The sequence below is a fragment of the uncultured Paraglaciecola sp. genome, from assembly GCF_963977085.1.
Lineage (GTDB): Bacteria > Pseudomonadota > Gammaproteobacteria > Enterobacterales > Alteromonadaceae > Paraglaciecola.
The window spans coordinates 57,672-115,342 of sequence record NZ_CAXBNC010000008.1 but is presented as its reverse complement, the minus strand read 5'-3'; the positions used below and the strand labels follow the sequence as shown (position 1 = coordinate 115,342).

Annotated in this window: 49 protein-coding genes (1 of these 49 only partly in view); 13 read left to right on the top strand and 36 right to left on the bottom strand. The window is 41.9% G+C overall.

Features of this window, described 5'->3' with window-relative positions; translation table 11 throughout:
• The 3 genes from AAC000_RS11610 to AAC000_RS11600 form a co-directional block, all read right to left on the bottom strand.
• On the bottom strand, window positions 1-2,288 hold the 5' portion of the coding sequence (locus AAC000_RS11610) for a hypothetical protein (protein WP_339722862.1). 103 nt of this gene lie to the left of the window's left edge; the window shows 2,288 of its 2,391 coding nt (coding positions 1-2,288); it begins with the start codon at window positions 2,286-2,288; the stop codon falls past the left edge of the window.
• Window positions 2,289-2,301: 13 nt separating this feature from the next.
• Window positions 2,302-3,651: an MFS transporter gene (locus AAC000_RS11605; protein ID WP_339722860.1), complete on the bottom strand. Its 1,350-nt coding sequence runs from the start codon at window positions 3,649-3,651 to the stop codon at window positions 2,302-2,304.
• 115 nt (window positions 3,652-3,766) lie between these two features.
• A complete protein-coding gene (locus AAC000_RS11600; protein WP_339722858.1) occupies window positions 3,767-4,645 on the bottom strand; it encodes an ABC transporter substrate-binding protein in 879 nt (292 codons plus the stop codon).
• A gap of 78 nt (window positions 4,646-4,723) precedes the next feature.
• Between AAC000_RS11600 and AAC000_RS11595 the strand changes: the two genes are divergently transcribed.
• A complete protein-coding gene (locus tag AAC000_RS11595) occupies window positions 4,724-5,890 on the top strand; it encodes an HD domain-containing phosphohydrolase (RefSeq protein ID WP_339722856.1) in 1,167 nt (388 codons plus the stop codon).
• Between the two features lie 35 nt (window positions 5,891-5,925).
• Here the strand turns inward: AAC000_RS11595 and AAC000_RS11590 are convergent, their stop codons facing one another.
• Window positions 5,926-6,993: a general secretion pathway protein GspB gene (locus AAC000_RS11590; RefSeq protein WP_339722854.1), complete on the bottom strand. Its 1,068-nt coding sequence runs from the start codon at window positions 6,991-6,993 to the stop codon at window positions 5,926-5,928.
• Window positions 6,986-7,897, bottom strand: a complete 912-nt coding sequence (locus tag AAC000_RS11585) for an AAA family ATPase (protein ID WP_339722852.1) — start codon at window positions 7,895-7,897, stop codon at window positions 6,986-6,988. The genes AAC000_RS11590 and AAC000_RS11585 overlap by 8 nt, the downstream gene beginning before the upstream one ends.
• 165 nt (window positions 7,898-8,062) lie before the next feature.
• Between AAC000_RS11585 and AAC000_RS11580 the strand changes: the two genes are divergently transcribed.
• Both AAC000_RS11580 and AAC000_RS11575 read left to right on the top strand, forming a co-directional pair.
• On the top strand, window positions 8,063-9,304 hold the full coding sequence (locus AAC000_RS11580) for a multifunctional CCA addition/repair protein (protein WP_339722850.1): 1,242 nt from the start codon (window positions 8,063-8,065) through the stop codon (window positions 9,302-9,304).
• A 15-nt stretch (window positions 9,305-9,319) separates the two neighbouring features.
• Window positions 9,320-9,976: a dUTP diphosphatase gene (locus AAC000_RS11575; protein WP_339722848.1), complete on the top strand. Its 657-nt coding sequence runs from the start codon at window positions 9,320-9,322 to the stop codon at window positions 9,974-9,976.
• Window positions 9,977-10,135: 159 nt separating this feature from the next.
• Here AAC000_RS11575 and AAC000_RS11570 read toward each other — a convergent pair whose 3' ends face one another.
• Window positions 10,136-11,035 (bottom strand): LysR family transcriptional regulator, encoded by a 900-nt coding sequence (locus AAC000_RS11570; protein WP_339722846.1) that lies wholly within the window; start codon window positions 11,033-11,035, stop codon window positions 10,136-10,138.
• Between the two features lie 206 nt (window positions 11,036-11,241).
• On the opposite strand from AAC000_RS11570, the gene AAC000_RS11565 reads away from it, so the two are divergent.
• The 3 genes from AAC000_RS11565 (at window position 11,242) to AAC000_RS11555 (ending at window position 14,875) form a co-directional block, all read left to right on the top strand.
• Window positions 11,242-11,688, top strand: coding sequence for a ricin-type beta-trefoil lectin domain protein (locus AAC000_RS11565; RefSeq protein WP_339722844.1), 447 nt, complete (start codon window positions 11,242-11,244; stop codon window positions 11,686-11,688).
• Window positions 11,689-12,406: 718 nt separating this feature from the next.
• On the top strand, window positions 12,407-13,303 hold the full coding sequence (locus AAC000_RS11560) for an EamA family transporter (RefSeq protein ID WP_339722842.1): 897 nt from the start codon (window positions 12,407-12,409) through the stop codon (window positions 13,301-13,303).
• 732 nt (window positions 13,304-14,035) lie between these two features.
• The gene (locus AAC000_RS11555; protein WP_339722840.1) at window positions 14,036-14,875 is read left to right on the top strand and encodes a phytanoyl-CoA dioxygenase family protein; all 840 of its coding nucleotides are present in this window, start codon (window positions 14,036-14,038) and stop codon (window positions 14,873-14,875) included.
• A gap of 89 nt (window positions 14,876-14,964) precedes the next feature.
• Here the strand turns inward: AAC000_RS11555 and AAC000_RS11550 are convergent, their stop codons facing one another.
• The 8 genes from AAC000_RS11550 to AAC000_RS11515 all read right to left on the bottom strand — a co-directional run bounded on the left by AAC000_RS11550 (window position 14,965) and on the right by AAC000_RS11515 (window position 23,488).
• Complete coding sequence (locus AAC000_RS11550) at window positions 14,965-15,465, bottom strand: TlpA disulfide reductase family protein (RefSeq protein WP_339722839.1); 501 nt, start codon at window positions 15,463-15,465, stop codon at window positions 14,965-14,967.
• A 153-nt stretch (window positions 15,466-15,618) separates the two neighbouring features.
• Entirely contained in the window at window positions 15,619-18,696 is a 3,078-nt protein-coding gene (locus tag AAC000_RS11545) for an efflux RND transporter permease subunit (protein WP_339722837.1), read from the bottom strand.
• Between the two features lie 14 nt (window positions 18,697-18,710).
• A complete protein-coding gene (locus AAC000_RS11540; RefSeq protein WP_339722835.1) occupies window positions 18,711-19,829 on the bottom strand; it encodes an efflux RND transporter periplasmic adaptor subunit in 1,119 nt (372 codons plus the stop codon).
• A gap of 145 nt (window positions 19,830-19,974) precedes the next feature.
• The gene (locus AAC000_RS11535; protein WP_339722833.1) at window positions 19,975-20,328 is read right to left on the bottom strand and encodes a DUF1428 domain-containing protein; all 354 of its coding nucleotides are present in this window, start codon (window positions 20,326-20,328) and stop codon (window positions 19,975-19,977) included.
• Window position 20,329: 1 nt separating this feature from the next.
• Complete coding sequence (locus AAC000_RS11530; RefSeq protein ID WP_339722831.1) at window positions 20,330-20,815, bottom strand: VOC family protein; 486 nt, start codon at window positions 20,813-20,815, stop codon at window positions 20,330-20,332.
• 10 nt (window positions 20,816-20,825) lie between these two features.
• Entirely contained in the window at window positions 20,826-21,185 is a 360-nt protein-coding gene (locus AAC000_RS11525) for a YciI family protein (RefSeq protein WP_339722830.1), read from the bottom strand.
• A 10-nt stretch (window positions 21,186-21,195) separates the two neighbouring features.
• Entirely contained in the window at window positions 21,196-22,056 is an 861-nt protein-coding gene (locus tag AAC000_RS11520; protein ID WP_339722829.1) for a YciI family protein, read from the bottom strand.
• Between the two features lie 187 nt (window positions 22,057-22,243).
• The gene (locus AAC000_RS11515; protein ID WP_339722828.1) at window positions 22,244-23,488 is read right to left on the bottom strand and encodes an RNA polymerase sigma factor; all 1,245 of its coding nucleotides are present in this window, start codon (window positions 23,486-23,488) and stop codon (window positions 22,244-22,246) included.
• A gap of 25 nt (window positions 23,489-23,513) precedes the next feature.
• On the opposite strand from AAC000_RS11515, the gene AAC000_RS11510 reads away from it, so the two are divergent.
• Together AAC000_RS11510 and AAC000_RS11505 are read left to right on the top strand one after the other, a co-directional pair.
• On the top strand, window positions 23,514-23,837 hold the full coding sequence (locus AAC000_RS11510) for a hypothetical protein (RefSeq protein WP_339722826.1): 324 nt from the start codon (window positions 23,514-23,516) through the stop codon (window positions 23,835-23,837).
• 8 nt (window positions 23,838-23,845) lie between these two features.
• On the top strand, window positions 23,846-25,552 hold the full coding sequence (locus AAC000_RS11505; RefSeq protein ID WP_339722825.1) for a GNAT family N-acyltransferase: 1,707 nt from the start codon (window positions 23,846-23,848) through the stop codon (window positions 25,550-25,552).
• Here the strand turns inward: AAC000_RS11505 and AAC000_RS11500 are convergent.
• Both AAC000_RS11500 and AAC000_RS11495 read right to left on the bottom strand, forming a co-directional pair.
• Window positions 25,545-28,418, bottom strand: coding sequence for a reprolysin-like metallopeptidase (locus AAC000_RS11500; RefSeq protein ID WP_339722824.1), 2,874 nt, complete (start codon window positions 28,416-28,418; stop codon window positions 25,545-25,547). The genes AAC000_RS11505 and AAC000_RS11500 overlap by 8 nt on opposite strands.
• 98 nt (window positions 28,419-28,516) lie before the next feature.
• Window positions 28,517-31,729, bottom strand: coding sequence for an SNF2-related protein (locus AAC000_RS11495; protein WP_339722822.1), 3,213 nt, complete (start codon window positions 31,727-31,729; stop codon window positions 28,517-28,519).
• 377 nt (window positions 31,730-32,106) lie between these two features.
• Between AAC000_RS11495 and AAC000_RS11490 the strand changes: the two genes are divergently transcribed.
• The 4 genes from AAC000_RS11490 (at window position 32,107) to hemW (ending at window position 36,417) form a co-directional block, all read left to right on the top strand.
• Entirely contained in the window at window positions 32,107-33,114 is a 1,008-nt protein-coding gene (locus AAC000_RS11490) for a hypothetical protein (RefSeq protein WP_339722820.1), read from the top strand.
• A gap of 260 nt (window positions 33,115-33,374) precedes the next feature.
• A complete protein-coding gene (gene srmB, locus AAC000_RS11485) occupies window positions 33,375-34,634 on the top strand; it encodes an ATP-dependent RNA helicase SrmB (RefSeq protein ID WP_339722818.1) in 1,260 nt (419 codons plus the stop codon).
• A complete protein-coding gene (locus tag AAC000_RS11480) occupies window positions 34,635-35,252 on the top strand; it encodes an XTP/dITP diphosphatase (RefSeq protein WP_339722816.1) in 618 nt (205 codons plus the stop codon).
• Between the two features lie 4 nt (window positions 35,253-35,256).
• Entirely contained in the window at window positions 35,257-36,417 is a 1,161-nt protein-coding gene (gene hemW / locus AAC000_RS11475) for a radical SAM family heme chaperone HemW (RefSeq protein WP_339722814.1), read from the top strand.
• Window positions 36,418-36,479: 62 nt separating this feature from the next.
• On the opposite strand, the gene AAC000_RS11470 is transcribed toward hemW, so the two are convergent.
• Window positions 36,480-37,454 carry an AraC family transcriptional regulator gene (locus AAC000_RS11470; RefSeq protein WP_339722812.1) on the bottom strand — a complete coding sequence of 325 codons (975 nt, stop codon included), beginning with the start codon at window positions 37,452-37,454 and terminating at the stop codon, window positions 36,480-36,482.
• Between the two features lie 279 nt (window positions 37,455-37,733).
• Here AAC000_RS11470 and AAC000_RS11465 point away from each other — a divergent pair, with 279 nt between their 5' ends.
• The gene (locus AAC000_RS11465; protein WP_339722810.1) at window positions 37,734-39,143 is read left to right on the top strand and encodes an FAD-binding oxidoreductase; all 1,410 of its coding nucleotides are present in this window, start codon (window positions 37,734-37,736) and stop codon (window positions 39,141-39,143) included.
• A 289-nt stretch (window positions 39,144-39,432) separates the two neighbouring features.
• On the opposite strand, the gene AAC000_RS11460 is transcribed toward AAC000_RS11465, so the two are convergent.
• The 19 genes from AAC000_RS11460 to AAC000_RS11370 all read right to left on the bottom strand — a co-directional run bounded on the left by AAC000_RS11460 (window position 39,433) and on the right by AAC000_RS11370 (window position 57,594).
• Window positions 39,433-39,939 (bottom strand): AAA family ATPase, encoded by a 507-nt coding sequence (locus AAC000_RS11460; RefSeq protein WP_339722808.1) that lies wholly within the window; start codon window positions 39,937-39,939, stop codon window positions 39,433-39,435.
• A gap of 218 nt (window positions 39,940-40,157) precedes the next feature.
• A complete protein-coding gene (locus AAC000_RS11455) occupies window positions 40,158-40,940 on the bottom strand; it encodes a YggN family protein (RefSeq protein ID WP_339722806.1) in 783 nt (260 codons plus the stop codon).
• 89 nt (window positions 40,941-41,029) lie between these two features.
• Window positions 41,030-41,530: a DUF1566 domain-containing protein gene (locus tag AAC000_RS11450; protein WP_339722804.1), complete on the bottom strand. Its 501-nt coding sequence runs from the start codon at window positions 41,528-41,530 to the stop codon at window positions 41,030-41,032.
• 15 nt (window positions 41,531-41,545) lie between these two features.
• On the bottom strand, window positions 41,546-43,258 hold the full coding sequence (locus tag AAC000_RS11445; protein ID WP_339722802.1) for a DUF1566 domain-containing protein: 1,713 nt from the start codon (window positions 43,256-43,258) through the stop codon (window positions 41,546-41,548).
• 112 nt (window positions 43,259-43,370) lie between these two features.
• Window positions 43,371-44,084: an LrgB family protein gene (locus AAC000_RS11440; protein WP_339722800.1), complete on the bottom strand. Its 714-nt coding sequence runs from the start codon at window positions 44,082-44,084 to the stop codon at window positions 43,371-43,373.
• The gene (locus AAC000_RS11435) at window positions 44,084-44,470 is read right to left on the bottom strand and encodes a CidA/LrgA family protein (protein ID WP_339722798.1); all 387 of its coding nucleotides are present in this window, start codon (window positions 44,468-44,470) and stop codon (window positions 44,084-44,086) included. The genes AAC000_RS11440 and AAC000_RS11435 overlap by 1 nt, the downstream gene beginning before the upstream one ends.
• A gap of 26 nt (window positions 44,471-44,496) precedes the next feature.
• Complete coding sequence (gene prsR / locus AAC000_RS11430; protein ID WP_339722797.1) at window positions 44,497-45,855, bottom strand: PEP-CTERM-box response regulator transcription factor; 1,359 nt, start codon at window positions 45,853-45,855, stop codon at window positions 44,497-44,499.
• 12 nt (window positions 45,856-45,867) lie between these two features.
• On the bottom strand, window positions 45,868-47,886 hold the full coding sequence (prsK, locus tag AAC000_RS11425) for an XrtA/PEP-CTERM system histidine kinase PrsK (protein WP_339722796.1): 2,019 nt from the start codon (window positions 47,884-47,886) through the stop codon (window positions 45,868-45,870).
• A 10-nt stretch (window positions 47,887-47,896) separates the two neighbouring features.
• On the bottom strand, window positions 47,897-49,021 hold the full coding sequence (locus AAC000_RS11420; RefSeq protein ID WP_339722795.1) for a beta-ketoacyl-ACP synthase III: 1,125 nt from the start codon (window positions 49,019-49,021) through the stop codon (window positions 47,897-47,899).
• A 128-nt stretch (window positions 49,022-49,149) separates the two neighbouring features.
• Window positions 49,150-50,085 (bottom strand): hypothetical protein, encoded by a 936-nt coding sequence (locus tag AAC000_RS11415; protein WP_339722793.1) that lies wholly within the window; start codon window positions 50,083-50,085, stop codon window positions 49,150-49,152.
• A 10-nt stretch (window positions 50,086-50,095) separates the two neighbouring features.
• A complete protein-coding gene (locus tag AAC000_RS11410) occupies window positions 50,096-50,803 on the bottom strand; it encodes a hypothetical protein (RefSeq protein ID WP_339722791.1) in 708 nt (235 codons plus the stop codon).
• Window positions 50,796-51,338, bottom strand: a complete 543-nt coding sequence (locus AAC000_RS11405; RefSeq protein ID WP_339722790.1) for a sigma-70 family RNA polymerase sigma factor — start codon at window positions 51,336-51,338, stop codon at window positions 50,796-50,798. The genes AAC000_RS11410 and AAC000_RS11405 overlap by 8 nt, the downstream gene beginning before the upstream one ends.
• 96 nt (window positions 51,339-51,434) lie before the next feature.
• Window positions 51,435-52,346 carry a LysR substrate-binding domain-containing protein gene (locus AAC000_RS11400; RefSeq protein WP_339722788.1) on the bottom strand — a complete coding sequence of 304 codons (912 nt, stop codon included), beginning with the start codon at window positions 52,344-52,346 and terminating at the stop codon, window positions 51,435-51,437.
• Between the two features lie 100 nt (window positions 52,347-52,446).
• The gene (locus AAC000_RS11395; protein WP_339722786.1) at window positions 52,447-53,769 is read right to left on the bottom strand and encodes a tetratricopeptide repeat protein; all 1,323 of its coding nucleotides are present in this window, start codon (window positions 53,767-53,769) and stop codon (window positions 52,447-52,449) included.
• Window position 53,770: 1 nt separating this feature from the next.
• Window positions 53,771-54,415: an energy transducer TonB gene (locus AAC000_RS11390; protein ID WP_339722784.1), complete on the bottom strand. Its 645-nt coding sequence runs from the start codon at window positions 54,413-54,415 to the stop codon at window positions 53,771-53,773.
• A 6-nt stretch (window positions 54,416-54,421) separates the two neighbouring features.
• Window positions 54,422-54,829: a biopolymer transporter ExbD gene (locus AAC000_RS11385; protein ID WP_339722783.1), complete on the bottom strand. Its 408-nt coding sequence runs from the start codon at window positions 54,827-54,829 to the stop codon at window positions 54,422-54,424.
• Between the two features lie 43 nt (window positions 54,830-54,872).
• The gene (locus AAC000_RS11380) at window positions 54,873-55,397 is read right to left on the bottom strand and encodes a MotA/TolQ/ExbB proton channel family protein (protein WP_339722781.1); all 525 of its coding nucleotides are present in this window, start codon (window positions 55,395-55,397) and stop codon (window positions 54,873-54,875) included.
• A 6-nt stretch (window positions 55,398-55,403) separates the two neighbouring features.
• Entirely contained in the window at window positions 55,404-56,813 is a 1,410-nt protein-coding gene (locus AAC000_RS11375) for a MotA/TolQ/ExbB proton channel family protein (RefSeq protein ID WP_339722779.1), read from the bottom strand.
• 13 nt (window positions 56,814-56,826) lie between these two features.
• Window positions 56,827-57,594 carry a DUF3450 domain-containing protein gene (locus tag AAC000_RS11370; protein WP_339722777.1) on the bottom strand — a complete coding sequence of 256 codons (768 nt, stop codon included), beginning with the start codon at window positions 57,592-57,594 and terminating at the stop codon, window positions 56,827-56,829.
• Window positions 57,595-57,671 lie beyond the last annotated feature (77 nt).

The following is a 57,671-nucleotide window of genomic DNA, read 5'->3' as shown; positions in this document are numbered from 1 at the left end:
TCTGATAGCTCGCGATTTCTAGTGTAAGTCACATTAAAGGTTGCGCCTCTAAACTTTCGGGTAATGCGGGCTGTTTGCCAAGCATCTGGCAAATGCGGTGCAATACGCAAACCTTGTTTACACCCTACCACACCAAATAAGTTTTCAATTAAACAACGATAAAACCACGCCACTGTACCCGTATTAAATAATTGGCTCGATTTCCCCGCTTCATTTGGATATTGATAAAACGCGCCACGATAATAATTAGGAATGAACAAAGGCAGTTGTCCACGTTGTAACATGCTGTCTTGGTCGGGCAACATCTTTTTAAGTTGCTCAAAAGCCAGATTGCCCTCTCGTAATGTATACAAACTGTAGGCATAAAATGCATTCGCGTGATTATATACAGAGCCGTTTTCGGCGGTACCTGGAAATTTCTGAGTAACACGGCCAATGTCTTCCACCATTTGTGTATAACAAGGCGCCAGCATCATACAACCGTATGGGGTGTCTAAATTTTGCTTAATAGCTTGCAGCATCAAAGGGACTTGTTGTTTGTTCGCCGCACCACTTAAAAATGCCCAACTTTGTGGATTCAGGAATATCTTACCTTCATCATCTTTATCGGTGCCAAACACTCTACCGTCATCAGTAATGCCTCGGGCAAATCTATCCCTGGCCCAACAATGTTGATTAACTTGTTGATTAATTTTTTCAGCTTGCCCTATTAAATATTGCCCGTCATTAGAGACACAACCAAAAGCATCTCGTTCAATCTGAACCCAGACATTAATGGCATATGCCGACGCTAAACTGAGCCATGCAGACACCCCTTTGCCTTTATAGCCCACCATATTCATGGGATCACACCAATCACCTTGATTGATATAACTTAAACCACGTGCATCACGGCTTTTATCCAGCCAATGCATTGCCTTAACAATATGTTCAGCTACTGTGGCTGAATCTTGTGAATCACTAAAACCCACTTGTTGATCCAACAACCCATAATCCGCGGTTTCGTCTAAATAGGCTTTTAAACAAATAGGTAACCAAACACAGTGATCTGTATGGGGCACTTGATTAATATATTTGAGTTCTGCACCTTCTTTAAGCAATACACCATCGGGCATTTCACCGCTGTAATGCTGTTGACTAAGAGCAAGAATAAAAGCATCACGGCTGACTTGGGGTTTAATGTAAGCCATGCCCATATTATCTTGCAGATAATTACGGGTTTGTGGATCAGTAGTTAAACGATTCACATCACCATGATAATAAAGCTGCCGTGACATCCAGTGATTAACATAAGCATCAAACTCGACATCTGGCGTATTGACTTGAATGACTCCCTGACCTTGCTTCAAATAAGCCTGATATTTGCATGCAGTCTGGTTAAAAGTTTGGGCAGCATGACTCAAAAATTGCTCGATGTATTCACCGATCTGTTGTTGATCCTTGCCAGGACCAAACAACAAATTAACGTTTGTAGACTGCCCTGCTTGCAAAGACACATTAAACTGCATAACGGCAGTAGGTGTACAATAGTTAGCACTACTGTTGTTTAACAAGGGCTGTTGAGTGGCAGACGGACAATGTAATCCTCCCTCACCTTCAAATACTTGCTGACTGGTCTCCCATGCATCAACAAGTCTATCCGCAGCCAAAAACGTCAGCTCATGCAGCGACTGATTTTTAAAGTAATCTTGTACTTTCTGATAAGGTTCAATACTACGACACACCAGCGCATTTATCTCAGGTTCAAACTGCCCCGATTGATTCATCCATGAGCGGTATCCAATAGGAAAATACGGGTAAATACTCAAATCTCTGTCAGTACCTGACAAGTCTTCGACTGTCACCTGCCAACATTCAATTGCGGTTTCTGTTGGCAAACGTAAACATAAAGTGAGTCGAATCTGATTAAACTCAGATAGCCAAGTGATTTGATCTGGCTCTGGGATAAACGCAAATCTATCAAGGTCGGCTCGCACAGGCTCATAAGGCCCTGAAAACAGAACACCATTGGTATTATCTTTGACATACACAAAACGCCCTGGATGGTGGGCATAATAAGGCTGTTCGGGTTGCATAAAGGTTTTTGCCTCAAGCGCAGGTCCAGATACATATTTACCCGCTTCAGGCTGCATAAATTGTGCAATAGCGTAACCGCGACAATTCGCCTGAATAAGCATGTTTTTGTTCCATAGAAAGCCACTAGCATTGGGCAGTAACTTAGGACTTTTTAAAACATAGCGAGCGCCACCATCAAGGCATTCCAAGGTATTTTGATCAATTTTCAACATCAGGAGCCCTTACTTATTGGTCGTATTTTAGCGCTGAATGCAACATCTTCATTTGCGCCTCATCTAAGCTATAAAAACGCACCACAAATACAGCTAAAGCAGCAAAAATAGCGGGGACAACTGTCATAAGTAAAAGAATGCCCTGTTCTGATCCACTGGTTTGCGCCTGATTAGCCACGTAGCCAAGTGCACCAAGGGTCCATCCAATCATTGCCCCTGCTACAGCACCACCTAACTTTTGCGAAAACGCCGCAGCTGAAAAAATCATGGCCGTTGCTCGGCGACCGGTTTTGTATTCCGAATAATCGGCCGTATCTGCATACATAGAAAAAACTAACGGAGATTTAGGGCCTAAACACAAACCAATAGCAGCATGTATGCTAAATATTAACCATATTTGCTCTTTGGGCACAAAATAGAAAAGTATCGACAGTACGGCTACCGCGCTCATCAATACCATTAGTAATTTTTTCTTATCTAAAAACTTGGTCAGTAGCGGTGTACTGGCAGCGCCGATTGCTAAAGAGATCATATAGATAGTTAGAAAGTCGCCAATTAAATCTTCACGCTCAACGTAATATTTAAAGTAGTAAGTGCCTGAACTACCGCGTAATGTAATAGTGACCATAACGATAAGAGCCAAACAAAACAGCACCACCCATGGCTTATTTTTAAACAAATCAAGAATATCTTGTTTAATCGGGGTGGACTCTTTTTGTGGCGCTTTGATTCGTTCTTTTGTGACTAAAAAAGTGAAAACAAAAAGTAGAATTGCAATGACACCATACAAAACCATAGTTAACTGCCAGCCGAGTTTTTCATCACCTTGACCGAACCATTCAACTAACTTCAAGGTGTACTGGGAAACAAAAATGCCTCCTGAAAAAGCTCCAATAAAACGAAAACTAGTCAGCATAGTACGTTGTTGGGAATTTGAGGTCATCACCCCTAACAATGCCCCGTAAGGCACATTGATAAAGGTATACGCCAACATCATTAATATATAAGTGCCATAGGCATAGAGTAACTTACCGCCTTCGTCTAAATCAGGCACAGTGAATGTCAATACACCTGCCGAGGCAATAGGCAAAGCCCCCCATAATAAGTAAGGTCTAAACTTACCAAATTGAGTTTTTGTGCGATCGGCCAGAGCCCCCATCATAGGATCGGTAAAGGCATCAATGATTCTAGTCACTAGCAGCATAGTGCCAACCGCAGCAGGAGATAATCCAAACACGTCAGTATAAAAATAAAGAAGAAAGCCGCTAAACACTCCCCAATATAAATTACTGGCGGTATCGCCTACTGCGTATCCGGCTTTTTCACCAAAAGATAACGGCTGACTTGAAGAACCTTGCTGCATAGTTTTATCTCGTTGTTCACTTTGCTATTGATAATGTGCAGACTATACACAAAAAATTAACAACAATGAAAACGTTTACAACGCTCTTTTAATAAATAATGAATGAAGGAGAGAACTAGAGATTGTCGATCAATTCAAGATACCGTTGTTCGGTCGCCGCTTTCGCGCCACTTTTTTGCAGCAGATTAAACGCATAGTTAAATTCTTCTATCCATTGTTGCGCATTAGCATAATCCTTACTGATAACTAAATACAAAGGCACTAATGCCACCTGTTCGGGAAAAATAACGATAGAAGTATCGTTAGCCGCATTTTTTGGCAGCTTCTCTGCGTGAATATAACCATTGGTTAAGCCAGCATCACTCCATCCTTTTTGTACATGTTTGATGCAGCCAATACCGTCTTTGACTCGATTAATCGACATTTGATACTTATCAACAATGCCTTGTTCAAGGGGATCTAAACTGTAACTAAAAGGGAAACACAAACGTTTGTTTTGCAATTGCTCAGGGGATGAAAATCGAGCGTTACTTGCCACGTACATATGCACAGGCACATAATTAATTGCCGTTGAATACAAAAACAATTCAGATCGTGGCTTTGAGTAAACAAAAGGAAAAGCCCCCAAAACTTTTCCTTCTTGGGTCCATTTTAATGCTCTATTCCAAGGTAAAACATCAACAATAGTCAGTAGGTTCATTTTATTAAAGGTCTGCTTCACCAAACTAGTTGACCATCCACCCTCCGGCAGTTTGCTATCAACAAAAGGAGAATACCCGGCACCTGTTGCTAGTTTAATCTTCCCTCTGCTTGCGTCAGACTGCGCCCCACTTTGCTGTGAATAAAAAATCAAAAAGACTAACAGTGGCATACCCAACAAGTGAATGAGGTGGGTTTTCAGCTTAAAATGTGGTGTGTACAAACGACTATCCTTTGGTTGATATTTGCCCCAGATTTTCCTCGGCATTTCTAACATAAAAACGTCAATGTCCACAGTTTTATTCGAATCCGACTTGACGGAAAACCTATACTCTTTAAGACTTGGACATCTGTTCATCGTGAGAATGCAATCATGCTGCAATTGATAAATATTGACGCGCTTTTACCTGGTATGTTCATTATTAGGGTAACTAAACAAGTGGGTAAAATTAAAGTCGCCTCTGCTGGCAAAGTGAATGACGAGCAGGATATTACTGAGCTGGCTGAAAAAGGAATTTTACAAGTTCAAATTGATATATCAAAAAGCACCCACCTTACCAGCCACCAAGACAATGATGACACCTATGTTAACGCCTCTGGCTTGAGCTATAACCAACAATTGGCACATTCTCTTGCACTCCATGACCAAGCCAAACTCATTCAAGGACGTTTGATAAAACGTGTGGCAAAAGGCAAAATAGCGGATCTAGAAGAGATTGATAACATTACTCAACAAATTGTCAATAAAGCCTTTGAGTGTGATGATGCCTTAGCGATTACCACTTTACTGAAACAGAATGACGAATATTTTTTAGAACACAGTATCAACTGCGCCATATTGATGGTGATGTTTGGCCGTGCACTTAAAATCGAAAACACCACTTTACAGCATCTAGGTGCAGGTGCCTTGCTGATGGATATCGGCATGGTGAAATTGCCTCTTTTGTTAACCCAAAAAGCCGGCAGTTTATCACCCCAAGACACCCTTAGAATGCAACGTCATGTAGACATAGCCTTGCAGTTACTGGAACCCATTGAGGATGTAGATGAGGTGAGTCTTGTGGTTATCAAGCAACATCAAGAAAGATTAGATGGCACTGGATACCCAGACGGACTGCGCGGTGAAAAAATTTCCCAATACGGCAGAATGGCTGCCATAGTCGATACCTACGATTCGTTAATCACCACCAGACCCTACCGTGAAGCATCTAGACCCGCCGATGCTTTGATAAAAATGCAGAATGAAAACTTAGGCCTAGACAAAGAATTATTAAGTCAATTTATTGGCTGCATAGGTGCAAACCCTATCGGCTCTTTAGTCAAACTAGCCAGTAGCAAACTCGCTATGGTAATACGACTTAATCCTTTGTCCCCCTTATCGCCTGTAGTCATGGTTTTTTATAACTTAACCACTCAGTTAGATGAAGTCGTGCAAATTGACCTAACTAAAGTAGACGATGAAATAGTGGCAAGTGTTTCACCTGATGATTTTGGGATCCGTTTGTCAGAGTTCTTACACCACTCATTTTTCAATACATAACTGCAACACTATTGTTGTCGCTCTATCTGAAGAACCTACCAATCAGTTAAGGCAGCCATAGAAAAAGTTTGTCCAGAAAAGTTTAAGATGACGTGTTGAGGTTCAATGCGCACAATTTCAACCTTGTCATCAATCTTATCTCCTTCAACCATTCTTATGCCGTTTACTCTGACCCATCTCTCTGACTCAATAGATGCATACATATGTGCTGAAAACGCCATGCTCGGTAATCTTGTCATCGCCCAGGGAGGCAGTTGATCTATGCGTGGTACGTTTTTGCCGCTAGATATAGTTTCAACAGGCGTAGCGGCAGTTGGCGAGTCATCAACATCGGACATGGCTTTTTTAAACCTGGCTAATACATCAGCTGAAATTTTCGGTTCGGCCTCAATAGGCTTAGCAATACTTTGTTCTACGTCAGTTTCTTCAATGTCAGTTTTTACTGAATCATTTTTTTCTGTGTTACTTGGCTCAGTAGCAGTTTTAGTCAACTGCTGCGAAGGGATTTGTTGCTCTGTAGCATCCGCCTCTTTACTCGCCTTTATGTCTTGGCCTGTATCAACTTGAGTTGCAGCTACAAGGGTATTATCCAGTTGTTTGCTTGCTTGACCTAATGAAGTACTAACAGGTGCAACAACACTCACGGGTGGCTGTTCAGCTTGTGAACTGAATAAGTTTAGTAACAGTTGATAATTGGCCAAAGTCCAGCCGAACCCCAAACCACCTATTACAATAAAGACTGCTAACACATAACGCTTTGTATAAAACTGCCAAGGCGATGGGATATCTTGTACCGAAGGCAAATATAAATTGCGATGAAATTGATCTGGCAAATCATCTTGAGGTCGAGCATGGGTGACTTTGTTGCTTTCAAGCATTCTACGGGTTGTTGATTTTTTAATTTTGGGCGCTTCAACTTCTACTTCAACAGTTTGGTCAAGATCCACTTCCACTTGTTGGATCCCCATTTCTATCAAGCCCTGAACCATATCTTGGCTAGTGACTAAACCTGATTTCTTAATTTTAACGGGCCCATTTTGCTCGGTGACCCTAACAATCACCATACCAGGCTGTAAGTTTCGAATATTTAGTTGTTTAAGCATTGAATTGCCCTATTGTAAAACCAAGGGCGGTGGCGGCCAAAAACAAAGCTAATAAGATATAGGTCCAGCGTTTACCCTGTCGCTGCTGCACCACATCCTCACCTAAAATTTGCTGCGCCGCAGCCACAAAAATATGTTGCGGCACCACGGCCATCTGTTTAGTAAAAGTCAGCGTTAAGGCTCTATCACACAATAAATTGATGACCCTTGGGATCCCCCCAGTAATATCAAAGGCAGCGCGAATAGTGGCTTTTGAAAACATGCTGATATCACCATTGGCCACACCCAACCTATGGGCAATATAAGATCCTACTTCGGAAGAACTCAAAGGCAAAAGGTGATAACGGGCGGTGATTCGCTGCGCTAACTGACGTAACTCATTACGCTTTAGTAATTGCTGAAGCTCAGGCTGGCCAATCAACACCACCTTTAATAACTTTTCGCGATTGGTTTCTAGATTGGTTAATAACCTCAACTGTTCCAATACTTCGGGTAATAAATGCTGCGCTTCATCAACAATCAATACTGTATTTACACCGTGGTCATGGTTATTCGCTAACTTGTTGAGAATTTGATCGGTAAAATATTTAAGGCTGGCATGTTTACGTTTGTATTCAATACCTAACTCGTCACAAATTGTACCCAGCAATTCTAACGCCGACAAAGTAGGATTTAAAATCATCGCCACTTGGGTGTTTTCCGGTAATTGCTGCATAAGCTTGCGCGACACAGTGGTTTTGCCTGTGCCAACTTCACCGGTTAACATCACAAAACCACCACTTTCACGCAAGCCAAAAGTTAAGTGAGCCAAGGCTTCTTTATGGCGAGGACTCATATACAAATAGTCGGGATTGGGGGCAATAGAAAAGGGATTATCGGATAATCCAAAATAGCTGAGATACATAAGTTAGGTAGACAAGTCCGTGAAAAAAACTGCATGAATATACCGCCTAAACTAACCAGTTCACTGTATATTGTCAAAGAGACTATTGTTAATTTTTATGTCGCACACCTTCTGCAAGGCTTGAGTCTAAGGCATAATACCTTTAATGAAACATTCTAAGATTTTATGCAAACTTATTTAGTGGGTGGCGCGGTACGTGACAAGTTGCTTGGTCGCCCCATAAAAGACCAAGATTGGGTGGTGGTAGGCGGCACGCCTGAACAAATGTTGGCTCAAGGCTATCAATCTGTTGGTGCTGACTTTCCAGTATTTTTGCACCCAAAAACCAAAGAAGAATACGCCCTTGCCCGTATCGAACGTAAAATAGGCGCTGGTTATACCGGGTTTAGCTGTGATGCGTCGAGCAACGTCAGTCTAGAAGATGATTTATTGCGCCGCGACCTCACCATCAATGCCATGGCAATGGATGACCAAGGTAATATCATCGACCCCTACAACGGCCAGGAAGATTTACACAACAAACTTTTACGTCACGTATCAAATGCCTTTGTAGAAGACCCATTACGTGTTTTAAGGGTGGCTCGATTCGCAGCCCGATACCACAACTTGGGCTTTCGCATCGCGCCGGAAACTATGCAGCTGATGCAAACCATAGTCGCTAATGACGAACTCACCTCCCTAAGCGCCGAACGTGTATGGCAAGAAACGGCACGCAGTCTGTTAGAGTCTCATCCAGAAGTGTATTTTGAAAACCTAAGAGCCTGCGGCGCCCTAGCTGTTTGGTTTCCCGAGATAAATGTGCTGTGGGGCATACCTAACCCGCCAAAGTGGCACCCTGAAATAGACACAGGTATTCATACTATGATGGTGTTACAACAAGCTGTAGCACTTTCAGATAAACTTAGCGTGCGATTCGCAGCCTTAGTCCATGATTTAGGAAAAGGGGTTACCCCACAAGAAAAATGGCCATCCCATAGGGGCCATGAAAAGTTAGGATTGGATCTGGTTAACACACTTTGCGATCGCCTAAAAGCACCAAACGAGTGCCGTGAACTGGGTTTAATGGTCAGCGAATATCACACCCACATTCATCAAGCTTTTGAACTCAAAGCCAGTACCCTTCTGAATATGCTAAATCGCTGTGACGTATGGCGCAAACCACAACGATTTGCAGATGTTTTACTGACCTGTAAAGCCGATGCCAGAGGTAGAACCACTTTTGAAAACTGCGAATACAAAAACGCCGAGTATATTTGGCAAGCTTATGAAGCAGCAGCAAAAGTCGACATCAAAGCAATTGTTGCCAAAGGTTATCAAGGCAAAGCCATTAAAGAACAAACCGAACAACAACGCATAAGTCTTATTCAAACGTTTAAAGACCTGTATAAAAATAACACCAAGAAATAAAGGACAACCACCACTATGCTCAGCTCAACCCAACTCGCCACTATGTTATCCCTGCAAGACGGCATGAACAAAAAGGTCAATCCTGATTGGCTTAACGCAGGCTACGCTTATTTACGGGCTGCCATGATTGAGTCAGTAGAAGGTATAGAGCATCACGGTTGGAAATGGTGGAAAGCCCAGCACAAAGATTTACCGCAGCTACAAATGGAACTAGTGGATATCTGGCACTTTGCTTTGTCAGACATCATCATTGGTTTTAAAGGCGACATTCAACAATCAGCCGATACCATAGCCGAACAACTGGCATCAAACCGCAGCGAAGTGGCCTTTGATGGCAAAGACTATAAGTTCACCCAACAAGACATTCTCGATAACTTAGAGTTAATGGCCGGCTTATGCGCCGCCAAACGATTTGATGTGCCATTGTTTTTGAAGATTGTGGAACAAGCGGAAATGGACTCAGACGAGTTATATCGTCAATATGTAGGCAAAAATGTCTTAAATTTCTTCCGTCAAGATCACGGCTATAAAGATGGCACTTACCAAAAAATATGGAGTGGCCGTGAGGATAACGAACATTTGGTAGACGTATTAAACAGTCTGGATATTAGCCTGACGGACTACAGTGATAAGGTATACACTGGCTTAAAACTAAGATATCCAACCGAATAATAGCGACTAGCATACAAGCACAGCTTGCTGCTGTGCTTTAATATTCTTACCCCCTTTAAGCTCATTCATCCCGCTCGGCGTTCTCATCTTATTTACCTAAAAACAAGCCATTTTTTACTGAAACATTAAAGGTGAAAAGCAGTGGCGGCGCCACTAGTGTCATTCAATGCTTTCTAACTCGTGTTTGTGCTTATTAATGGCTTCAACAATGAACTCTGAAAAAACTCTGAGCCGGGATGTGGCTCGAGTATCAGGGTGTCTTAGTAGCCAAATTTGATGACCTTCCACCAAGCGTTTATCCGATAGTCTTACGAGATCGGCTTCTTTATCTGCTACAAAACAGGGAAGCGTGGCAATACCTACATGATGTTTGGCCGCCTCAATTTGCAAGCGAAAAGTACTGAAACTTCCTCTTATCGGCAGCTTTTTAAACTGGCTATTGTTGTAATTAATGGGTCCAGATTCCATATCCACTCGGCTGATCAGTGAGGCTGACATTGGGTCGTCCATGTCATGACTTTCAACATAGGACTTACTCGCATATTCAGCAACACTAATAGCCGCCAAACTGCGAGCAATTAAATTATCCGGTGGTTTTCTTCCAATACGCAGCGCAATATCAGCTTCACGACGAGTAAGGTCTAAGGTTAAATAGGTTTCAATCATTTCAACTTTAGTATGGGGATACATTGCCATAAAGTTGGCCAATTCCGGGATCAAAAAGTGACTGGATATCAACTCAGTCGCAGTAACTCTGATGGTTCCCGCCAATTTTTTATCTTGCCCCACTAATTTTCGTTGAATCGAATGTAACTCTGATTCTACATTCTCCGCAGCACCGATAAGATCTTCACCCGCTTTGGTTAGCTCATAGCCGGTGTTTAGGCGGTTAAAAAGACTCACTCCTAAACGTTTCTCAAATGCTTCAATGCGCCGAGCGACTGTTGCATGACTAATAGATAGTTCTTTTCCGGCACCTCTAACAGAGCCAGCTCTGATCAAGGCCAGAAATATCTGCACATCATTCCAATCCATATTTTGTACCTCAATACGTGCCATTCAACCCCGTCACATTTATGAGACAACATGTCTCATATTAGCAGTAACCGGTTCAACAAAGATACAACTAGACTAGTCAGGTCGAATCAATGAGTCCAGTGCTTATTTAAAACAAAGCAGTACCTAGGCAAGGCTGAAGATCACATTTTAACCGAATTAAACAAGTAACACAGATTCACCACAATTATATTTTGAAGGAAAACATTATGAAAAATTTAATCCTAAAGTCGCTGTTTGTTCTTTCTGTCATCAGTGTGTTGTTAAGCGCTGGCGCACAGGCCGCAAACTTTAACAAACTGATGCAACTGGGCATTATCGGTTCCAATACATCTGGCAAAGAAGTGGTTATTTATAACGAAGACCAAAGCAAATGTTTATCAAGCAATGGGCAAAAATCTAATGGCTCAAAAGGCCTCGCGTACACCACATGCCGCATAGATGGCACTGACACTTGGCTAATAACCAGTGGCGGTAAGGTTAAAAATAAGCAAAGCGGAAAATGTCTTAGTACACCAGCAGGGAAAGACAGTCTGGTATTAGTGCATTGCAACTATATGCATATCAGAGACTATGCAGCTCACGACTTAGTCATTCTTGATCATTTAGTTGATAGTGAGAGCGAGGGGGTTGAAGTTGCGGATGCTCGATATTAGGTTGCTTTGTGCCGCCGTGCTCTTCGAGCACGGAGGTAATCCCACACTTCACACATGCTCAAAAATGGGAGTTACCAATCTAGCAATCTGCTTCCCTTAATATTTGTGGTAACTTAAAAGCACGCTACGCACTTTCAGCCCGCGCGGCGTCCCCATGAAGGTTTTATCTTGAATCCTTTCAAGCCAGTGACTTCTTTTATAAAGTACTTCCTGTACTTTACCTAGAGGCCAGCTGAAGATGTTCCATATTTATCCCTTAAATATGGTCAACAGCCAAAAGGAGTCACCAACAAAGGCCGATCGCTACAAAAATTTTTGTGCTGAAACTTTAAATACGAGAACGCAATGGCTGTGCCACCAAAGATAATATCGACGAAGTCGATGCCTACGATTTCATCGGCTGTAACCCAGCATGTCCTTAAAATCAATCCAGCAAACTTAACAGGGCAGTCTTCATAGTAACAATTAGTTTAGTGATGCGAGCACAGCTTGGCCGTTATGGGCCGACTTGCTTCAATCAAGCGGCTATAAAATGCATAGTTTATACTTATCGATTGCATATGAAATCCTTATTTATCGGTTATGATTATCCGAAACTCACTGACGAAACATTTTCGTTAGCCTCGGAGGCCCATTTTGTGGCAAGGCCTTTTCTGCTATGTCGGCGTGAATTGTGGCTGTTCATTAAAGAATAAGTAGAAAAAAAGAGGATAAGTAAGTGTCGAATAAAGATATGTTAGTTGCCCTAAGCATAGTGGTGTTATGGGGTGTTAACTTTGTGGTTATCGCTTGGGGCCTTGAAGGCATGCCACCTTTATTAATGGGAGGCTTGCGTTTTTTATTGGTGGCTAGTTTGGGCTCGTTATTTTTTAAACGCCCTGATATCCCTTTTGTTTGGTGGGTCGCTTACGCTATACCTATTAGTTTTTTGCAGTTTGCATTTTTGTTTAGTGCCATGAAATTTGGTATGCCCGCGGGATTAGCCTCCTTGGCATTACAATCACAAGCCTTGTTTACTTTGTTATTTGCCTTTTTAATTTTAAAAGAAGCCCTAAAAGGTTATCAACTGTTAGCTATTATTGTTGCTACATCGGGTTTAAGTCTCATTGCGTTTAGTCACGATACCACCACTATGACAGCCATAGGTTTTGGTTTAACCATGGCGGGTGCAGCAAGTTGGGCCATGGGTAATATCTGCAATCGCACCATCAGTAATCGTGGTTATAAAGCCAACGTGAATTTAATTATTTGGAGTGCTTGGGTACCGCCTATCCCGTTTTTTATTTGTAGTTTGTGGTTTGAAGGCCCAGAGTTAATAATCGACTCTTTAGTGAGCTTTAACTGGCAATCTATGGCATCGCTCATTTACCTTGCGGTATTTGCTACTATTTTAGGTTATGGATCCTGGAGCTATTTACTGTCCCGCTACCCTACGTCACAAGTTGCCCCTTTGACTTTAGGTGTGCCTATTGTGGGGCTAACCTCATCTAGCTTATTATTAAATGAGTCCATATCACCGATTCAATGGATGGGCGCTTTTTTGGTGCTAACAGGCTTATTGATGAATACCTTTGGTAGCCGATTCAAGAATAAAATAGTCATTGAAGCGCAATAGCCGATTTATAGCATCCTAATCACCTGAATGAAAAAGTACAATTATTACAATCAACCCACTTAAACATAGAAGGAAATAGCAAAACGTTGCGTTTATTACGGCCCTAGGCAGTTTCGGTGATTATGAGCTAGAAACCACAATAGCCCAGCTTCTGCATTTCACCACTTAGTCTTTAAATAATGCGTTATATGCTTTTACGGTTATCACTAGTATCCACACTTGTTACCGCACAAACCAAGCCCAAGTTGCAAAAGTAACTGCTCAGCAAAGCCAAAAAATACAAGTAAGACAAAATAGTAATGCCTCTGAAGTACTTAAAAACATGGCAACAGCTATCCCGAAATAACACAGCCAAAGAGCAAGTCACTGAAGAAGGTGTGTAAGCCGCTTTTGCATTAATTAAGCATGCAAACAACTTAAGTTTTCAATTTTTACTGATATCGTGTCCATTGCTCAAAGTAAAGATCAGGTATTTGCTACACAAGCAGATTTAATAAGCGGCAAGGTAATATGTTTCCAAATAGAAACCAAGACAGCGTAGATCAACTAAGAGCTCAAATAGGTCTTTCACCCTTAGACGAATATAAGAAAACCTTAGAGGCTTTTTTTGAGCTTCAAAGATAAAACTAGGGGCAGTTTCATTTATACCTTGAAATAAAAATAATGAAGTCTACTTCAGCTGTAATCTGCACTAAAGTAACACCACATAAATTGCAGTAAGAGGCTTTTATTTTGAAAATCGAAGGTGCGATTAAAGGTTATACGGGTAAAGATCTAGCGAGAACGTTCAAACAGTTGCAGCCAGCAGCAGAGCGCCAATCGGCGCAAATCAGTGAAGACTTTATCACCTTAATGTCCGAAGGTTATGTGATCATTGAAAACCTACTTACTCCTCGCCAGTGCGATCAAATAAAACAGGAATGTATTCCTTTATTGAAGCACACCGGGAGAAATAACTTTGAAGGTGAAAAAACCCAAAGGTTATATAACGTTTTGGGGAAAACCAGGTGTATCGATGGCTTGGCCGACCATCCTAGAATACTCGGGTTAATGGATTTATTGTTTAGGCCAAACTACCTGTTGAGTCAAAGCCAAGTGATCAATATTCTACCCGGTGAAAACCAGCAGGCTTTGCATTACGATGACTCCTTTTATCAAATCCCCAGACCCCGCCCCCCTTTAGGCGCTGCCAGTATTTGGGCAGTTGATGATTTTACTGAAGAAAATGGTGCAACAGTGGTTATTCCAACTAGTCATGAATGGGATGGTCAACGGGCGCCTACTACTGAAAAAACCATAAAAGCCGTTATGCCAGCAGGCTCCGCTATATTTTTCCTTGGCACGACTTGGCATGGCGGTGGTGCAAATCTTTCGTCGGCATCAAGACTGGCTGTGACTCATCAATACTGTGAAGCATTTATGCGCCAGCAAGAAAATTACTTGTTAGAATTAGACAAAGAGACGGTTCGTTGTTTGTCGCCAGAATTACGTTCTCTGGTGGGTTATTCAATTTACCCCCCTTTTATGGGCATGGTAAATGGCAAACATCCCCTTCGGCTACTCGATGAATAGCTCAGGCCGATGTTTTTAGCAATTCCAATAAACAAAAATTCACTTAGTAAGCCCCAAATATAATCGTCAGAAAAGTCACCTGAATATTACTACTGGTTAACTATATATTTGACTATTTTCTCCAAACGGGGATCCTCTGGATCTGAAATACTGGTTCTGCTAACAATATGCCCTGCTTTATTAATAAATACCGTAGTAGGCGTGCCGCTTACATTAAATAAGTTTCTAGCCATATCATCACCATTGATCAGGGTTTTAAAACTCATACCTCTACTGTCTAATTCCTTTTGAGGTCTGGCACCTTCATCTTCTCTGATACTTACGGCAATCATTTGCAGGCCTTCAGCTTGATACTTTCTATTGAGTCTATCTAAGCCTGGTTGAAGTTTTTTACAGTATGGACACCAAGTCGCCCAAAAATGAATCACTAGAGGTTTTCCCAGTAAATCCGATGATTTAACTAACTGCCCCGCTTCATTATATAAATGCCATTCAGGCATTATGGATAACTCTGCGGTTTTTGCCTGCTCTTGGGCAAAAGTCAAAGTTGTTAAGAATGCTAGGGTAATAAAGGTAATTATTCGCGACATAATATTAATTTTGTTAATGGCATATACAAACTAGAAAGCGCTAAGAAACATTATCTTTCAGCAACCAAGAAAATCCTTGGTCACAGCTAAGTAACCATGCAACATTTGCTGTTTACCCACCAGCCTTTGCCCCTTCAACGAAAGACTTTTGCTTTAACTCTGATATTCAGCCTGTAGGTGCTCGGCTTTACTGTGATCTTTGGCCAGCAGCATATAAACAGACGGCAACACGTAAAGGGTGAAAATTGTGCCTATTGCCATACCACAAACCAAAACTAACCCTATGGCGTTTCGCGCCCCTGCCCCGGCACCATCTGCAAATATCAAAGGCGTATGACCTGCAATAGTGGCAATGCTGGTCATCATCACGGGTCTTAAGCGGATAATCGACGCTTGTTGCACCGCTTCTAACTTTGACTTGCCTTGTTCTTGAAGTTTATTGGCAAACTCCACCACTAAAATACCGTTACGGGCGATAAGGCCCACTAAAGTGACTAAGCCAACTTGCGAGTAGATATTCAAGGTAGTTGTCCAGCCATCAGTCCAATAAGGCATAGGTGCGGGGATCTTCAAAAAGGTGAACACCATGGCGCCAAATAAGGCTAAGGGTACTGAGCCGCCCAAAATCACTAAGGGATCGCGAAAGCTATTAAACTGCGCAGCTAAGACTAAAAATATCATGGTAATCGCCATTAAAAAGGCGGCTAAAAATGAATTCCCCTCTAAACGTAACTGCCGTGACTGACCGGTATAATCAATACCATAACCCTGTGGCATGATCTTGCGTGCCTCAGTTTCCATAAAGGTTAGCGCTTCGTCCAATGAGGTCATAGGTTGGCCACTAATTTTAACCGAATTCATTTGCTGGGTGCGGTTTAAGCTGCGCGGCACTGTGCTAATTTCGATTTCAGCAATATCGGCTACCCGCACCATATTACCGCCTAGACCTGTGACGTATAGATCGGCTATATCACTGGGGTTTAATCTGGCAGCACGTTTTACTTGCGGGATAACCTTATAACTGTAGCCGTCCATATTAAAGCGATTGACGTAATTCCCGCCTAATAACACCGCCAGATCACGAGTAACGGTTTGCAAGTCTAGCCCCAACTCTGCGACTTTTTCACGATTCACTTTTAGTCGCGCATCGGGTTGATCTATCTTCAAATCAATCATAGGCGGAAAAGCAAACAGGCCACTTTCCATGGCTTTATTTACTAATAGCTGGGATATCTCGTAAATTTGCTCTGGTTCAGCTTGCGAGGTTAAAACAAATTCGAAAGGGAAACTGCCACCACCGGGCAACGCTGGCGGAGTCACTGGGAATATGCGCACACCACTGATAGCGGCGAGTTTTTCTTGCACTTCTGGCAAGATTTCAAACACGCTGCGCTCGCGCTCATCCCAAGGTTTTACCACCATGCCCGAAAAGCCACCTGTGGGAAAGGTTAACAAAAAGGTAAAATCGGTTTCTTCAATACTTTGGTAGGCATCATTGGCTTGATTCACATAAAAATTAGTTTGATCGATCGTATTGTTAGCCGGCGCTTCGGTTATGCCAAAAATGATCCCTTGGTCTTCACTAGGTGCCAGTTCAGTGGGTGACATGCTATACATCACCACTGCCAATATAGTGATACCCAACCAAAACACATACACCGCAGGCCTATGATTCAGACTACCGACTAAGGTGCGGCTATAGAATTTTTGAAAACTTTCAAAAATAGGGCCCAGTGGCGCTTTGACTTTTTTATGGGCTTTCAGCCAGCGGGAGCCCAACATAGGGGACAAGGTCAGCGCAACAATAGCCGAAATAGTCACCGCCCCAGCAAGGGTTATAGCAAACTCCTGAAACAAGGTGCCAGTCAGCCCGCCTTGAAAACCAATAGGTACATAAACCGACACTAAGGTCACTGTCATGGCAATGATAGGGCCGCCTAGTTCACGGGCGCTAACCAAAGCGGCTTGGATCGGTGTTTTGCCTTCTTCAATGTGCCGTTCAATGTTTTCCACCATCACTATGGCATCATCCACCACTAAACCCACACTTAGCACTATGGCCAATAAAGTCAGCAGGTTTAAGGTAAAGCCAAACATTTGCATTAAAAACAGTGCGCCAATCAAAGATAGCGGAATAGCAAATACCGGGATCAATACTGAACGGCTGAACCCTAAAAACAAAAAGATCACAATAATGATGATGATCAGCGTTTCAGACAGGGTCTTAACCACTTCTTCGATGGCAGATTGAATGTATTCGGTAGAATCATAATTCACTATGGCATCAAGGCCAGTGGGTAATTTTTCGCGAATGGCGGTCATTTCTTCGCGCACCGCCTTCATCACATCCAAAGCATTAGCAGTAGGCATCACCCAAACACCCATAAACACCGCGGTTTGGCCGGAATAACTAACCACAGTGTTGTAATCTTCTGCCCCTAACTCCACGTCTGCCACATCGCTAAGTCGCACAGTACCTTGGGCATTGCGGCGAATAATCAGTGATTGAAAATCTTCCACTGACTTTAAGTCGGTATCTGCGCTTAAGTTAACCTGAGTCAACATACCCCGGGTTTGCCCCAAGGTTGCTTGCACGTTATTTGCCGCTAATGCTTGGCGCAATTCGCTGGGCGTGACATTCATGGCTTCCATGGCTTGAGGTTTGAGCCAAATACGCATGGCAAACACACGTCCACCTAAGGTTTCGGCTTTTTGAACACCCGCAATGGCCGCCAAGCGCGGTTGAATGCTGCGACGTAAATAATCGGTGATCTGGTTTTGTGACAAAATGTCAGAGGTAAAACTTAAATAGGCTGCGGCAAATTCGCTGTCGGCAGAGATAATACTCAAAGCAGGCACTTCCGCTTCTGGAGGCAATTCTCCCCTTACCGCATTTACCTTAGCGTTGATTTCTGACATGGCCCTGATGGGATCAAAATTCAGTTTTAAGTGAACCTTGATATCAGAAAATCCTAAAGACGAACTCGATTCTACATAATCAATGCCCTCAGCCGAGGCCACTGCCCGCTCCAACGGACTGGTAATAAACCCTTTCACTAAGTCTGCACTGGCACCAATGTAAACGGTTTGAATGTTAATAACTGAAACATCACTTTTAGGATATTGACGCACAGTTAAATTGCTTGCCGCCTGAAACCCAGCCAGCAAAATCAAAATGCTGATCACAATAGAAACAACAGGTCGTTTAATAAATAAATCGGTGAAATTCATAATAGTGCCAATACTCAGGAATCAGTTGGCTGAGGGTTTAAACTGCGAGCAGGCTCAGCTTTATCACCGGTCACCACAGACATACCGTTAAATAATTTGAATGCCCCCGCGCTAACTACTTGTTGCCCTGCCTCTAGGCCCTCTGTCACTGCCACAAAATCACCGAGCGTACTGCCAAGTTTGACAAACTGCTGTCTAACGATATCTGTTTTACCCTGCTCGCCTTGTTCAATGACAAAAACCGTATCGCCATAAGGCGCATACAACACAGCTGTGTTGGGGATAACTAAAACTTGTTGTTCTTCGGGTAGGGTAATTTGCAAACCTACTGACATACCGGGTAATAAGGTCCCTAAGGCATTATCAATTTTGGCTTGCACATGTAAATTACGTGACTGGCTATTGATCTCAGCGGCAGTGGCGATGATTTCGCCATTCACTCTGTCACCTTGTTGGGTGCCGACTAAAACCGCATAACCAGGTTTAATCTTACTAAACCATTGCTGAGGCACGCGAAAATTCACCCGCAGTTGCTCAATAGCTTGCAAAGTCACCACTTCAGTACCTATTGACAGATCCTGCCCCAAATTGACTTTACGTATACCCAAACGGCCAGCAAAAGGCGCAACAATGCGTTTTTTCGCCAAAGTGATATTTAGGTTATCCACTTCAGCCTGCGTAGAATCAAGTAGTTGTGATGCTTCATCTAAAGCGCTTTGGGAAATAGATTGTTGATCACGCAGAGAATTCAGACGTTTGAGATTACTTTTCGCTAAATCAAGACGTGCCAAAGACGCCCGTAATAAGGCTTTTTCGTTACCGGATTCTTGTTCAATCAACAGGTCACCCGCTTTTACCTGCTGCCCTGAATCAAAATGAATTTTAGCAATACGACCATCCACTTCAGCCGTAATGGTTAAACCTTGCCAAGCTTCAAGCGAGCCCACAGCTGACAGCGTATTTGGCCAAGTTTGCTGCAGCACCTTACTAACACTGACGGTTTCAGGCGGCTGCACAAAATCTGCACCACTATCCATCATAAAACCAATTTGTTTCCCTTTAATGCCGCCTATGACCACTAAGATGACAACTAATAAGGCCACAGATAACAAAATGGCAACTTTGCGAGTCATAACAATTCCTTTCTAAAACCTAAAGTGTGAGTGCACAAAACACTGGACAACATTAGCTACCAAACATCAAACCAAAACTGTATATACATACACCTAATAAATAAAGCCTTAAATTGTAAAAATTTGCGCTGGATGTAACACAATGTTAAACATCGACTATCATCTCAAAACCACCATAGATCATGCGTTTTCCGTCAAATGGCAGAGGATTTTTATCCATATCAAAACGTGGATCTTCCATGGCATTAGCGATCCCTTTGTCCCTAACGGCTTTTGAGGGCCAAGTGACCCACGAAAACACCACAGTCTCATCAGGCTGGCACTTGACTGCCATAGGAAAAGAGGTCAGTTTACCCGTTGGTACATCATCACCCCAGCATTCAACCACAGTTAACGCGCCATTTTCTTTAAAAACAGACGACGCAGCTAGTGCATATTCTTGGTATTTGTCACGATCTACTTTGGCAACAGCAATCACAAACCCATCTACATAATTCATATTATTTCTCCTTAATATATGTATTGTTAAAAGCAGCTTGTAGCTGCGAGATATCAATTTTCTGCATGCCCATCATTGTTTGCATAACACGCCTTGCTGCTTCTGTATCGCTGTCTGCCAACAGTTGTGGCAACACCTCTGGCACTATTTGCCAAGACAACCCAAAACGATCTTTAAGCCAAGCGCATTGACTTGCAGAGCCACCCTCGGCAATTAAAGCCTGCCACAAAAAATCCGTTTCAACTTGATCCTTAGTTGTCACTGAGATAGACGCGGCTTCAGTATGGGGGAACATTGGCCCAGCATTGAGTATTAAATAAGGTGTGCCTGCTAGATTGAATTCAATCATTAAAGGTGGCTCACTGGGATCAGGACAAAAGATATTTTCAATATTCGAACCCGGTATCAAGGACACATAAAACTGTGCCGCTTGTTCACCATTGTTATCAAACCACAAACAAGTTCTTACTTTAGTAGAGCTAGTCATACTAACTCCTTTAACTTTTGCCAATAGGCTCAGGTAACGGAAATAACGGCCGAATTTCTACCGTACCTTTTTGCGCTGGGGGCAAGCGGCCTGCAATCTCTAATGCCTGATCCAAATCCTCCACATCCACAATATAATAACCGCCAAGTTGTTCTGTGGTTTCGGCAAAGGGTCCATCTGTTATTTGCCGTTTACCGTTTTTAATCCGCAAACTAGTAGCCGTGGTGACTGAATGTAGAGGCGCGGCTGAGATCAATTTTCCCTCAGCCTCTAACTCAGCACTAATACACATAGATTTTTGGAAACAGTCTTGGCGTTCATCTTCGGTCCATTTTTGTTCATCACTGTAAATCAATAACATATATTGCATTTTGTGCTCCTTAGTTTGATTTAGTTTGCGGCGCTTCACCGGGTAACATCACCATCCATGCCATACCAAACTGATCGGTAACCTGTCCATAAAGTGGTGACCAAAAAGTCTCTTCTAAAGGCATAGTCACTTCGCCATCTTTAGCCAGCGCCGCAAATACCCGATTAGCATCAGCCTCAGTTGCCACTGTCAGGGCTAAACTAAAACCACTCAACTTAGACCCATCTCCACAACCATCTGAGGCCAAGACTTTGCTATCTCCTAGGGTAAATTCACAATGCATCACTTTGTTCTCAAAACCAGGGGCTAACATACCTTCTGGCATTGGATCGGGACTGTCACTAAAGCGCATTAAGATGTTAATTTTAGCGCCCAGATGTTGTTGGTAATAATCGAGAGCTTCTTCACAGCGACCAGAGAAAAACAAATAATTGTTGAGTGTAGATTGTTGTAGAGCCATAGTGTGCTGCATAGCTTGTTCTTGTTCGGCAATTTCACCACCGCTGTCGATGTCTGCAAAATCTTCCATGGTGAAAAAAGGTCGGATTTCTAAGTCAGAGTCTTCTTCCATAGTATTGGGGCATTTTTTGGCCCACTCTAGCGCTTCATCCATGGAGCTCACATTCCATATCCAATAACCCGCTAACAATTCGTTGGTTTCTACAAAAGGACCTTGGGTGACAGTACGTTTTGCGCCACTAAAACGCACACGATAACCTTCGCTGCTCGGCTTTAAACCTTCGCCAGATTCCATAATTCCCGCATCCACCAGTTGCTGATTAAAATTGCCCATAGCTTGCAACAACTCATGACTTGGCATTTTGCCCGCTTCTGAACTAGGTGACGCTTTAACCAAAACCATAACTTTCATCGTTCTTCTCCTATTAATTTATTAGATTCTTTATTGCGCTCAGCGATTTGTTGATTGATTGTTTCATCGGCACAAGGTATTTCATCGAGACTCCTTATCATTATGTGTTCTTTGTTTATTAATCGAATGAGTTTTTGGCAAATCGACAGGAAGGCGAAAATAATGACAAAAAACCAAAATATAATGTTTATTGGCTTTTGAGCTGAGTTAATTTTTGTTCTAAGAAACGTTGTTCAGGGAGCTGTTTAACCAAACTCAAGGCCTGTTTAAAGGCCAAAATCGCCGCATTTGTATTACCCAAGCGGTGCAATAGTTCACCTCTGGTTGAATGAAGTTTGTGATAATTCTGTAATTCGCCGCGCTCAACTAGGTGATCCATGATAGTTAATCCCGCTTGTGGACCATCACGCATGGCAATAGCCACGGCGCGGTTAAGTTCAATCACTGGCGAAGGTTCCACTTGTAATAAAACTGAATACAAAGCGATGACCTGATCCCAATCAGTGTTACCATTTGAAGTAGCATGCACTGCAGCAATGGCTGCTTGCAGTGAATAAGCGCCAAGGCGGCGAGTAGCTAAAGCTTGACGTACTAAGGCATCACCTTCTGTTATGTATTCTTGTTGCCATAAGCTTCTATCTTGGTCTTCTAATAAAATAATATTACCATCTGCATCGACACGGGCATTGCGCCGAGATTCATGCAATAACATCAAGGCTAACAATCCCATCACCTCTGAATCCGGTAACAAGGTCAGTACTAACCTAGCAAGACGGATCGCCTCCATCGATAACTCTACTCGCAATAAAGCCTCACCCGCTGACGCTGAATACCCTTCATTAAACACTAAATAAATCACTGCCAACACCCCATCTAGCCTATCGGGTAATTCAGATACATCAGGGATCGCGTAGGGTATTTTGGCTTGTTGAATTTTGTTTTTACCGCGCACTATCCTTTGTGCCATAGTGGAGGGTGAGACCAAAAAAGCACTGGCAATTTCTTCGGTGCTCAAGCCACAAACTTCGCGCAAGGTTAAGGGAATTTGTATTTGTGGATCAATGGCAGGATGGCAACAGGTAAAGATCATACGTAATTGATCGTCTTCAATGTCCTGTTGGCTTAGGGCGAGATTGTGTGCTTCAAGTTCGTCAATTTGCCTTTGTAAATCATTTTCAAACTCAGCAAAACGTTTTTTGCGTCGCAGATTATCTATGGCTTTAAAACGACCGGTTGAGATTAACCACGCAGTCGGATTAGCCGGCATGCCCTGTTTATCCCAAGTATCCAAGGCCACTGAAAATGCTTCATGCATGGCTTCTTCAGCTAAGTCAAAATCCCCCAGTAGCCGTACTAAAGTTGCCAACACTTTACCTGAATGATCTTTATAAAGCAGGGATAACTGCTGCTTCAAGCTAGCTGTAGCGCTCATATAGCTTGCCTTCTGGATGGGCACATTGATTATTAAACCACTTATAAACTATCAACCAATCTACATCATGTACACCCATGCCAACTCAAAAAAGTTAACTTTGTCTGAGTGTGCATTTGGAAACATAAAATGGATGGAGTTTGCATCTAGCAGAGTCATCCTAGATGGCAGCTCTATCTATTCACTGTGTTCTACATTTTCAGGTTTATGTAAACAACTAGCTGATAGAAGGGCTTTGGTGTACTCACTGAATAGAAAACACCAAGCGCTGTCATCAAACCGCCACCTTAGTGGCACTAAACTGTCACAATTGATGATTACCCTTAGCCCAGCAAAAACTAAGCTGTAGGGTTATTTATGTTTACTGTGTCTGAAGTCCTTGAAAAGCACTATCCCAAGATTGTTAATAAGCCACTATTATCCAAGACACTTAGTTTTGTACTCAGACATCTGTTACACGAAAGGGAGATGCACGAATTTTCCCAAGCGTACCCCCATTACCAAGGCTTAGACTTTGCTGAACAAGTACTGGAGTACTTTAATATCAGCTATTCTGCAAGGGATGTAGAAAAAGAACGCCTCCCCAGTCAAGGTAAATTGGTGATTATTGCCAACCACCCTATAGGCTCACTCGACGCCTTAGCTTTAATTAAATTAGTCAGCGAAGTCAGGCAAGATATTAAAGTGATTGGCAACGACATGTTAATGGCCCTCAAGCCCATGCATAGCATTTTATTGCCCGTAAACAACATGCAAGGTGGGACGGCAAAACAACACATTCAGAATATTCAGACACACTTACAGGCAGAAGGTGTGGTGATAGTGTTTCCCGCAGGTGAAGTCTCGCGCTTACGCCCTCAAGGCATTCGAGACACTCGCTGGCAAAGTGGCTTTTTGCGGATAGCCAAACAAGCTAAAGCCCCAATTTTACCGGTTTTTATAGACGCCAAAAACTCCCCGCTGTTTTATGGTTTGTCGATGATCTACAAACCTTTAGCCAGCATGCTACTGGTCAAAGAAATGTTTAAACATAAACGCCAACACTTACCTATGCGCATAGGCGAACTCATCCCTTTTGAGTCATATAGCAACAATCACATCGCTCGCACTCAACATGTGGCCCTATTTAAAAAACACCTCTATAAAATAGGTCATGGAAAATCAGGGGTATTCAAAACCCAAACCGCCATAGCGCCAGCTGAAAATCGCGCAGAGTTACAACATGCTCTCAAGAATCACTGTGAATATTTAGGCGAAACCAGCGACGCCAAAGTTATGTACTTATATCAACATCAAGATAGCTCCCCCATACTCAGAGAGATTGGCCGCCTCCGAGAAGTCGCCTTTAGAGCTGTGGGTGAAGGCACTAATAAGCGCCGTGATATCGACAAATACGACGCTTTTTATTACCACCTGATTTTGTGGGACAAAGAAGACTTAGAAATTGCCGGAGCCTATCGTTTTGGTGATGCAAAAACAATCATCGAAAAGGATTCGGTCAAGGGTCTGTATTCTGCAAGCCTATTTGATTATGGCCCTGAAATGGCACCTTATTTTGAGCAAGGTCTAGAGCTAGGCAGAAGTTTTGTGCAACCTAAGTATTGGGGCAAACGCAGCCTAGATTATTTGTGGTTTGGTATCGGGGCTTTTTTACAACGCCACCCAGGATTTCGTTACCTTTTTGGCCCAGTCAGTTTGAGCGACCATTACCCTAAAGCAGCCAAAGATTTGTTAGTACAGTTTTACACCTTATATTTTGGCCGAACTGACACTATTGCCAGCGCTAAACTGCCTTATCTATTACCTAAAGATTACCCACATAGTTTTAGCGGTGACAATTACAAAGCAGACTTTAACCAACTCAAACATCAGTTAGCCAATATGGGCATGGTTGTGCCCACACTTTACAAACAATACACCGAAACCTATCAAGAAGGTGGCGTACACTTTATCGACTTTAATATCGACCCAGACTTTAATCACTGCGTAGACGGATTAGTTTTAGCCGACTTAGATACCTTAAAACCCAAAAAACGCGCCAGATATATGCCGAACCCTAAGTAGGGGTTCTGCTGCCTCTAAATAACGCTAGGATTAGCAACCATAAAAAACCTAGACTGCCGCCACCACTGTTTTTTGGCATACCTGGATCAGTTGGTTTGTCGTTGGGATTGTTAGGATCTGTGCCTGCCTCGAATTCCACTAAGTTACTGCTGCCGTCGTTGTCCGTATCTTGCTGGGCGTCACTGGCGTCGAGGGGATTGAAATTGTTAGCGGTTTCATAACTATCTGGTAAGTTATCATTATCATCGTCGGTGTCGGCATTGTTGCCCATACCGTCATTATCGGTATCAACACTTTCGGTACTATCCAAGGGAAAGGCATCATCAAGATTATTGACTAAGTCACCGTCTGAATCATGCTCCCCATATAATCTAAACTCATCTTGAGGCAACCCAGCAAACACCAAGCTGACGGGTTGTTTTAAACCACCCGAGCCTGCTTGTACAAAAACGTTAAGAAAGTCCCCTGTCAGGCCATCATATTTGAGCACTTCATCTGTATCACCGCTACAGATATAAATGTGTGCATCTGGCCCTAAGGTCAAACAACTTGGTTGTCCTAGTCCGCCACTACCAGCACTGACCAATTTACCCACAAAGTTGCCGTTGTTATCAAACTTACTAAGATCTTTACTGCCGGCATTTGTCACATAGATGTTTCCATCACTGTCTAGCGCCAAGTGTTCTGGTTTATTCAGGCCTTGATTAGTGAGTACTTGTGGCGCCGCCGTTAAATTATCTAGATTAAAAACCAACAACCTATCACTGCTTCTTTCTGCAATAAGTAATCTGCTACCGCTTAGCATCACAAAATCTCGCCACACTTGTGTATCACTGGTAGAGTCTCCAGACTGATTACCCGATGGGGTTAAACTAAAGGTTTGAATATTGCTGGTACCTAAACCGTTATTAACCAGCAACTGCGCCTCATCTTGAAGCAGCAAATGTGCAGGAAAATTACTGCTCAATTCAGTACGATCAATCACCCTTCTTATTGAATCCGTTTGTCTGTCAAAAGCCAATACGTCGCTAAAGGCAATAAAAAACAATTGTTGAGAGTGAGATAAAACCGCATCTGATCTAAATGAAAAGCCACCTGTGGCCACCTCTAATAAACTGGCTATATATGTGCCTGTTTGACTGTTATACCTTAAAATATTGTCGCTACCGGCACTGACCACCCAAGCTTCAGTGTCGATTAAATTATTCACCTCAAAATAATCAGGTACACCGTCATTATCGTCATCAAGATCACTTCGATCACCTAAACCGTCTAAGTCATTATCTTGGGTTTCTTGAAAATCACTATCAAGGTGATCAGAGTTCGCCCCAGTGCCATCTGCATCCGAATCAACTGTTTCTGTGGGATCGAGCGGCAACGCATCGGCAACATCTTCGGTGCCATCATTATCATCATCGTTATCGGCATTGTTTCCAATACCATCTAAATCAGTGTCTAGTTGTTCGTTAAAATCCTCTGGGAACATATCGCTATTATCCCCAATACCATCTAAGTCTGTGTCCAAATATTCAGTCGCATCAAATGGAAAAACGTCATTGCTGTCATATACATTATCACCGTCGAGATCTGTTGCACTGGGTAAGAGTGAGGGCATCTCAGTGTCATTTACGGCAACACGCAGCGCAGCATTGGCTGCGGCAAAATTGTTAACTGTTGCGGCGTTATTCGCCACCAAGATGTCACCACATGGTACGGCAGCACAAGTCACGTCAGGGTTAGAAAATATTGCTAGCCCAAAGTCACGATTAGTATCACCTGTGCCAATGGAACTCATCATAGTATTAAACTTGCCTGGCACAATAAAAGCCCCTGCCGCCGCTTCTAAACCTTGGGAATTGCCATTAACATGCTGATGACCGGCCCCAAAGTTATGCCCAATTTCGTGGGTAAATGTATCAAAACAATTTGAGCCACCGCTTATGCCGACATTGCTGACGTTTACCAAATAGTCCAGCTCTGGGTTAGGAAACATGGCAATACCACAGACTTCTCGTTCGTTTAAATCGTGGGTGCGTATCATAGAAACAATGTCTGCCCCATAGGTATCTCTGAGACTAGCAACACTTTCAAGAGATGGGTCTGTTAGCGTATTGGGATCCCCGTCCAATGCATCTCGCAATTGATTCAACGCAACCCGGCTGGAAGGCATGAGGTAATCAACAAACTGACTATGTACTAGGCGCAGCCGCATATCGATCTGACTGTCTAAAAATGTCTGATTAGCTTTAAAAACAAGGAATTCCAGCAAGGTTTCTGTCATATCACCAGGGAAGGTATCAACTATATTCTGGGTAAATAACAACATAAGGTCGACTACAACCACTTCGTTATTTACAGTCGCGTTATCCACGCTTTTTTCGTAGGCTGCAAAATTGGCGAGCTCTCCCACACTATCATTTTCGTAAATCCCCTTTGTTAAGCCAGATAACCCAAGATCTACAACAAACACCTGATCATCCCGCTGTTCAATTAATAAATGTTGGCCGTTACCAAACAATTCTCCAATGCCACTGTTATTGCCTTGGGTATAGATAAGCCTCCAATCTTTATCAGCCGTTTTAAATGAGGTAGAAAAAGAACGGCTCCCCCCCTTAGTTTGCATCACGTTATCAACACCAATATCGATAGGTACTTGCCTTAAATTAAGGGTAAAACGAGACATGCTGCCACTTCGCTTAGCAGACAATAAGGTTTTGTTTGCAGTTGTCAGTGTTTGTATTGATTGAGATTTAAGTGATTTAAAATGAGCGGGTACTGAGGTGGTATTGTTGTTGGCTTGTGCAGGTTTAACAACTAGGCAAAACATTAGGCCAAATAGACTGATCAAACGGCAGTAACTGAGCATAAATGATTCTTTTCATGTCATATTGGTTGAAGACCCAAGGGTAAAGCTCACACCTAATTTATGCAATAGTTCCCAGTGAGCGATAACCATGAATCCCCTTATGTTAAAGGCGCCAGTAAGGTGTCTAAAATATCATCCGTTAGACTTAAGTTACCCTGACTCACTTCTTCTGATAATAGCGCATTCGCCAGCTCTGCTTTTTTCTCTTGTATTTGAAGTATTTTCTCTTCAATTGAGTTTTCAATAATCAATTTATACACAAATACAGGCTTATCTTGACCGATACGATAGGCTCGGTCTGTCGCTTGATTTTCAACAGCTGGGTTCCACCAAGGATCAAAATGGATCACTGTATCGGCTGCCGTTAAATTCAAACCTACACCACCGGCTTTTAAACTAATTAAAAATACAGGCACTTCACCAGACTGAAATTTATCCACTATTTGCTGGCGATTTTGGCTACTGCCAGTGAGTTTTACAAAGGGAATTTTACTCGCCACCAGCTCTTTTTCTATCAAAGCCAACATGCTGGTGAATTGCGAAAAAATCAGTACCTTTCTGCCTTCATCAACCATTTCAGGTAAGGTTTCCATCAAAAATTCCATCTTGGCCGATTGATGAACAGATTTGGCACTGGGTAAAGATAAGAGTTGAGGGTGATTACACACTTGTCGTAATTTTAATAACGCATCGAGAATTTCAATTTGGCTGCGCTGTAGTCCTTTGGCGGCAATAATTTCTTTTAAGCGCGAATCCATAGTCAAACGCACAGATTCATATAACTCAGCTTGTTTACCGTCTATTTTTAGGGTTTGAATGATAGTGGACTTTTTAGGTAACTCTTTTGCGATCAGTTCTTTGCTGCGGCGTAAAATAAAAGGTTTGATACGTTGATTCAGTATAGTCTTACGCTCATGGTCATTATGCTTTTCGATCGGGGTTTTAAACAAGCGTGTAAATTGTTGATAACCCGCTAAAAAACCCGGTAATAAAAAGTTAAATTGGGCCCAAAACTCTCCCAAATGATTTTCCATAGGTGTGCCAGTCAAACACAACTTATGCTCGGCCTTAAGCGTTAACATCATTTGGTATAGCTTGGTTTTAGGATTTTTAATGTAGTGCGCTTCATCCAATATCAAATAGTAATAAATGTGCTGCTGATGTATTTCAGTGTCTTTTAATAACAATGGATAACTGGTGATCACGATATCGTATTGATTGAGCTGATCAAAATGTTCGTGGCGCTTAACGCCATTAATCACGATATACGACAAATTAGGGGTAAATTTTTCTATTTCTTTAGCCCAGTTAAATATCACACTGGTTGGCGCAATAATTAAACAAGGTGCAGTTAGCCTGCCCTGTTCCTTCTCAAGTAACAAATGACTAAGAGCTTGAATTGTTTTGCCTAACCCCATGTCGTCAGCCAAAATCCCATTCAGCTGGTATTCTCGTAAAAACTGTAACCAATTCAAACCTTGGTGTTGATATTCGCGTAATTCAGCCTTTAATAATTTAGGAATAGCGGCGGTCTTAATCGCGTTAAAATCTCGTAGTTTTTCGGCCAGATGTCGTAATCTATTCGCGCCTTTTGTGACTATCCCTTGACTGTCGAGTTCACTAAGCGTTTGATGCCCCTGAAAGCGTGACAAACGCATAGTGCCATCATTCTGCAATGCACCAGGCATAAACAATTCCACAAATTGTTTAAGTAAAGGTCGAATACTCTGATAAGACAATGCAATGAATTTACCTTCAGAAAGTTCAACAAACACATTGTCCTCATTGTCGAGATAAGTTTGGTCGTTTAGCAGCACTTCTTTAGGAATTTGCTCTAAGGCACTGATTAATATGGGAAAAGCAGCCACACTTTGGCCATCTATATTTAAGTTAAGGCCAATAGAAAAAAAGTCATGGCCTTCTTCTTGTTCTACTTTTGCCTCAAAAACACTATCGGTGGTTAACTCTTGATAATGAAAACTTTCATCATACTCAACTTGCCAGCCCTGCTTTTTTAATTGCGGTAATTGATTATGCAAAAACGATAAATTAAGTTGTCGCCCTTGTAACACCATCATATAACCACCTTCAAATCGTTTATGGGTGCTGACAGCTTGTAATTGAGGAAGAAAGTTCCACTCTTTAAGGGATTCCATTATCATTTTTTCAAAGGCAAAGTCGCGATAAAGACTTTCTTCACCCTGTTGCGATGGCAGTTGATGTTTATTATTTAAAGGGCTGACAAGTTGACCATTATAAGCAAACAGCAATGATAGTTGAGTATAGTAAGCTTGATTTATATTAGGCGTAGCTAAGCGAATATGCGGCACAGGCCGCGCTAAACTGTATTCTCTTTTAAGGGTTGGTTTGGGTAATTGTTGTGCCACCTCGCCCAAGGTCATATCCAGCTTACTCAACACCCAAGGCATTTTTTCCTCTGATATAGCCGGGCTATCGAGAAACTGCACATCAAACTCACTGTTTAAATTCGTTTCTACCAAACCTAAACTATTGGTTTTGCTATTGTAGTAACTAATGGGCTGCGATTTTATTAATTTAATATCAGCATTACTTTTTTCTAATACAAGATTCAGCTTGTGCACTGCTCTATTATTTTGCCACTGCCAGTTTGCCTTTAATGGCTCACCCAAAGAAATAGGATGATTTAAATCTGCACCCACTTGCCAAAAACATCGCCCAGTACTCACCAACAAATGCAAGATGTCATACTGTTTAATCGCACTGGAGTAATGTTGATTTCTAATCATGGAGCTAATAATTTGTACATCTTGATCATCAACATAGGGCTGTTTAATCAAGTAGCTGTCTAAATTTTCGAAATTTAGCGTGCGACTCCAGCCTCCATTTTTCTTTAAGCTAGAATTATTGACTTCCAGTTGTAAATAATCACTTGGGGTATAACTATTTTGCTTAATAAAATACAACAAGGCTTTTTTCTGCTGAAACGCCAAGGGTTCTTGAGTTGAAAACTCATTTAACCATTCTTGTATAGTACGGTTTGATGCCGAACCCACATGCAAATGTTCAAGATAATGGTGGGCCAGAGCGGCGGCGTGTTTGCAGTCTTTTTTGAGATAACAATTACAATAGGCTTTGGCTTGATTTTTACTCTCATCAAATTCAAAACGCGTTAAATAGGTTGCACTTGGCGTCGACTCACTTCTAACGGAACCTCGCAAAATATTATCGTTTAAAGCGGCACTAACAACATAGTTCAATTGATGGAGCCTAGCCCCCTTTGACCAAGTTTGGTTGCTTAAAGCTGCTTGCAAGATAGTTTTATTAAACATTTAAATCGATTGCCTGATGCTAAGTTGTTTTGATTAAGTGAGGAAACGAGAACAAGAAAATTACAATAATGCTCAGCAATGATATTGCTTTACGCTAAAAATGGCCAACTAAGTATCAATTGCTTTTACGCCCTTCGGCGTTTTTCTCTTCTGAGAACCTTGAGATACTATGCCCACTCTATTTAGAAGGGCCAACAATAAGTGAAGCCCATAGGGCTATATATTTTCACATATTAAAATGGCAGTGGGAAGAGAGGTAGCTGGGTAAGAATATAATTCTTACAAATAACCTTAGATGTCTAATTATTAACCTATTCCATCTAGCAAAATATTAATATACTCTTTTTACTAGGGTTAATTAAGGAAAAGGAATTAAAATGGCACAACAACTCACTATGGCTGATTTTGCTGCCATGTCGGAACTTGCAAAACATCGCCGTATGGCCATGCAAAATATGTTCGGTGGCACAAAACTTGTCTTTAGCAACGTAGAAAAGGCCAAGACCGGCAAAAGACTCGTTCAGTCTGGCAGAAAGATAAAAAAAAGTGCTGAGAAAATCAAGAATGCAAGTCAAACGGGTGGTGGTTTTGCAGAACAGCAACTGCGAACTATGGCAAAGGAGTTCATCAAAACCTGCGCCGACGTTGACAATATTGAGGATGTAATAACAGCACTCACCTCTGAAGTGCTAAGCGAATTAATTTCTGACATTATCCCTTTTATAAGTGTTGCTACCAGCGCAGTAAAAACCGCCAAAGCTGCGAAAGCTGTGGCGACCGATGCCAAGGCGCTTTATCAGAGTCAAAATCAAAAATCCGGTTTTCGTTCTGGGGATCCATTGGCCGCAGCAGAGGCTGTGATTACACTCATAAAACGCAACTTAGCGAAGGACTCAATTAATCTGGCCCGATACTCCGCCGCAACGGGAGGTAAAATTGCGGGTCTAGTACTAGATGGTGGTACCGCAACTACAGCAGCGATAGGAATGTGTAATGCTGTTGCAGCACTGGGCATGGAGTTATTTACTCTTGGCTTAGAAATAAAAGAAATGCAAGCCGGCAATAAACGCCTCAACAGCCCTTCTACTTTAGACCTCACTGTTTTTAATGAATGCCCGATACTTGGATGTTATTTATTAACCTGCGCAGATACGTCTACTGTGGCCAACTTCTTCATAGCCGACATTGGATTGCCTGGCTGGATGGACAAAGTTGAAGAAATCAAGAAAAAGAAGATGGATCCTATGCTCAAACTTGCAACCAAAGATATCGAGAAATCTCGCTTACAACTCAGTGGCTTGCAAAGCGACAAAGGTACTCACACCCAAAAAGGTTTCTTTGCCAAGAAGAAAAGCAACGCAATGAAATACATCGGCTTAGGGTAAGCGGGCCAAGTTAGTTTCAATAAACTCTCGATGTTAAAAAAACTGTGATTAACAGAGGTCGTTTCATTAAGCGATCTCGCATAAGTTCCATCTATTATCATCTTTTACTCGCACTCTTAGTAGGCAACTGCGCTGGATACAAATGAACAGGGAAACAAAACCCTGCAGATACACTGAAAAATCAATAAGCAATTCCCTCGCCACTCCTTTATAATCCCCAACAATTCCCAAGCCAACGATAAAACAAGGCTTAAACATACATGTTTGATCAATTAGAACTAGACGATGACCTAATCCACGCTGTAGCGGACTTAGGTTACAAAGAACCAACCAGTATACAATCTCTGGTCATACCCGAAGCTATGAATGGCAAAGATATCTTAGCCTCTGCTCCAACGGGTACAGGAAAAACAGCGGCATTTTTGTTGCCTGCTTGCCAATTTTTATTGGATTACCCTCGACGCCAACCGGGCTCGACACGGATATTAATCCTTACTCCGACCCGAGAATTGGCCTTGCAAATTTTTGAGCAAGCCAAAGCTATAAGCAAATATTTACCCCATATCACATCTGGCGTGATCACTGGTGGTATCAACTACGGTACTGACCGTGATTTGTTAGAAAAAAATCTGGATATTTTAGTGGCCACACCAGGTCGACTATTTGAACATATCGAAAAAGAAAGTTTTGATTGTCGAGATATCGAATGTCTTATTTTAGATGAAGCTGACCGTATGTTAGACATGGGTTTTTCTCCGGTGGTAAACCAAATAGCTGCGGAAGCACGCTGGCGTAAACAAACCATGTTGTTTTCTGCGACACTAGAAGGCACTGGAATAGCCCGTTTTTCTGATGAATTGTTGAATGATCCAGTTGAATTAGAAGCAGACTCAAGCCGTAAAGAAAAAGGCGTAATTCACCAGTGGATACACCTTGCTGATGATGCCAATCATAAATTAGCCTTGTTAACGCACATTTTGAGTAACCAAGTAGAAACGGCCATTGTTTTTGTGAAAACCCGTGAGCGTTTAGCCACTTTGGTAGGTCAATTGCAATCAGTGGATATTGACTGTTGTTGGTTACAAGGTGAAATGCCACAGGATAAACGAAACGAAGCCATGGATCGATTCCGCACTGGCAGCGTAAAAATACTCATTGCCACTGACGTCGCAGCAAGAGGCATAGACGTCGATAATATTAGTCATGTGATCAACTACGATATGCCACGCACAGCTGATGTGTATGTACATCGTATTGGTCGTACAGGACGTGCTGGTAACAAAGGTACTGCGATTTCTCTTGTAGAAGCCCATGATATTGGCGTAGTGCCGAAAATTGAACGCTACACTAAACAAGCACTAAAACGCAGGGTGATTGCTGAATTGCGTCCGGTCAACAAAGAAGCCAAACCGCCTTCTAAGAAAAAAATCAGCAATAAAACTAAAAAGGCAGTGATTAAGGCTAAACGAGTAGCCAAAATCAAAAGTCGTAAAAAGAAAGGCCGAGGTCCAAAATCCTAAATGCTTGATTATAAAAACATTGAAAAAGTGGTTTTAGCGACCGGCAATCTAGGAAAGGTTAAAGAACTGGCTAGCATGTTGTCGGAATTACAGATTGAAGTATTACCTCAAAGCGAATTTGCAGTGAGTGACGTGGCCGAAACAGGCGGTACTTTTGTGGAAAACGCCATTATCAAAGCAAGACATGCGGCTAAACAAACTGGGTTACCGGCCATCGCAGATGACTCAGGGTTAGCGGTAGATGCCCTTGGTGGGGCGCCGGGAGTCTATTCGGCTCGCTACTCTGGGGAACAAGCAACAGATCAGAGCAATATCTTTAAATTACTTGATGCCATGGCTGATGTTCCTAAAGACAAACGCCAAGCTAGGTTTTTATGTGTGTTGGTTTTTATGCGTCACGCTGATGACCCCACTCCTATCATTTGTCAGGGTGAATGGCATGGCGAGATCTTGGCTGAACAGCTCGGTGAAAATGGTTTTGGTTACGATCCTGTGTTTTGGGTCGAACAACAAAATTGCAGTTCAGCGCAGTTATCACCGGAACAAAAAAACACCCTAAGTCACAGGGGTAAAGCGTTAAAACTGCTACTAGCCCAACTACAAAATAAAATGGGGTAACGCCTTGTCGCCTCCAGTGACCTTAAAACTGCCACCACTTGCGTTATATATCCATATTCCTTGGTGTGTGCAAAAGTGTCCTTATTGTGATTTTAATTCTCACGGACAAAAACAGCAGCAATTGCCAGAAATAGAATACGTCAGCCACTTGTTAGATGATTTGACCGAAGATGCAAAATTGGTTGGTGATAGAGCCATTCACAGTATTTTTATTGGCGGTGGCACCCCGAGTTTATTTTCAGCACAATCTATTAAAAGCCTTTTAGAGGGAGTAAAACAAAGAGTTAACCTCTTAGCTGATGCTGAAATCACTATGGAAGCCAATCCCGGCACAGTAGAAAGCCAACGTTTTGCAGATTATGTCAAAGCAGGTATCACCCGGATATCCATAGGTGTTCAAAGTTTTCAACCAGAAAAGTTATCCGCCCTTGGGCGTATTCATGATGAAAATCAGGCGCTGAAAGCCGCTACTTTGGCTAAAAGCATCAACCTAAACAGTTTTAATCTTGATTTGATGCACGGCTTACCTAAGCAGTCATTGGATGATGCGCTGTTTGATTTAAACACCGCTATTAGTCAAAAACCGCCACATCTATCTTGGTATCAATTGACCATTGAACCCAACACCCAATTTCATTCTAAACCGCCCAAATTGCCTGAAGATGAATTGTTATGGGACATTCAAGAACAAGGTGATGGGATATTAAAGCAAGCAGGATTCGAACAATACGAAATATCCGCCTACAGTCAGCCGGGGCAACAGTGTCAGCATAATTTAAATTATTGGCGATTTGGAGACTATTTAGGCATAGGTTGTGGCGCCCATGGAAAAATCACTTTGGCTGACAAAAATCAGATCATTCGCACTGTTAAAGTCAAACACCCCAAAGGTTATATGGACTTAACCCGCAGTTATATTAGCGATAACAAAGTGGTGCCAAAGGAAGATTTACCCTTTGAGTTTTTTATGAATCGCTTTCGTTTACTTGAACCTTGCCCTAAATCAGATTATCCAGACTTCACTGGTTTACCCTTAGACAATAAAACCCAACAAAATCTACAAATTGCCATCACCCGTGGTTTATTAATTGAGACTAGCGACGAGTGGCAAGTCACACCTTTAGGTAGACGTTATTTAAATACGTTATTGGAAATGATGGTTTAACGGCTCTGAATAATTAGTAATTCTGGCAATCATCTATAAGTGATTAATGACTTTAAAGTGAGTCAATGTTGTTGCTTAGCGCGCCACTCACCCGGTGCAACACCAATGTAGCGTTTAAAGGCTTTCTGAAAAGCAGCGTCCGAACTATAACCAATTTGCTCAGCAACTTGCACTATGCTCATGCCATCCGACAACAACTTTGTGGCGATCTGCATTCTCCAGCAGTTTATATATTGCATAGGTGGCTGTCCGACAAACTGATTAAATCGCTCCGCCAATGATGAACGAGACATAGCGCATTCTTTGGCAAGCAATGCTAATGTCCATTTTTTGAACGGTGCCTGATGAATTAATATCAAGGCTTTACCAATCTGCTCATCCCTCATGGCAGTCAGCCAATTGTAATTATACTCATCATGACTATTTTCCATGTGTTGGCGCAAAGCTTGAGTAAATATAAGCTCACTTAGCTTAGTGACAATGTTTTTAGCGCCTTCACTGGACTTACTCATTTCATCTAAAGTAGAAATGAGTAATTGCTTCATTAAACCGTCATCGCTCATATGTGCTTTTACCACCAGAATATCTGGTAGCGTCTTTAAAAGCGGGTTTAAAGGTTTTGCATTAAAACCGATATAACCACAAACCAGTTTTGAGCGTTCACCTTCTTCACCAATTTTTACCGCAGTAAAAGGGTGTTTTTTGGCTGCCGTTTGTTGGTAAAAACTCGCTTCGGCGGGGGTGCCGTTCCAATTATCGAGGTTTGAGGTCATGACATGACTCGACCCCATTGGAAACATAACCACATCGCCTGTTTCAAGTCTTAGTGGTGCAGTGACTGCGTTAGCCGATTTTGCCCAGCCACCGCCATCTAACATGATATGAAAAGGAATAACGTGCTCTAGATCGGGCAACATAAACCCACCAATGACATTCATGGGTGGATTAACCAATACCCAAGGCTGGCCCGCTTCTACCTCAAAGTACAAGGCACCCTTTATGTGAATGGTATCGAGCACATCTGACAATACATCCATTTCACTCATCCTTAGATTGCTAGAGCTTATAGAGAATTGGAAATTTACGCTGAGAGTGTAGCGCAAAAAATGGACGATTGGACATTAATTAAAGCAGATTGGCCATTAACTTATCGGTTGATATAAACCAAGATAAGTGCAGTTTTTATACTTAATAACCTAAGTTGTTTTGCTAACTGCGAATTGCCATAGCTTTGGCAGAGTATTATTTAAGAGTAAAGAGTTAGTTTAACAACGGGCTAACGACCTTAAACGGTAATGAATAGGAGCACTACTTAAATGAACACAATACGTTTTCAGAAAATGGATGGTACAGCTGTAGAAATAGATAAAAGCGAGATTAAAAAACAACTATCAGGTGAAATAATCGAGCCAAGTTCACAAAACTTTGATCAAGCCCGTGCCTTATGGAATGGCATGATAAATATATTGCCAAGCTTAATTGTAAGAGTGAAAAATGAACAAGATGTAGTACAGGCAGTTAATTTCGCTCGCAATCATGGAATTTTGTTAGCCATTAAGTCAGGTGGCCATAACATTGCTGGTAAGGCCTTAGTGGATAGTGGTCTGGTGATTGATTTTAATTCCATGACTGATGTCACGGTTAACCTAGAACAACAGACAGTTAAGGTTAAGCCCGGTGCTACTTTAGCTGACCTTGATAAAGCCACGCAGGAATTTGGCTTAATGGTGCCAACGGGCATTAACTCGACCACGGGAATTGCCGGTTTGACCCTAGGTGGCGGGTTTGGCTGGACAACGCGTAAATTTGGTTTAACCATTGACAGCTTACGTTCAGCGAAGTTGGTTCTCGCATCGGGTGAATTGCTTGAAGTCAATGCCACGCAACATTCAGATCTTTTCTGGGCGATACGCGGCGGCAGTAGCAATTTTGGCGTGGTCACCGAATTTGAATTTAATTTACATAAAGCAGGCCCAGAAGTATTAGCTGGTATGGTGGTGCACCCTTTTGCCGATGTAAAAAATGTATTAACCCAATATCAAGCAGCCATTAATAAAAGTCCTAACGAGCTGACTTGCTGGGTAGTCATGCGCAAAGCGCCCCCACTGCCTTTTTTACCAGAACAATGGCACGGCAAAGAAGTGCTGGTGTTAGCCATGTGTTACACCGGTGATATCGCTCAAGGTCAGGAAGCAACCGCAGAAATTAGAAATATAGGTCAGCCAATTGCAGAAGCTATTGGCCCTATGCCTTTTGTCAATTGGCAAGCCGCTTTTGATCCTCTGTTAACCGAAGGTGCGCGGAATTATTGGAAAAGCCATGATATTGCTAAGATAAACGATGAGGTTATCTCGCAGATTGAAAACGCAGTACAAACCTTACCCAGCGATGAATGTGAAATTTTTCTGGCGCACCTAAGTGGTGCTATGACCAAAGTTGCTCCGCAAGACACGCCTTGGTTGAATCGTGAAACACACTTCACCATGAATGTGCATACTCGTTGGCAAAGCCCCAAAGATGACGAGCTTTGTCGGCAGTGGGCAAGGCAATTACATGCTAATTTAACCCCCCATTCAATGGGCAGTATTTACGTTAATTTTATTCCAGACGGTGATGAAAACTGCATGGCAGAGGCTTATGGCGCAAACTTTGCCCGACTAAAAAGCATTAAACAACAATTCGATCCCGACAACCTGTTTAGGATTAATCACAATATCGTGCCTTAACTGTCTAAGACTGTCGAGTGGATATACCGCTATTTCCACTCGACATAGGGTAAAGCCCAATCACGCTCATTAACAACATTGTTTTTAATGGGCTTTTGTATCCAACTCAAATCAGGTTATGACTTAACTTGCAGTGCAAACCAAACCTTAAGTTGAAAAGGAAAGTTCACCGCCTGTAGTCTAATGAGGGCATAGGAAAAGCGAATTCTGACCTCAATGTGACTAAGGTGAGAAATCACTGATGCTTTGGATCTAGGCCAGTCAGAGTTTTTCTGAGTGACGCACCTTGTTATTTTTGGTAACCACTGCGAAGTAGTTGCATAAGCTCATGTTTACTTTGCTCAGGTGTTTTTGTTGCGGTATCTAAGACGATATCTGGCGATAGCCATTTTTGATAATCCCTTGAGATGACACTTTCCCAATCTGGGAGTAACAGCTTTGGAATATCGGTAATACGCGTTTCAACGCGCTTTCGATGTTCTTGTTTATCTGAGCAAATGATCTCTATCTCTGTGAATGAGGTTTGTGCCTGTTTAGCTACCTTTACCCAGGCTTGCCGCGATTCTTTGACTGGGTTTGTGGAGTCAGCTACAACAGAAATACCATTTTTGAGGTTATCTAAAGCAACTAAAAAGGCTAATTGGTAAGCTTCATCATAGAGATTTATAAAACCTTGCTCTCTTAACTGTTGCTCAATAGTGTCTATGCGAATATAAGCCGCACTAACAGTAGCGGCAAGGTACCTTGAAATCTCAGTTTTTCCTGTCGCGGGTAGACCGCCGAATATATATAACATTGATCTGTTTGCACTTCTTATTGAAATATTATACCAAGCTAAGCTTGGCGAACTTTGGCAATTTGTTGAAGCAATATCGACTCTTGAGTGACGGGGAGTTTCCGTTTTATGGCTTGACTGCTGGAATAAGGTTGTTCAAGGGAACGCAGGTAATTGGCTGCAGACTGTTAGATAAAATCTAATTCACTACTATAAATACACTCTTTTGCTGCGAAGCACTATTGTTCCATATATGCATTCGTGCCGGTTTCCAATACATTGTATGCTTGTAATTCTTTAATCGAGGCTCTAAGTCTATCTTCAGATTTATCTAACTCTTTAAATCTATTACAAAACCATTGTGCTTTAAGTTTTAAACTTTCGGCTTTGGGGCCTACAGTTTGACCTAGCCCTTCGCCCATAGTTTCTAATTGGTTAGCAATGGCGGCAATTTTTTCTTCGCTGTCCTCACCATTAGAGACCAATCCACCGATAGCCGACAAAATGCCGCCCACTGAGGTACTCATCGCCTCTTCTATTTGTTCTTCTAACTCTTGATCGACTAAGTCGTTGACCTGTTCAAGCTTGCCAGGTCCCATATAAAAATTATCATTCGCGCGGACAAATTTTTCTTTGACGCTCAGTTGCACACGCTCCAGAGATTTTTGCAGTTTCTTCTGGCTTTTATCGTCTTTTACTAAGCCACCATATACTTGTTCTATGGTTTCTATTGCTAGCTCTACGCCTTCGTTAGCCAACAAAATCATTTTAGGCACTACTTGATGAATACCATTAGATAACTCGGTTAGCTCTTGCTCTTGCTGTTCATCTAAATCAATCCACTCGCCTTGGACAATTAACTGAGCGGGGTGATTAATTTGATAAACAGTCCGGCCACCTTCGTCAATCACTCTGATCTGTTGCTTGCTCACTACTACACCGTAATTAAGTGAAACTTCACAGTTAGATCCACCATGGGCAATGGAACTCATCAATAATAATGTCAAAACCAAGAAACGCATAAAAATCCGATGATTATAATTCGGTTACCAGTCTGCCTTTAAACGGAATAAAAGCAATATCAGATCAGATAAGACAGACAAAACTCGCGTTAATCTGCGGTTTTGACCAGTCGAGTAAACACAAATAAATTTTTATCTTTAAGAGAGTTGCTGCTGTTAAAAAAGGCAATCACCCATGCTCGTTTGGGATCGGCAATAGAAGGGGTTGAAGTCCAATAGTCATCAGAGTAGGTATTTGGGAAAAACAATTCGTTAATCGCAGGGCGCACACAAGCTCGCTCAGTTAAACTGGCTAATTCTTTCATATTGGGAACACGCCAACCTAATTGCCCTGCATATTCGTAGCCATGAGCCGCTTGTAACGCTTGTTGCCAAGTCAATTCATGGGCATTTCCCGAACAAGTTTCGTTTTCCCATGTTTGCCCTAAGCTACAGCGCATCCACACTAAACCCAATGACGCGTCTGTTACTGTACCATCAGCATTATCCACAAACTCATCAATTTTTAAGCTTGCGTCATAGTCAGGTAAACATGTTTGGCTGCTTGCCACGTAAGATATAAACAAACAAAATAGACACAAGACTTTCATACCAACACCTTCATATTATCGCCCTGCCCTAACTAAACGCACTCTAGCTGCAGTTGATTTGTTTAAAAAATTATCATTGCCCGACGAAAAATCAATAGCCCAAGCATTCTGAGCTTGTTCATCTATAAAACCGTCGGCACTTGCATCCTGGGTCCAATACCAAACCGGTGCAGTTATTGAATCAGTGGTATTTGGAAAATAGTCGGCATCAATCATAGGTGCAGCAGCATGCCCCAAATGCAATATAGACAATAATTCATTGTGAGTAGGTAAACGCCAATCCCTGAAGTTACATAAACCTTGCAAATTAACTTCGGTAATAAAGGCTTGAGTGTTGCAATTACTAAGTGAACAACTGGCTGCTAAACCACTTTCATCGCCATCGGTGACATCTTCATCACTTTGATACCAAGAATAACTGAATTGACTACTATGCAAGTTTGTCGTCAGAGCATCTGTTTTAGACTCCCAAATCAAGCCTGTAACGTTATCTCGGACACAACTCCATGAAGAATTTTCGTCATCCACTTCATCTCCAATTGAATCTAATCGTGTAAAATCAAAACCTTGTTGACCCCGCCCGGCTTTTTCAGATAAGCCATTTGCATGAATAATATCTTGACCTCTTTGCCCATCCTGACCGGGATAATCAGCTTGATAAAAGTTGAGTACTTGGGAATCGTTTGCTTGCAAAATAACCCCCGTATCATTAAGGGGTTGAATTGGCAACGGCTTAACGCTGACTGTTAAGCTGTCGTCGACTGAGTTCCCTATGGCGTCAGTTACTCTTAAGGTAAAAGTCACGGTTTCAGTGTCTGTTACTGCAGGGGCAATGGCGACAGTTTGCAAAGCATTGATGTTTTCTATTTGCGGATCTTTTTCAGAATCATTTAACCAAGTCGTAACTAACGGCTCTGATGAGGCCACTGTAGTGCTGGCAATACCGTTTAAGTTGATGCTTTCGCCGCTAAAGACTTGATGGCTGATGCCAGCATTCACTTCAGGTAAGGTATCTGCAGCACTTTGGATATTCAAGATTACAGATGCAACATTTTCTGCCCCCTCTTGATCCGTCACAGTTACAGATATACTGACTGAGTTAGCTTCATCAAGTATTGGTGTAATAAAAGCCAGACTGTCACCTTGCAAACTAATACCTGTTAATACTGATTCACCGGCAGTTTGTTGCCATAAATATGCCGCAATTGGGTTATCCGAATCAGTGCTATCGGTGTCGCTACTGGCGCTAGCGTCTAAGGTGACTTCATAACCAGCAGGGAAATGATTGTTTCCTAACCCTTGGAATTGGGTTATTTGTATTTCTGCAAAAGGGGGGCTATTCACAGGGTTAACCTGATATACCACTGAATCGCTACCCTTATTTCCATCTGCATCAGTCACTTCAACCGTAAAAGTGTAAGTGAGACTATTGCTGGTTGTAGGGGCGGTAAAAGTTGCGGTCGCTAAACTAGTATCATTATGGGTAATAGCGATGGCGGGTGTCACAGTCCACTTGTAGACCAATGGGTCACTCTGCCCTAACGCTTCTGCGCTCAAGGTCACTGTTGTTTGTTCATCAACATTTTGGTCACCACCGGCATTTACCAATACGCTAGGTGTGGGCGTTTTAGTGTCGTTCTCAAGTGTACTTCCCGAACACCCCACAAAAAAAATGCTGAGACTCAAAACTGTCAAAAAGGATTTATGGATGGACATAATAATGGACAAGCAATTCTCTTCTTATGCAATACATTAGCTAAAACTAAGCAGTTACTGTGCCACTCGCACGTCTTAATTTTGCCATGACGAAAAATCAAGGATGTTGAACTAGGATTTCAATTCAAGCAAACAACCAAAAAAAAAGTGGTAGAAAAATAGCGGTGAGAATACCATTGACACATAATGCCATGGTTGAAAAAGCTCCTGCTTTTGCATCTATTTGATGAGCCCTTGCCGTGCCAATAGCATGAGACACAGTGCCTAAGGCTAAACCTTTGGCTCGAGGGTCATCACACCCTGTTAACTTAAAAATAATTTGGCTGAACATCACCCCCAATATACCTGTGACTACCACCACACCTGCAGCAAGTTCGGGTAACCCGCCAATAATGGCAGTAGTATCCACAGCTAGTGGTGTGGTGATTGACTTAGTCAATACAGATAATTTAACAGGGTCTGAAAAATCAAATAGGCTTATCCAGCCAACTGCCAGAAGTGGCGCAATACAGCCACCTATAATAATCACTAACAAACCTTGGCTACCCGCTGCATAAATCACTCTAATTTGCCGGTACAAAGGAATTGCCAAAGCCACAGTAGCTGGGCCTAACATCCAACTTATTGGGTTTACAAAGCGTTGATAATCCTGCAAAGGAGTGCCGCTCCCCGCAAGTATTCCAGCGATCAATATGGCACCCACCACTATCGGATGAAACAAAGGGTTGTGTGAAAAATTTTTAAAAATCCACAAGGCTAGAATGTAGACAAGTAAAGTGAGGGATAACCATACTAGTTGCTCTGGGGGTATAAACTGAGTCACCGATTGCCAATCCATTACTCTTGATCATCCTGAAAGTCGCTGTTTTTTGATGGCTTAAAAAAACGCTTCCCTAACCATGACGTGATACATAAACTCACCAAAGTACTGAGCACAATAGCAAACAAAAATAACCACAAATTATTACCCAGTTGCTCTGCGTAAAACCATGCGGCGAGCAAAGGAGGAATAAAAAAGAAAGACAAATGCCTCAAGAAAAATTGACTGACTTGCTCTAAGGATTTGGGTACACGACCTAAAAAAACTAACCCAATAAATAACAGCAACAGGCCTAACAAAGCAGCTGGCAAAGCCACAAAATGACTAAGTCCATTTCCTAAAAACCAAAACAAAATTAGCGTAAAAAAAGCTAAGACTGATTTAACAACTTCTCTTTTAGGCATGATATAACTCTGGCAGTTTGACAGGGTTAACTGCCAGTTTTAACATCTTCTAAATGATATTTTTCAATAAGAGAATACAAAGTGGGTCTAGTCACGCCTAATAGCTCAGCCGTTTTAGACATATTTTGTTCTGCGACCAAATAAGCGTTACGTATCGCCCGACTTTCAGCAAGTTCTCTGACTTCCCGTAAATTTAGGGTATCGATACTGGGTCCATCATCTTGATAGGTCAAGCTTAAATCCTCAGCCTGAATATGGCTCCCCTCAGCCATAATCACTGCAGATTTAAGTTTGTTCTGAAGCTCTCGAATATTACCCGGCCATTTATGTTGTTTCATGGCTTTAATGGCTGACTCACTGAAACCTTTAAGCTTAGTTTTAAATTCTTCGTTGTACTGCACCAAAAAGGTCTTTGCCAATAACACTACGTCGTTATCACGCTCTCTAAGGGGAGGAATGAGGATACTGATTTCCCCTACTCGGTAGAACAAATCTTCACGAAACGTTTGCTCGGCCACCATAGCCGGGATATCTCTGTGAGTAGCGCAAATGACCCTAATATTGACTGGAATTTCAGATCGCCCCCCCACTCTTTCGATAACACGTTCTTGTAAAAACCGTAACATTTTGGCTTGTAACCCAATTGGCATGTCGCCAATTTCATCCAAAAACAGAGTACCGTCTTGAGCCGTTTCAATCTTGCCAGGAGTCGTTTTATTGGCGCCAGTAAAAGCACCTTTTTCATAACCAAAAAGTTCACTTTCAAGTAAGTTTTCTGGGATTGAGGCGCAGTTAATGGCAACAAAGGCTTTGTCTTTTCGCAAACTATGTTCGTGAATACTGCGAGCAAACACCTCTTTACCTGTGCCACTCTCTCCCAGTAATAAAGTACTGATATCAGTTTGTGCAATACGTTCGGCTTTTCTACTGGCCACCAAGATACCTTCACTTTGGCCAATAATTTTGTCCATTGAAGGTGCCAGTTCTGCCAAATGGCGATTTTCCATTTCTAAATTAAAAAGATTAATGGCGCGACTAACTAAAATTTGAATGGTGTCTGAGTCGATAGGTTTTTGGTAAAAATCGTAAGCGCCCAAATTCACGGCCTTTAAGGCATTCTTTTTGTCGTTATTACCTGTTACTACTATCACTTTGGTTTGAGGCGCTAAAGCTAAAATTTCTTCTAGGGTAGCTAATCCTTCTGTGGCATTGCTGGGATCCGGCGGTAAGCCTAAATCTAGCGTGACAACCTTAGGTTCAAAGCGCCGTAATTGCGCAATAGCCGAGGTACGATCTTCTGCAAAAATAACTTCGTAGCCTGAAAAGCTCCACTTTAATTGTTTTTGGATCCCTAAATCGTCATCGACGACCAAAATCTTATCCATGTGTCAAAACCCTTAGCTTGTTGGTATACGTAATGTAAAAGTTGTACCTTGCTGTTGTTTACTCTGCACCTGTAACTGACCACCTATTTTTTCTAAAAAGGCTTTAGCATCAAAGGCCCCAATGCCCATACCAGCGTTACCTTTAGTGGTATCAAATGGTTTAAACAGGCGGGTTCGAATAAAATCTTCGCTCATACCGCAACCTGTGTCCACAATATTGATCAACATATGCTTTTCATCAACAGATAATTCAATGCCAATTTCCACTGTACCATCATCGCTAGTGGCTTGTTGAGCATTACTCACTAAGTGGTAAATAACGTTACTTAATTTATCTTTGTCTAACACCACAGGCGTTTCACTTTTAACTTGCACAGTAGGAATAGGTAAATACGAGCCGCATCTTTGCTCGACCACTTGCTCAATACACTCCGATAAACTAACTAGACTATCAGCCCCGTCTTGCAATGCATTTTTTTCAGTCAATTGATAAAGCATTTTATCCATTCTAGCCTTGGTATGCTGCAAGGTTTCGAAAGTATCGTCAATAAACTCAGGGTTATTTTTATGCTGCTCTGCATTCGATAAAATGAGATCTATTTGCGCTAATACATTTTTTAAGTCATGGACAATAAATGCCGACATCCTAGTAAAAGCAGCAAACTGGGCATTTTCAGCTAGTTCTTGCGCTGCTTGATGATGAAACAAAAAATTCGAAATTTGTGCGTTCACTGCGGTCAAATAATCCCTTAGTTCCCAATTGAGATTTTTACTGGTGTTATCTGAACCTTGCATTACCACCATGCCCCAAAATTCTTCGTCATCATATATGGGGACCACCAATTGAAAAGAGACACTATTTAGCAGCCCATGATTCACTTTTAATTCTTCATATACGTAGGGCTGGGTTCTTAGCTCCTCAATATCAATAATCCAATTTTTGGTTTTGAAAAATTCCGAAAACACTAACAATACCGTTTGTTCATCTTCATTCAAATTAGGGTTTTCTATATTCGCGAGCACTTTTAACTCGCCATTGTGAACTTGGATAAAATTCCCCGTTTGGTAATCAATGGCTTGAGTAAACCCGCGTAAAGCGGTGGCATACACATTGTTGTCCGACTCTTTGGTATTGAGGCAATGTGTTAACTTTAACCACTCGTGGCGATAGTCAAATTGATTGGCAAAGAAGTGTTTGGTAATAAACACCTTAATTTTTGTGCGAAAACTCATGGAAAGAAACAATGTCGCTAGTAGCGCTAACGACAAGGCAATCAATACTACTTGAATGGTGGCTCCCCATTCTCCCCCTAAATACTTGACTGCATACCCCAGCATAGCCATAACAAATAGATAACCGCCAGCTACCATCAGCAAAGTACTATGCATCACTATATCTCTGGAGATATAGATTTCTACTCCCCAGTTTTCGACTCGCCTGATGGCCAATACCAAAAACGGGATCATCGCTGAATAAATGTAACCTCTAGCAGCAATGTAATTAATATGAATTTGTTCCACCATCAAGGCATTAGCAAAAGTGACAAATTCAAAGACACTGATGACTGCCAAATACAATATGAGTGGCTTCAACGCCCATCTATTATCACCGGCTTGACGATATATAACCTCGAGTAAAACAAGCACTTCTAAAGCGATAACAGTCTGAAGTAGAAACCTCCATGACTCCTTTTCAAGACCCAGATAAGGCATTGCCAAAGCGGTAATGGGCAAAGTTAAAATGAACCAAGTCTCTTTGCGACTTAACACTTCAAGAATATTGGTAAAGTTATCCTTTAAACAAGACGCTAAAAACAGCAGCCAAAATAAGCTTTTAAGATTGTCAAAAAGTAATAATTTTTCGACCGATAACTGAGGGAAAAGAAAAGGTGCGACAGACCATAAACAAGTCGCACCTGTGGCTAGAATTAACAAATACTTTGCTAACCCAGATTTTCGAACCGTTAACAACAGCAATAAAAGAATGGCATAACCAATTGTACTGATTGCATATCCAACAGTTGCGATCATAATGCGCCCTTTATTGCTTTTTTATAACTAAACTACCAATTGAATAACCCGCACCAAAGGAACATAACAAACCAATGTCACCTGAGTGCAAGTCTTTGTGATGTAGATGAAACGCAATAATCGAGCCCGCTGACGCGGTATTCGCGAAGGTATCTAAAACGATAGGCGCTTCTTCTAAAGTCGGTTGCCTAGCGAGCAACTTACGACTGATCAAAGTATTCATATTGATATTAGCTTGATGCAACCACCACCTTGATACTTCTTCTGCGCCAAGTTGATGACGTTGCAAATGCTCAGAAATATGCGCAACGGCCATAGGACAAACTTCTTTAAAGACTTTACGTCCTTCTTGATGAAACAAGTTATCAGCAGCAAAAGGGTCAACATCATTCGCATGACTAACATAACCAAAATTTGAACGAATATTATTTGAGTATTGGGTCACAGCTTTAGTACTTAATATTTCAAAAACATGTTCTGAATCAGCAGTATCCGCGCTTTCCACCACCATAGCCGTAGCCACATCACCAAAAATAAAATGGCTGTCTCTGTCACAAAAATTAATTTGTGGCGTGGTTAATTCTGGATTGATCACTAACACGCCCTTTGCAGTACCAGCAGCAATCATTTCATAGGCACGATGCAAAGCAAAAGTCGCCGCAGAACACGCCACCAGCATATCAAAAGCAAACCCTTGAATACCTAAAGCACCTTGCACTTCAATAGCTAATGCTGGGTAAGAGCGTTGTGTATACGCACAAGACACAATGACAACGTCTATATCATCAGGGGTTTTGTTAGCTGCTTTTAATGCATCTTTGGCTGCATGGATAGCTATTTCGGCTTGATCTGATAATTCATCCTCGGAACGTAGCCGAATTTTAGGGCGCATTCTATTGATATCTAAAATGCCTTCTTTTACGTAAACATGTCGACTCTTGATACCTGAAGCTTTTTCAATAAACTCGGCACTTGAAAGTGGCTTTGATGTGACCTCGCCTTGTTCAATGGCGCTTAGATTCTGTTGATTAAACTGAGTCGCATAGGCGTTGTATGCTTCGACTAATTCTTCATTACTAATACTGTGTGCGGGTTTCCATAAACCAGTACCGCTAATCACTACCGAAGGTGTCATGTAAAGTCCTAACTAAAGCAAAATAGGCCACATAATAAGTACTATGCAACCGAGTAATAGTTAGCTTATCGGTTTGTAATAAAAAAGTCAGCTTGAAGCTGACTTTTTACTTTAATAACTGTGCTTATTTAAAATAAATAAGTCTTTGCTGCTGTTAACAATTTGTCTTTGTTAGATTTTCCAGTTACGCAGGCCTGTATATCTTTATGTTTAAAGACATATACCTTATCGTGTGAACCTATCACACTGTCATTATCCGCATCCATAAAGTCAGACAATAAGAAAGTGACATTTTCATCCTCTGATAAAGACCTTAGTCCCGCGCCATATCTGCACAACATGTCACCAATAGTATCTTCAAATAAAGATAAAGACTCATTATATAACTTCTGTTTAACCGCTTGACGCTTAGCCACTTCCTGATTACGTTCGGCTTCTAATTCGCTACGAAATTTCTCTAGCTCTTGGGTTTTAGCTTCTAACTTAGCAACTTCTTTATCCAGTTCACTTTGACGCTTTTCAATCTCTTTGCGACGCTGGGCATCAGCATTGCGTTTTTCAAAGTCTAAGTCTCTGCGGGTTCGGTCATACTCACGTTTTTCCCAACCTAATTCACGTTGCTCTTCACTTAAGTCACGCATTTTATCTCTTAATTCATCATCATAATGTTCGCCATGTTCAATGAATTGCATCACCATATTTTCTATTTCGACTTCATTTTCAGCAAGGTTAAAATCGAACCGATCACCACTTATTTTTGGTGCCGTAGGAATACTGCTAATCAACCCATTTAAGTCGAAACCAAAAAAGTTACCACCGTGCCTGCCGCTGTCTATTTCAAACACCACGCCTTGGTCGGCGAGATAAAAAACCGCTTCAGCACGAAAACGAATATTTTTATTTGAATTTTGCTGTTTCAATGATGCTTGCAAAATATTCAGCATAATTCCTACTTCATTTCGCACTTCTTTTATATCGGTTTCATTAGTTTTAGCTTGCAGTGGACTGACTGCTAAACTCCCAAAGGCCAATGCCAATAAGGTTTTTCTAATTGATAAAGTCATGATTACTTCCTCATTCGTTAATAGTGCCAGTTAGCTCAGGCTTGGCATAAATATCTTGTTGTAATTTGTTTAATTGACGCGCATAAAATAGTTGGTCGTCGCCACGTTGTTCGTTGACATACTTAATCAGTTCGGCAAAGTCTTCGCGTCGCTCTTTGCGACTGACGCCTAACAAATATTGGGTTAGTTGGGTACTGGCATCCATTTGTTGTTGCCCCATTGCTTGGGCATATTCTGTTAACGCTACCTGCTGCACTTGCTGAAACTCTGCCAATCGGTCATTCACTAATTTATCAATTTCCTGGGTACTTTGTTTTCCAGCAAAACTAATAGTCATTGCCCCGTCATCCATGCGCACTTGCAGTCCGGTCAACACCATCACAATAGCCAACATTGAGGTGGCAAAAGACAAAGTAGGCAAACCTTGCCATTGCCACCATTTGGCTTGTTGTGGCATATCAAAAGTGCTTGCTCTGTCCCAGTTTGGCACTTCATCACTGTGATAATGCTCACTCTGCACAGCGAAGATGTTGTAGGTCTCTACTTGCTTAGCAAACTTCTCATCTTGCAGACAACGTTGTTCAAATTCATGTTGTTGAGTGTCACTAAGTTGTTCCTCTATCCATAGCCCCAACAACTGCTCGTTACTTAATCTAGACTTGTTAACGTCAGGCTTACCTAAGTTAGCCCCAGCCGACTGAGATTCATGTTTAGGCATAATCAACCTCCATTAAGGTTTTCAATTTTTCTAATGCACCATATAAGCGAGATTTAGCTGTGTTAGCAGACATCCCGGTTTGTTCGGCAATTTCATCGAAAGTAAATTGTCCGAAAAATTTCAATTCCACTACCGCTTTTTGTGACATCGGCAGTTGTTGCATCGCACTAACAAGTTGCTTATTTTCTTGACGAGTATAAATACTGTCTGCAGCACTCACTTCTTCGCTTTCTATTTCTGGTGAATCGTCTAACCCTTGGGTGGGCTTTTTGCGGCGATAAAACTCAATACAACGAAAATGTGCGATACGAAATAACCAACTTTTAAAACTACCTTCGTTTCTAAAACTCGCTAAATTACGAAATACTGAAATAAACACTTCTTGCATTAAATCCAAGGCATCTTCATTTTTTCCAGTCATACGCATACCATAGTGATAAATGGGTTTTTCATAGCGTTTAAGCAAATTCAGCCAGGCATGTTTATTGCCCTGTAGCGCTTTTGCTATAAGTTGCTCGTCGGTTTTTTCAAACACTGTTTTTAGTTCCCTTCGTTTAGGGTGTGTCCCCTTTCCACATTAGAGTCGAGGGACAAAGTAAAAAAGTTTATTTTTAATTAAAAAAATTTGAAATTAACGGGTCAATGTAGGAATTGGGATCAAAGGAGCGACTAATTCAGCCAGATAACGAAATAATCTGACCCGTGTTGTACCGTTGCGCCACACCATACCAATTTCTCGATAGGCCATATCTTCAGCTGGCATCGAAACTAAAGGTTTAGTGCTTAAAATATGATTTTGAATAGCCAGTTCAGGCATAAAAGTGAAACCCAACTTACTATTCGCTAATTGCACTAAAGTATACAAACTGCTGGCAGCGAGTGAACTCACTTGCTCTCTATGCGCTAAACCACAAGCACTGACCGCATGTCCCGTCATACAATGCTCTTGCTGCAATAAAAAAACACTCTGTTTAGGCAATGCTGATACATCTAGTGGCACAGGCAAGGTTTCGACCAAATCGCTATGAGCAATTAAATGAAAAGGATCATGACCTAATACCAGCTGTTTACATCCTGGGGTATCCATAGGTAAAGCTAAAATAAGTAGATCTAAGGCACCTTCATTGAGCTGAGTCAATAAATTAGCGGTAGTGTCCTCTTGCAACTGTAGCGAGATATCAGGGAGATTTTGCTTAACGTTATCAATCAAGCCTTCAAAAATAAAAGGCGCAATAGTAGGTATCACCCCAATTTTAAGTTTACCAGCTTGCCAATTTCCCGCACTTTGGGCGAAGTCGATCAATTCGTGGGCATCGGTTAATAAAGCTTTGCTGCGCTCAACCAGCTCCAAGCCCATAGGTGTAAACACAAAGGTTTTGTGATCACGCTCTAACAACTGAGATCCAAATTGTTCCTCAAGATTCTGAATCGCGGTACTTAATGTTGACTGGCTAACATGACAATGTACTGCCGCCCTGTGAAAGTGTTGTTCTTGATGCAACACAACCAAATAATGAAGATGTTTAAGATTAGGCCATTTCATATTTATTCATCTATAAAAACGATTAGTATCTCCATGATAGATTAGATTTACAGATAAAAAAAGCGCCCTTAGGCGCTTCCTTAGAAAGTTAAGATGAGCCTTAACTACCTATAGACGCATAATTAGCAAATTGTTTTCTTTCGCCTTCAACAAATTTAGACCATTGTTGTGCCATGCCTCGGCTACCGGGATATTCTTGCGCTTTAGCAAGTTGGCTTAACGCTTCGTTATATTCGCCCACATTAAATTGTGCCATGCCGATCACTAAATGCGACATACCTTCGTTGCGCAAACCGCCTTTCTCTATGGCTTGCTCGGAAGCAGCAATAGCTTGGCTCCATTTATCCATATTTAAATACATCTGACCTAATTGTGCATAAAGCTCGCCTGTATCCGATAATTTAGCGGCCGCTAACATAACAGGAATGGCTTTTTCAGTTTCTTTAGCAGCATTCCAAGATTGCGCTAAAAACGTTAGATTGCGCTCATCTTCAGGTAATTTACCTGCATCTATGGCTTTCTGCATCACCGCTGCGGCTTTAAATGGTAGTTGATGGTAATAATAAAGTTGCGCTAAGTTGAACATGTCTGAACCAGTCGCGATATAACTTTTCTGCTCGGCAATTTCCATAATCGCCAACTGTTTTTCTTCTTGTTCAAGTTCGCCGTACATCCCGGCAAGTTGTATCCAATACTTGGGGGCTTCAAATTTTTTGACTAATTTAAGCAATACATTTTTAACGTTTTCAGGCTGTTTCAATTCAAAATAAATCGCTCGTTGTAATACGTACCACTGTTCATCTACTTGAAAACCTAAGTCGTTGGTTTCTATTTGCTCAACAGCGGCATTAATATACTGAGAAGCGGACGCATAGTCTTGCTTTTGATACATGGCTTGGGCTTTTAAAACCAAATTTTTAGCAGGGATCTCTTTATTGGGGTAGAGATTTTTTTGAATGGCTTCCCATTGTTCGATTTTCGCAATAGTTTTATCGTAGTTGCCACGCATCATATGTAACTGCGCTAGACTAAACAAAGTTGCTTGTTCGAAGGTTTCTGGAATTGGCTGCTGCTGCACTACATTCTCGAAGGCTGCAATCGCTTGGTCATAGTTTTCAGCTTCATAATGAATAAAACCATAAAAATTATACATCATGGCTTGTTCGTAGCTATTCATTGAGCTGGCTTTAGACTTTACGTTATCCAGTACTTCGAAGGCTTCTGCTGGATTGCCAGCATCGGCTAAACTTTGTGCTCGGGATAATTGGTCGTAAACTTTAGAACGCAAAGTAGGTACACGTTGCGTTTTACGCTCTACTTTTGCTTCTTCTGCGTATACAACGCCTAGTTGTATACTTGTTAGTAACACACTTGTCATTAAGACAGGTGCCGCCAATTTAAGTAGTAATTTATTCATCGCCATTTTAGCCCCCAAGTTCGAATTTAACCCGCACTTCCACCCCAGATACTTCCATAGGTTCGCCATTTACGACGCGCGGTTTGTATTTATATTTTAAAGTGGCATCTAATGCCGCTTGCTCAAAAATGCCTTCAGGTGTTGCTTGTATCACCTTGGGATTAATCACTGAACCCAATTTAGACACAGTAAATTCAACGTCCACATAACCTTCAATACCACGCTGTAATGCCCTTCTTGGATACACAGCTGCAACACGCACTATAGGTAAAAACTCACCGTCTCCAGATTCCAAAGCAAGTCCACCATCAAGGGAAATATCAGCAGCCACGTCGGCGCCAAAATCCATACCGCTTGTGGCACTTTCTGGACTAGGTGCATCCATTTGCGGCGGCGCCATATCCGGTGGTGGCTGCTCTGGCTTAGGTGGTTTTTTAGGTTTTCTGTCTTTCTTTTGCACCACTTCTTCTTGTTTAACACGGACAAAATCCAGCACACTACCTTTAGGTGCATCCGTTAATGCGCTTCCACCACTTTGAATGAGTGACTGCATCAAAAAGAACAATGCCAAGGTAACAAACGCCGCCAATAGAATGGCTATAACTAACCTTGATAAAGTCTGTGGCATTGTTTTTGTCATAGTCTGCGGCATAACGACTTACGGCTCCTGCGCTGCTATAGAGACATCTAGGATTCCTGCTGCCCGGGATGCATCCATTACTTTAATCAATACGTCGGTAGTGGCTTTCTTATCAGCCTGGATTACAACAGTACCTTGTGGATTTTCAGCATATAAACGTTCGATATTGGCTTGTACTGCGCGTACATCCACTTTACGTTTATTGATCCAAATTTCACCTTTATCACTTATGGCCACTAAAATATTAGCGCGGTCTTTTTTCACTGCGGTAGCCGCTTCTGGGCGATTCACATCAATACCGGCTTCTTTAACAAAAGACGCGGTCACGATAAAAAATATCAACATAATAAATACGACGTCTAGCATAGGAGTCATATCGATTGTTGCTTCTTCTTCGTCCATCAAGTTTTGGAAATGCTGTTTCATATTATTCTCTTGTTACCCGGTACTCGGATTAAATTTTACGTTGCTAATGCTTTCGTTCTAGGCGCAGTAAATCTTCTAGACTCGCTCTTTCTTTTTTTGCGGTTCGTGCTAACCAAGTAGAAGCGAAGACACCAGACAAGGCGCCAACCATACCCGCCATAGTAGGGATAGTGGCCTTAGAGACACCCGACGCCATAGAGCGTGCGTTACCTGAACCAGAAATCGCCATCACATCAAACACTTCAATCATGCCAGTAACTGTACCCATCAAGCCTAGAAGTGGGCATAAGGCCACCAATGATTGGATGATAGGCACACCGGTACTGAGCTTTAAGGACACTCTAGAAATCATCGCTTGGCGAATTTGCTCGGCGTTCCATGATGAGCGCTCGGCTCTTGCCGCCCACTTAGCAATCACTGCGTTTTTGTATTGTTTGTGCGTGACAAACACATACATGGCGCGCTCTAAAATCATTAACCACATAACAAAAATCAAGCCACCAATGATCAGCAGAACTTGTCCACCGGTTTCGGTAAAATCGCGAATGGTTTCGAGAAATTCAATCATGATAAATTAAGCTTTATTGCTGCTAGTAGCGACACGGCCAGAAACGGCAGAACTAAGGGCTTCAGCGCGTTCGGCAATGACCCCAGCGGCTTGTTCTTGCAATATATAAACGATGTTTTTATTACGCGTATTTAACACTGCGTATAACAAGGTCATAGGAATGGCAACGACCAAACCTAATACTGTGGTCACTAAGGCAGTAGAAATACCACCCGCCATCAATTTAGGGTCACCGGTACCAAATAAGGTTATTGCTTGGAAGGTGTTGATCATGCCCGAAACGGTACCTAGTAAGCCCATCAAAGGTGCCACTACCGAAATCACTTTAATGATGCTAAGTGAGCGCCCCAACTTAGGCACTTCACTTAAGATAGCTTCAGTAAGATGTAACTCTAAGGCTTCAGTATCGGCTTCAGGGAAGTCATCTTTGGCTTTCATGACGCGGCCAAGAGAGTTGCTGTCTTTAAATGTACTGGACTTAAGCTGACGGTTGACCTTGGCCCCTTCAATAGACAAAGAGATAAAACGCCAAATGGCAATCAATAGTCCAACTAAACCTACCGCTAAGATGATGTAACCAACAGTACCACCTTGCTCTACACGCTCTTTTAAACTAGGAGCTTGCACCAACAATTTAAGAATTGAACCACCTGTTGGGTCTAGTCCAAACTCTACTAATTCACCAGATGAATTTTGCAGCGCCGCTGCACTGTCGCCATAACGACCTGCGGGTTGACGCACTAGCTCAGCAATTGAACCTGTAGTTCCGTTATAATCTAAATATTTTCCATCCGCCGCTAAAGCAAAAGGTCCAACTCGTAAGACTTCTTTGCTGACTTTGTTGCCACCCGCTTCGATAACATCAGTAGTGAATTTGGTGACCTTGCCTGACTCGGTCATTTCACGCTGCATTTCAAACCAAACGCGTTCAATTTCTTCGATGGAAGCCAACTTAGAGCTAGCACCCATTGACTGTGCTAAGTCATCTAAAAATTCAGCACGGCCAGGAATTTGTGCAGATATTATAGAGTTTTGAAATTTGCTTTTGGTGTCACCAGATACTTGTTGCAGCACACCAAACAACTCTTTCAAAGAACCTAAACGTTTGTTCATGGCTTCATTTAAGTCAGCCAGTTTAAACTCATTTTCTTCAAACTGAGTTTCCATTCTTTCGGACTCAGCAAGCGCGGCATCACGTGTTTGTTTGGCTTCGCGTAACATTTGGTCTTGCTCAGAACGCTTGGCAGAAAACTCTTTTTCACGCTGGGCGTTTTGTTTATTTTGCTCAAACTGGCCTTGCTCAAGTTGTTTTAATAATGCATCTAGATTTAATGCTTTATCTTCTTGAGCTAGCACCGCTCCCGAAACAAAACTAAGGGTGCTTATTACTACTAAATTTCTAAGGATATTATTCATGTTGATCAGGCCCTTAATCCGTTAACGCTACAGGTAGCATAAGAAGGTCTGGTGCGAGTTGTTTCTTCGCCATACGTAAGCCTTTAGTGACTTGGGTACGGTAACTAGAAGACAAGGCTTCCCACTGACGAGTTTGTTTATTCCAAGTGCCTTGTAAGCTAGCATCACGGGTTTGATAAATAAGTGCGGTACGTCCCACTCTTAAAAAGTCGACATCTCGTTCTTGACCATCAATAGTATGCAAACCACTGTAAGCTTCTAGGGTGCGTCCGTAGTCCATTTCAACTTGATAGGCTTCCATCACGCGGCGAAACTTCTCTGATGGTGCTATATCAGCTCTGTCCATCATGCTTTGTAATTCAGCAATACGGTTGTTTCTTTCCTGTGCAAGAAAAGGCACATCCAATTCAACAAACTGTGCAAGCCCCGTAATCATACGCATCATTAGCGGGGTGATTTGACGCTCAATAATGCTCACGCCATCAATAGACGCGTTTAAATCCGCCATTTCCTGCATTTGATTATTTATTTGTTTTTGCAATTGGCCGTTGTATACGTTCAATCCAACAGTTTCTTTATTGATAGCTTTAAATTGCTGTAATTTGTTATCAATTTGATCAGTGATACTGTTGATTTTTTGTTGGGATTTTGCTGCTGACTGGTTGATTTCAGTCGCTTTTTTTACAGCAGGCTCAAGAGCTTTTTCCTCTTGTGCCACGCTGTTTCCAGCTGTCAAAGAGATAGCGATAAACGCCGCAGAAATTTTGGTCAGTCGTGTCATACTTCAAACCCTAAAATGATTAATCAGCAAAAGGCTGATATTCAAAAACTGCGGAGAGGATAAGGGCTTTATGTGAC

Coding starts and splice junctions, on each gene's coding strand:
- AAC000_RS11605 (WP_339722860.1), bottom strand. CDS start 3,651: ATGCAGCAAGGTTCTTCAAGTCAGCCGTTATCTTTTGGTGAAAAAGCC.
- AAC000_RS11595 (WP_339722856.1), top strand. CDS start 4,724: ATGCTGCAATTGATAAATATTGACGCGCTTTTACCTGGTATGTTCATT.
- AAC000_RS11590 (WP_339722854.1), bottom strand. CDS start 6,993: ATGCTTAAACAACTAAATATTCGAAACTTACAGCCTGGTATGGTGATT.
- AAC000_RS11585 (WP_339722852.1), bottom strand. CDS start 7,897: ATGTATCTCAGCTATTTTGGATTATCCGATAATCCCTTTTCTATTGCC.
- AAC000_RS11580 (WP_339722850.1), top strand. CDS start 8,063: ATGCAAACTTATTTAGTGGGTGGCGCGGTACGTGACAAGTTGCTTGGT.
- AAC000_RS11575 (WP_339722848.1), top strand. CDS start 9,320: ATGCTCAGCTCAACCCAACTCGCCACTATGTTATCCCTGCAAGACGGC.
- AAC000_RS11570 (WP_339722846.1), bottom strand. CDS start 11,035: ATGGCACGTATTGAGGTACAAAATATGGATTGGAATGATGTGCAGATA.
- AAC000_RS11565 (WP_339722844.1), top strand. CDS start 11,242: ATGAAAAATTTAATCCTAAAGTCGCTGTTTGTTCTTTCTGTCATCAGT.
- AAC000_RS11550 (WP_339722839.1), bottom strand. CDS start 15,465: ATGTCGCGAATAATTACCTTTATTACCCTAGCATTCTTAACAACTTTG.
- AAC000_RS11545 (WP_339722837.1), bottom strand. CDS start 18,696: ATGAATTTCACCGATTTATTTATTAAACGACCTGTTGTTTCTATTGTG.
- AAC000_RS11540 (WP_339722835.1), bottom strand. CDS start 19,829: ATGACTCGCAAAGTTGCCATTTTGTTATCTGTGGCCTTATTAGTTGTC.
- AAC000_RS11535 (WP_339722833.1), bottom strand. CDS start 20,328: ATGAATTATGTAGATGGGTTTGTGATTGCTGTTGCCAAAGTAGATCGT.
- AAC000_RS11530 (WP_339722831.1), bottom strand. CDS start 20,815: ATGACTAGCTCTACTAAAGTAAGAACTTGTTTGTGGTTTGATAACAAT.
- AAC000_RS11525 (WP_339722830.1), bottom strand. CDS start 21,185: ATGCAATATATGTTATTGATTTACAGTGATGAACAAAAATGGACCGAA.
- AAC000_RS11520 (WP_339722829.1), bottom strand. CDS start 22,056: ATGAAAGTTATGGTTTTGGTTAAAGCGTCACCTAGTTCAGAAGCGGGC.
- AAC000_RS11515 (WP_339722828.1), bottom strand. CDS start 23,488: ATGAGCGCTACAGCTAGCTTGAAGCAGCAGTTATCCCTGCTTTATAAA.
- AAC000_RS11505 (WP_339722825.1), top strand. CDS start 23,846: ATGTTTACTGTGTCTGAAGTCCTTGAAAAGCACTATCCCAAGATTGTT.
- AAC000_RS11500 (WP_339722824.1), bottom strand. CDS start 28,418: ATGCTCAGTTACTGCCGTTTGATCAGTCTATTTGGCCTAATGTTTTGC.
- AAC000_RS11495 (WP_339722822.1), bottom strand. CDS start 31,729: ATGTTTAATAAAACTATCTTGCAAGCAGCTTTAAGCAACCAAACTTGG.
- AAC000_RS11490 (WP_339722820.1), top strand. CDS start 32,107: ATGGCACAACAACTCACTATGGCTGATTTTGCTGCCATGTCGGAACTT.
- srmB (WP_339722818.1), top strand. CDS start 33,375: ATGTTTGATCAATTAGAACTAGACGATGACCTAATCCACGCTGTAGCG.
- AAC000_RS11480 (WP_339722816.1), top strand. CDS start 34,635: ATGCTTGATTATAAAAACATTGAAAAAGTGGTTTTAGCGACCGGCAAT.
- AAC000_RS11470 (WP_339722812.1), bottom strand. CDS start 37,454: ATGGATGTATTGTCAGATGTGCTCGATACCATTCACATAAAGGGTGCC.
- AAC000_RS11465 (WP_339722810.1), top strand. CDS start 37,734: ATGAACACAATACGTTTTCAGAAAATGGATGGTACAGCTGTAGAAATA.
- AAC000_RS11460 (WP_339722808.1), bottom strand. CDS start 39,939: ATGTTATATATATTCGGCGGTCTACCCGCGACAGGAAAAACTGAGATT.
- AAC000_RS11455 (WP_339722806.1), bottom strand. CDS start 40,940: ATGCGTTTCTTGGTTTTGACATTATTATTGATGAGTTCCATTGCCCAT.
- AAC000_RS11450 (WP_339722804.1), bottom strand. CDS start 41,530: ATGAAAGTCTTGTGTCTATTTTGTTTGTTTATATCTTACGTGGCAAGC.
- AAC000_RS11440 (WP_339722800.1), bottom strand. CDS start 44,084: ATGGATTGGCAATCGGTGACTCAGTTTATACCCCCAGAGCAACTAGTA.
- AAC000_RS11435 (WP_339722798.1), bottom strand. CDS start 44,470: ATGCCTAAAAGAGAAGTTGTTAAATCAGTCTTAGCTTTTTTTACGCTA.
- prsR (WP_339722797.1), bottom strand. CDS start 45,855: ATGGATAAGATTTTGGTCGTCGATGACGATTTAGGGATCCAAAAACAA.
- prsK (WP_339722796.1), bottom strand. CDS start 47,886: ATGATCGCAACTGTTGGATATGCAATCAGTACAATTGGTTATGCCATT.
- AAC000_RS11420 (WP_339722795.1), bottom strand. CDS start 49,021: ATGACACCTTCGGTAGTGATTAGCGGTACTGGTTTATGGAAACCCGCA.
- AAC000_RS11415 (WP_339722793.1), bottom strand. CDS start 50,085: ATGACTTTATCAATTAGAAAAACCTTATTGGCATTGGCCTTTGGGAGT.
- AAC000_RS11410 (WP_339722791.1), bottom strand. CDS start 50,803: ATGCCTAAACATGAATCTCAGTCGGCTGGGGCTAACTTAGGTAAGCCT.
- AAC000_RS11400 (WP_339722788.1), bottom strand. CDS start 52,346: ATGAAATGGCCTAATCTTAAACATCTTCATTATTTGGTTGTGTTGCAT.
- AAC000_RS11395 (WP_339722786.1), bottom strand. CDS start 53,769: ATGGCGATGAATAAATTACTACTTAAATTGGCGGCACCTGTCTTAATG.
- AAC000_RS11390 (WP_339722784.1), bottom strand. CDS start 54,415: ATGCCGCAGACTATGACAAAAACAATGCCACAGACTTTATCAAGGTTA.
- AAC000_RS11385 (WP_339722783.1), bottom strand. CDS start 54,829: ATGAAACAGCATTTCCAAAACTTGATGGACGAAGAAGAAGCAACAATC.
- AAC000_RS11380 (WP_339722781.1), bottom strand. CDS start 55,397: ATGATTGAATTTCTCGAAACCATTCGCGATTTTACCGAAACCGGTGGA.
- AAC000_RS11375 (WP_339722779.1), bottom strand. CDS start 56,813: ATGAATAATATCCTTAGAAATTTAGTAGTAATAAGCACCCTTAGTTTT.
- AAC000_RS11370 (WP_339722777.1), bottom strand. CDS start 57,594: ATGACACGACTGACCAAAATTTCTGCGGCGTTTATCGCTATCTCTTTG.